Consider the following 54,467-nt stretch of genomic DNA (forward strand, 5'->3'; position numbering starts at 1 on the left):
GATGATGTAGTTGGGCGAGCCGACCATGTCGTAGTTGAGGTACGTCGCGATGCGGTCCAGCTCACCCTCCTGCGTGGCCAGCTCCTCGACGTAGGCCGTCGAGCCGATGAGCCCGAGCTCCTCGGCTCCCCACCACGCGAACCGCACGGTGTTGTCGTGCCGGATGTTGCCCTTGGCCAGCTGGACGGCGACCTCGAGGATCGCTGCCGACCCGGTGCCGTTGTCGTTGATCCCGGGTCCCTCCTCGACGCCGTCGAGGTGCGCGCCGAGCATGACGACGTTGTCGTCTCGGCCCTGCTCCGTCTCGGCGATGATGTTGAACGACTCGGACGTCTCGGTGTGGCTGGTCAGGTCCAGCGTCACGTTCACGGGACCGGCCGCGAGCGCGGTCGCGAGCGCCTGCCCGTCGGCCTGGCGGACGCCCGCCACCGGGACGGTCAGGCCTTCCGCGCCGAGGGTGCCGAACAGCTGCACGTCAGGCACGTTGTTGTAGATGACGACGCCGATCGCGCCGGCTGCTTCGGCGTTGGCAGCCTTGGTCGCGAACGGGCACGCGCCACGGCTGATGAGGGCGATCTTGCCGGTGGCGACGACGGTCGACCAGTCCGTGGCGAGACAGCCGAGCGGGTCGCTGGGGGCGACCAGGTCCCCCGTCACCCCGCCGACGGGAGAGTTCGGGGAGAACTCCATCTGGTCCACCTCGTACTCGGCCGAGCCCGGGGAGTTCTCCGTCAGGGTGGCCGTGTCGATGATCTCGCGGTCGAACGTGAACGGGTCTCGTTCCGTCTCGTACCCGGCCTTGCGCAGGACGCTCTCGACGTAGAGCGCACTCGCCTCGTAGCCGGACGTCAGGGCGGCGCGGTTGCCGTCGTTCTCGTCGGCGATGCGCTGGAGAGCGGCCAGGTGGTCCTGGACCGCTCGTGTGGTGACCTTCTGGGCGAACTTCTCTTCCGGGCTGCGAGGGTGCGCCGCAGCCGGGGACGCGAGGGCCCCGGCTGCGACGACGGCGATGGATGAGGCGAGTGCGACCAGAGTTCGACGTGCCGCCATGCGGTGTCCTCCTCACGCGTCGGCGCGACCTGTTGGCCACGCCGGGCCGACGCCTGTCGGCCGGCCACTAGACCAGCACAGAACGGGCACGTGCGACAGTGCTCACAGCGCCCGGAGCACCTCGCGCGCAAATCGCACCGACCTCTCGCGCAGCCCGTCGATGCGGCGCAGCACCAGCCCGGCCGGGTCCTGCCCGGCTTCGATGATCGTGGGCTTGCGGCGCACGTTGTGGGAGCACTCGAAGCCGGTGCAGATGAGCGTGCCGATGGTGTCGCCGTTGCGACCGGGTCCGCCGGCGCGGCGTGCGACGTACATCGAGACGTCGTCGGTGGCGTAGACGTCCTCGCACCAGGCGCAGACCGCCCGTCGGCGGGACGCGGTTCCCTCCGGCGAGCGCAGGGTGATGCCGACGAGGGCGTCGTCGACGGGCAGGACGACGTAGGCGCGCTGCGGGGCCTTGCGGTCGATCCAGCCGAGGTAGTCGAGGCGGTCCCAGCGCAGGGCGGCGAGCTCGGCCGGGAGGGTCACCTGCGCGGCCTCGCGGCGGGAGCAGTTGACGAAGGACGCGCGGATCTGGGGTTCAGTCAGGGGGATCATCGAGGGTGCTCTCAGGACGGCGGGAGCCGGCACGGGCTCGTGACGGCGCGAGCGCCCGCCGAGGTGCGCCCGACCACCGGCGGACCGGGCGGGTCCGTCGGGGGTGTCGCCGAGGTGGCGTCAGGCGTGCTGGGCGGGCGTCCGGGCTCTGGCTGAGCAGGCCAGGACGGCCGCCTCGCTTCCCTGCTGCATCGTGGTGCGCTCCGTGCTCGTCTTGTCGTGATCGCCTCGATGGTGCGCCTCCGCCGGGCGGGGCGTCCAATCGGATCTTTCAGGCGGCGGGTGCCGCGAGGGCCTTGCGGACGGTCAGCAGGAGCTGGCTGACTACCTCGTGCGGCGGCGTCGTGCCGTCGCGCAGCTCGCTCCAACCGAGGTAGAGCGACGACCACAGCACGCCCTGCAGCCAGGAGGGCGTGAGGCGTGGGTCGAGCGTGCCGTCGGCGAGGCCGCGGGTGCAGGCGTCGTCGAGCGCCTGCGCGAACCCGTGCTCGGCGCCGCACGTCTCGATCGAGACCACCCCGGTGAACATCAGCGTCAGCAGGTCGCCCAGCTGCAGGAGCGCCTGGCAGGCGCGCAGGAGGGCGTCGAGCCCAGGTCCCTCGTCCAGACGGGCGCGGGAGGCGGCGTCGCCGAGCCGGCGTCCAGCCTCCTGCATCACGGCGGCGACGAGCTCGGCACGGTCGGGGAAGTAGCGGTGCAGCGTGGTCCGGCCGACGTCGGCGGCGTCGGAGATCTGACCGAGGCTCGCGCCGGGGTCCGCGGCCAGGACCCGGACAGCCGCGTCGAGGATCGCCTTGCGGGTCCGGCCACGCGTGCCCGTCTCGAGGTCGACTGTCATCCCCCAAAAGTATCAGGCTGTTCCGTGACAGAACATGGTTGACCTCTATGGAACATCAGTGTTCCACTGGGTCGATGACGGCGACGACGGACACCGACACTCCGCGCGGCGAGCGGCTCCGCATCCTCATCGGCTTCGCTCGCCCGCACCGCAACACCCTCGTCCTCGGGCTGGCCCTGAGCCTGGTCGCGACGGCGATGGGCCTGGCGACGCCCATGGTCACCAAGTGGGTGCTCGACTCCCTCTCTGAGGGCCTGAGCCTGGCGAAGCCGATCGCGCTCCTGCTGGGCCTTCTCGTGATCGGGTCTGCCGTCGGGCTCGCGCAGTGGATCCTCATGGGCACCGTGGCCGAGCGGATCGTGCTCGACGCGCGCGAGTCGCTGGTGCGGCACTTCCTGCGCGCGACCGTGCCCGCCGTGACGCGCCGGCCGGTCGGTGAGCTGGTCACGCGCACCACGTCCGACACGCTGCTGCTGCGCGAGGCCGCGTCGTCGAGCCTGGTCAGCCTGGTCAACGGCGTCGTCGCCCTCGTCGGGACCCTGATCCTCATGGCCGTCCTCGATGTGGTGCTGCTGGCGACGACCATCGGCGCGATCATCGTCGTCGGCGTGCTCATGGCCTTGCTGCTGCCGGGCATCGCGAAGTCGCAGGAGGCAGCGCAGGAGTCCGTCGGGAAGCTCGGCGGCACGCTCGAGGGGACGCTGCGCGCCGTCCGGACGGTCAAGTCGAGCCGCGCGGAGGACCGTCAGGGCGATCGGATCCTGGCCGACGCGCGCGACGCGAAGGACCACTCGGTGCGTGCGGTGCGGACGACCGCCGTCGCCTGGACCATCTCCTGGGGCGGCATCCAGCTCGCGATCGTCGTGATCCTCGGGCTCGGCGCGTGGCGCGTGTCCCAGGACCTGCTCGCGGTCTCCAGCCTGGTGGCGTTCTTGCTCTACGCGTTCAACATCGTCGGCCCGATCACGGAGCTGACGCAGGCGTTCACGCAGCTCCAGTCCGGCATCGCTGCCGCCGCCCGGATCCGGGAGGTGACGACCATGGAGAGCGAGCAGCCGGTCGCCTCCCGGCCTTCCGACGGCGCCCTCCCGGACGGCTCGACTCCTGTCGTCGAGCTGCGGCACGTCACCGCCGCGTACGGACCCGACGCCGAGCCGGCCGTGCGGGACGTCTCGTTCGCGGTGCCGCGGCGAGGGCACACCGCGCTCGTCGGACCGTCGGGTGCCGGGAAGACCACGGTGTTCTCGCTGCTGCTGCGCTTCCTCGAGCCGCAGTCCGGGCAGCTGCTGCTCGACGGTGTGCCGTTCGCCGAGATCGGGCACGACCGCCTCCGCGAGCGCTTCGCGTACGTCGAGCAGGAGACGCCGATCGTGCCCGGCTCGATCCGCGACAACCTGCTGTTCAGCGCACCCGACGCGACCGACGAGGAGCTCGACCGCGTGCTGTCGGCGGTCCGGCTGGACGGCGCGTTCGACGCGCTCCCCGACGGGTTGGACACGTCGCTGACCTCGACGTCTGTCTCCGGCGGTCAGCGGCAGCGCATCGCCCTGGCCCGCGCGATCCTCAAGGCGCCCGAGGTGCTGCTGCTCGACGAGGCGACCGCTCAGGTGGACGGCCTCACGGAGTCGGCGATCCACGACTGCATCCGGGACATGGCCACGCGCGGGGCCGTCGTCACGGTCGCGCACCGACTGTCCACGGTGCTCGACGCCGACACGATCCTCGTCATGGAGGACGGACGGGTGCGGGCCCGCGGGACGCATGAGGAGCTGCTGGAGTCCGACGTGCTCTACCGGGACCTCGTCGAGGCGCTGCGTATCGGCGTGGAGCTGCCGGGGCGGTCATCGGAGAGCGTCGGGGTCTAGGCAGCCGCCACGCAGTCACGCGTTGCGGTCGACCGGCCGCTCAAGATGCTCAGCATGCTGAGTGTTGGCACGATGGCGACATGGAGACCGCACTCGACACTCCCGCCCTCGCCACGACCCGGGACCGCGTCCGGCAGGTGACCGTCCTGGTCGGCGCGATCGTCGCCATCGGAGGCGCTGCCGTCGGCTCCGGCGCGTTCGGGGGCCAGCCCATAGCCGACGCCGCGGACGGCGCCCTGTCCGCGACCGCCACCCCGCTCGCCCCCGACACCCCCGCGTTCTCCATCTGGTCGCTGATCTACCTCGGCCTCGGCGTCTTCGCGGTCGTCCAGGCCCTGCCGCGCCAGGGCGCCGACCCTCGGCTGCGCGCGGTGTCGTGGTGGGTGCTGGCGTCGATGCTGCTCAACGCCGCGTGGATCGGGGTCGTGCAGGCCGGGTCGGTGGGCGGGAGCGTCGTCGTGATGCTGGCCCTGCTCGCCGTGCTGTCGGTGGTCTTCGTCCGGCTGGTCCGCCTCGCACACACGGGCACCGCGACGTCGCTGATCACCGACCTGACGATGGGGCTCTACCTCGGATGGGTCAGCGTGGCGACGCTCGCGAACATCGCCGCGTTCCTCACGGTCGCCGACGTCGGCGAGCTCGGCCTCGGCGCCACGGCGTGGTCCGTGGTCGTGCTGGCTGCCGGCGCGGTGCTGTCGGTCGCGTACGCGGTGTTCGGTCGCGGTCGTCCGTCGGTGATCATCCCGGTCGGTCTCGCGATGGCGTGGGGCCTGTGGTGGATCGGCGTCGGTCGCGCGGACGGCCCGCTGGTCGACGACACGGTCGCTACGGCCGCGTTCGCCGCGGCGACGATCGCGCTGCTGGCCCCGCTGATCACCACCCTGACGGCCCGCCGCCGCTGAGGAGCAAGCCATGAGCGCCGCGTAGCCCGCCATCGCGGCACCCATGGCTTGGTGACCGGCCAGCCTCGGATTTGGCGCGCAACTAAAGGTTGCGTTGACCGAGCTGACGAGCTATCGTCATCTGCAACCAATCGTTGCAGAAAGCGAGAAGCTCATGGAGTTCGGAAGCATCGAGCGCGAGATCCACGTCGCAGCGTCGCCGGAGGTCGTCTTCGAGGTGATCAGCAGTCCTGAGCACATCCGGGAGTGGTGGAACGGCGCAGAGACCGACCTGTCCCCGACCCCCGGCGCGGTCTCCGAGGTGGCGTGGAACAGGGGTGGGCCTGACGCGCAGGTGCAGCCGATCACGGTGGTCGACGCCGTCCCGCCCCGCCTGTTCTCGTTCCGCTGGGTCCACGACGAGGGCGAGGATGTCGCCACGTCCACGAAGTCCCTGCTGGTCACGTTCGAGCTCGTCCCGTCCGGTGACGGGACCCTGCTCCGGATGACGGAGACCGGGTTCAGGGAGAAGGGCTGGGAGGTCGCGGTCCTCGAGGAGGCCTACGCGGACCACGTCCGAGGCTGGGACGTGTTCGTCCCGAACATCGCCGCGTACGCCGCCGGCCTGGTGTCGATGCCATGAGCGTCGCGGTCGACGACGACCTCTGGTCCGCGATCGGGGACCCGACGCGGCGCCGGCTGCTCGACCTCCTGCTCGCCGACGGGGCCGGTACTGCCACCTCGCTCAGCGACAGCCTGCCGGTGACGCGGCAGGCGGTGGCCAAGCACCTGGTGGTGCTGGACCGCGTCGGCCTGGTGCACGTCACGCCCGAGGGGCGCGAGCGCCGGTACCGGGTGGACGAGGCGCAGCTCGCCCGTGCGGTCGCGCAGCTCGCCGACGTCGGGGCGGCCTGGGATGCCCGCCTGCAGCGGATCAAGCGGATCGCCGAGGCGATCGAGCGCAGTCAGAAGAACCAGCAGAAGTAACGACACGAGGAGAGGGATCGACGATGGTGGACATCATTCACAGGGTCGGCATGAAGGCGGCGGACCGGGACGACGTGTACGCAGCCCTGGCGACGGTCGACGGGCTCGCGGGCTGGTGGACGGCCGACACCACGGGCCAGGCCGAGGTCGGTGGCCTGTTGGAGTTCCGGTTCGAGCCGGGCAACATCGAGATGGTCGTGCTCGAGTCCGAGCCTGGCAGGACCGTGCTGTGGGAGGTCGTCGACGGGCCGCCCGAGTGGATCGGGACGACCGTCCGGTGGGAGCTCAAGCAGGAGGGCGACTTCGTGATCGTCCTGTTCGCCCACGAGGGCTGGAAGGAGCGCGTCGAGTTCATGTCCCACTGCAGCACCAAGTGGGCGACGTTCCTGATGAGCCTCAAGCAGCTGGTCGAGACGGGCACCGGGGCACCCGCGCCGGACGACCTCCAGATCTCCGACTGGCACTGAGGAACGTCAGCCGCCGAGCCGACGTGCGCTCCTGTGCGGAGCGCGCGTCGGCCCACGCACGCGGGATCATGGCGCGATGGAGTTCGAGTTCACCGGCGAGATCATCTACTGGCGCGGCCCGTCACCATTCCACTACCTCCCCGTGCCGGCGCAGGAGAGCGCCGCGATCAAGGCGGTGTCCTCGCAGGTCACGTACGGGTGGGGTGTCATCCCGGTCCTCGCGCAGATCGGCGACACGGAGTGGGAGACGTCGCTGTTCCCGAAGGACGGTCGCTACCTCGTCCCTATCAAGGACAAGGTGCGCAAGGCCGAGGTGCTGGAGCTGGGGGACACCGTCACGGTGCGGCTGGTCCTGGGTGGTCCGCGCTGACCGGTCGGTACGGGCGGAAGAACTCCCGCAGCTCCTGGGCGTACAGCTCGGGCTCCTCGAACGGCGCGAAGTGCCCGCCGCGCGCCGGCTCGGTCACCCGGACGGTGTTCGCGGTGCGGTCGAGCCAGGCGCGCGGCGGCCGGACCAGGTCGTGGGGGAAGATCGAGAAGCCGGACGGCACCTCGACCCGGCGGGCGTGCTGCGCGGGCGGGACCGCCGCGTTGGCGCGGTACATCCGCATGGACGAGCCGATGGTCCCGGTCAGCCAGTAGATCGTCAGGTTGGTGAGGATCTCGTCCTTCGTGAACGCGCCGACGCCGCCGTCGCTCCACGCGTGCAGCTTCTCGACGATCCACGCCGCGAGCCCGGCCGGTGAGTCTGTGAGCCCGACGGCGGCGGTCAGGGGCTTCGTCCGGTGCATCGCGGCGTACGCGCCCTCGCCCGATCCCCACGCCTGGGCGCCCGCGATGAACTCACGCTCCTCGGGTGCCAGGTCCGCCGGGTCACCGGTGTACATCGGGATCCCGCCGTCGGTGCGGTGGACCGCCACGACGCGGTCCGGATGGTCGAGCGCAAGGAAGCGACTGACCCCGCTGCCGATGTCACCGCCCGCCGCGCCGAACCGGTCGTAGCCGAGCGCGGTCATCAGCTCGGCCCAGAGCCCGGCGACGCCGACGACGTCCAGCGGCGGACCGTCGGAGTACCCGAAGCCCGGCATGTCCGGGACGACGACGTCGAACGCGTCCGCGGGGTCCGGCGGATCGGTGAGCAGCCCGACCACCTTGCTGTACCGCCAGAACGAGTCCGGCCAGCCGTGCGTCAGGACGAGGGGCAGGGCGCCGGGGTGGGCGGCGCGGGCGTGCACGACGTGGATCCGGCGGTCGCCCAGGCGCACGTGGAACCGGGGATGCCGGGACAGCGCGGCCTCCTGCGCGGGCCAGTCGAACCCGTCGGCCCAGTAGGTGACGAGCTCCCGCAGGTAGTCGAGGTCGGTGCCCACCGACCAGCCGGCGTCCTCGGGCGACTCGGGCCAGCGCGTCGCGCGCAACCGGGCGCGCAGGTCCTCGAGGGCCTCGGGCGTGGTCGGCGAGCGGAACGGCTCCGGCATGCGACCCACCCTAGGGACGGCCACTGACACGGTGTCACCAGCGCAGCAGCGCCATGATCTCCCGGGCGATGTCGACGGAGTCCCGTCCGTCGGTGTCCAGACGCGGCATCCAGGCGGGGGTGTCGGCGGACAGCCGGCGGGCGGCCCGTGCGGACCGCTCGACGTGCGCAGCGAACTCGTCCCCGGACTCCCGCCCCGCCAGCCGAGCGCCGACCACGGCGTCGGACGCGGTGAGCAGCACGCCGCTGATCCGGGGCTCGTCGCCCATCGCCGCCGCCAGCTCGTCCGCCTCCAGCACCGAGACGGTGTTGGTGTAGACCAGCCGTCGGTACCCGAGCTCGCGGTAGTTCGCCCACACCGCCGCGAGGTTGCGCATGCTCAGCCGGTGCTCCCACGGCGGGGGCCACGCCAGGTCCAGGGCGTCGCCCTCGATGACCGCGTGCCGGACGTCCGCGTCCCGCAAGAGCGCGTGCAGGGCGCTCGCCACGGACGACTTGCCCACGCCCGAACGTCCGCCGATCACCAGCAGCTCAGACCCAGCCATGTCAGCCCGGCGCGCGGGCCGTCGAGCCGCGGACGACCAGCTCCGGGGCGAACAGCTGCTCCACCCGCGACGGCTTCTCTCCGCGTATCTCGGCCAGGAGCGAGTCGACGGCGGCGCGGCAGATCGCGTCGACCGGCTGCCGGATCGTGGTCAGCGGTGGGTCCGCGAACGCGACGAGCGGGGAGTCGTCGTACCCGAGCACGGACACGTCCTGCGGGACGCGCAGCCCGTTCGAGCGCGCCGCACGGATGGCACCGAAGGCCATGAGGTCGGAGCCGCAGACGATCGCGGTGTGCCCGGAGTCGAGGAGGTCGGTCGCCGCAGCCTGCCCGCCCTCGGCGGTGTAGAGCGACGAGCTCACGTGGGTCTCGCCCTCGTCCAGGCTGTGCCGGACGAGGGCCGCGCCGAACGCGGCGACCTTGCGGCGGGTGGGCACGAACCGGTCGGGGCCGATGGCGAGCCCGATGCGGCGGTGACCGAGCGCGACGAGATGGTCGACGGACGCGTCGATCGCGGCCTCGTCGTCGGTGGACACGAAGGGTGCGTCGATCTCGGCGTTGTAGCCGTTGACCAGCACGATCGGGACGCCGGAGTTGTGCAGCCGGTGGTACCGCCCGAGGTTGGCCTGCTTGTCGGCGTGCAGGCCGGAGACGAACACGATCCCGTTCACGGCGTGGTCCAGCAGCACCTCGACGTACCGGTCCTCGGGCGTCCCGCCGGGCGACTGCGTGCAGAGCAGCGGGGTGAGCCGTTCCTCGGAGAGCCGCTGCTCGATGGCGTCGACGAACGCGGGGAAGATCGGGTTGGTGAGCTCCGGCACCACGAGGCCGACCAGGCCCACCGACTTCGTCGTCAAGGACGCGGGGCGTTCGTAGCCGAGCATGTCGAGCGCCGCGAGCACGGACTGGCGGGTGCTGCCGGAGACACCGGGCCGACCGTTCAGCACGCGGGAGACGGTCGCCGTGCTCACCAACGCCTGTTGCGCGATGTCGGCCAGCCGGGTCCCCACCCGTCGAGCCTACGAGTCCGTGGTGCCGGAGCCGGGCGCCTCGCCACAAAGGGGTCGCACGAGTCGAGGGGGCGCCGGTTATCGTCGGCTCATGCCGACCTCCTTCCCCGCCGACGCCGCCGCCTGGCCGGCGTTCCTCTCCACCACCGTGGACGCGTCGCTCGACGACGCCCGCGCGCTGCTCGCCCGTCTGAAGGACGGCACGCGCCGCTCGACGACGGAGGTCCTCGGTCTGTGGAACGACGCGGACATCGCGATCGCGACCGGGTCCGCAGCCGCACATCTGCTGGCGGAGGTGCACCCGGACGCGGACCTGCGCGCGGCCGCCGAGGAGCGGGCGCAGGCGGCCGAGGACCTGGTCACGGAGCGTGGCCTGGACCACGAGCTGTGGCAGGTGCTCGCGGCGACCGACCCCGACGGTCTTGAGCCGGGGGCGGCCCGGCTGCGTGAGCACGTGCTGCGCGACTTCCGCCGCGCCGGCGTCGACCGTTCGGAAGAGGACCGCGACCGGCTGCGGGCCCTCGCGCAGCGGTGCACCGAGCTGGGTCTGGAGTTCTCCCGGAACATCCGCGACGGCGTCCGGAGCGTCCAGGTGCGGCCCGAGCAGCTGGACGGGCTGCCGGAGGACTTCCGCGCGGAGCACCCGGCCGGCGAGGACGGGCTGGTCACGCTGACCACCGAGTACCCGGACCTGCTGCCGGTCCGCACCTACGCGACGGACCCGTCGGTCCGGCTGGCGCTCACCGCGGAGCACCAGCGCATCGGGTGGCCGGCGAACGAGCCGATCCTCGCCGAGCTGCTCCGGCTGCGTGCCGAGCGGGCCACGCTGCTGGGCTACCCGGACTGGCCGACCTACGACGCCGAGGTCAAGATGATCGGCTCCGGCCAGGCGATCGCGGACCTGGTCGACCAGCTGGACGCGCTCACCGCGGAACCGGCGGCTCGGGACGTCGACATCATGCTCGCGCGCTACCGCCAGGACGTCCCCGACGCGGCGGCGGTGACCGCGGCGGACAACCTCTACTACGACCAGGTCATCAAGAACGAGCAGTACGACGTCGACTCCCGCGAGGTCCGCGAGTACTTCCGGTACGAGACCGTCAAGCCCGGCGTGCTGGACGTGGTGTCTCGGCTGTTCGGCATCACGTTGCAGCCGGTCGACGCACCGACCTGGCACGACGACGTCGAGGTCTACGACGTCACCGACGACGGCCGCGCCATCGGCCGGGTGTACCTCGACATGCACCCGCGGGCCGGGAAGTTCAACCACGCCGCCCAGTTCCCGCTGGTGCCCGGCATCGCCGGACGGTCCCTGCCCGAGGGCGTGCTCGTCTGCAACTTCCCGAGCGGCCTCATGGAGCACGACGACGTCCTCACGTTCTTCCACGAGCTCGGCCACCTGGTGCACGAGGTGCTGGGCGGCAACCAGCCGTGGGCGATGTTCAGCGGCGTCGCCACCGAGTGGGACTTCGTCGAGGCGCCCAGCCAGCTGCTCGAGGAGTGGGGCTGGGACGCGGGGGTGCTCGGGTCCTTCGCGACGAACGCCGCCGGGGAGCCGATCCCGGCGGCGCTGGTCGAGCGGATGCGCCGCGCGGACGCGTTCGGGCGTGGCGCGTGGACCCGTCGCCAGCTCAACTACACGGCCCTGTCCTACGGTCTGCACGCGGACCCGCCGGCCGACCTGGCCGCGTATACCGCGGACATCGACGCCCGCTTCGGTCCGTACACGCCGATCGCCGAGACCCACCAGTACGCCGGGTTCGGGCATCTCGACGGGTACGGGTCCGCGTACTACACGTACCTCTGGAGCCTGATCATCGCGAAGGACCTGCGCACAGGGTTCACCGCCGGGCTCATGGACCCCGTCGTCGGGCGCCGGTACCGCGACGCGATCCTCGCGCCCGGAGGCACCGCGGACGCCGCCGAGCTGGTCGAGCGGTTCCTGGGCCGGCCGTCGTCGTTCGAGGCGTTCGCTGCCTGGTTGGCGCAGGGCACGCTCGCCTGACGTACAGGCCGTACCGTGCAGAGGTCACCGTCCGGCCGACCGAGGAGTGCCGATGCAGCTCGCCCTACCGTTCACCGAGGCGATCGCCCTCGCGGAGGCGAAGGAGCCGCGGCCACCGATGGTGCGAGAGCTGCGCTGCGAAGGCTCGACCATCCATGCCGACATCGACCCGCGTGCGATCCCTGACCTGCCCACCCCGCTGCGCCTCGCCGCCGCGGCTGCCGGCACAGTCGCGGTCACGGTCCGGTTCGCCGACTACGCCGACGGGGTTGCGACGCTCGTGGTGACCGCGCACGCGCGGGCGCTCCCTGCGCACAGGCTCGTGCCGTACCTCATCGGTCCGATCAACGGCGCGCTGCGGAACGCAGGCCTGCCCGAAGGCGTGGTGGAGGTGCAGCGCGGTGAGTCGGAGCCCTGGGTCGTGATCGCCGTGCAGCGTGCGATCTCGTCCAAGGTCGAGGGCGTGACCCTCACGAGTCTCGCGCTGCGCGACGCCGTCTTCCACCTCGAGGCGACGGTGGGTCCGCTGCACGTCCGGTGAGACGGATCCCTCACCGGAGCCGTCGGGACAGGGCACGATGGCCTCACACCCGATCGAGAGGACCTGTCGTGCCGCGCACCGTCCAGCTTCGCCGCTACACCGTCAAGCCGCACCTGCTCGAGGAGTTCCTGGCCTGGTGGCAGTCGCGCCTGGTGCCGACTCGCACCGCGTTCGACTTCACGGTCGAGTCCGCCTACCTGAACCGGGACGCCCTGGAGTTCACCTGGGCGGTCAGCGCCGAGGGTGACGCGGACGAGTTCCGGCGGCTCGAGAAGATCTGGATGGACTCGCCCGAGCGGGCTGCCTTGTTCGACGGGATCGACGACGGCTGGCACGACGCGACGGACATCGCGCTCGTGGAGCAGCTCGTCTAGACAGCGCGGGAACAGCCTAGAAAGCAGCGGCCCAGAAGTCGGTGAACACCGGCGTCGGCTGCGGTGACGTCCACGCGTCCGTGGTCAGCAGGATCGCGATGGTGTCCGTGACCGGGTCGGTCCACCAGGTCGACCCCATGCCGCCGTCCCACCCGTAGCTGCCGGCGTGCCGACCGTCGGGGAGGTCGGCGACCTTCACGCCGATCCCCAGGCCCCAGCCCTCGGTGGCGTCGGCGTCGTGCGCGCCGCCCCGAGCGGTCCGCATCGTCGGGTCGCCCGTGCGCAGGTGCTGTGCGAACGCGTGCAGGTCCGCGACCGTCGACACCAGTCCTGCGGCGGCGTCGGGGAAGGCGGGCGGCGTCGCCCACTGCCCGTCGGCCTCGTCGTAGACCTCGGGGCCGAGCCACTGCCTGCCGAGCCGCTCCAGCCGGTCGGGCGGCACGTGGAAGCCGGTGTCGGTCATGCCCAGCGGGTCGAGCAGCCGCTCGGCCAGCAGCTCCGGCAGGGGCCGGCCGGTCGCGCGTGCGACGAGCACCCCGAGCACCTGCGCGCCCGTGTTGTAGAGCCAGCGGCTGCCGGGCTGCACCGACAGCGGCACGCTCGCGACGATCCGCATCCACTCGTCGGGCGCGGGTGCCGCCTGCGGTGCGGGCGGTCCGACGGGCAGGCCCCGCTCGGCGAGCGCACCGAGCACCGTGCCCGGGAACGGCCCGCTGAAGTCCATGCCGAGCCCGAGCCGGAACTCGAGCACGTCCCGCACGGTGATCGGGCGGTCGGCGGGGACCGTGTCGTCGATCGGGCCGCCGGGGTCCCGCAGCACGCGGCGGTCGGCCAGCTCCGGCAGCAGCGCGTCGACAGGGTCGTCGAGGTGGAGGAGTCCGTCGTCGACCAGTCCCATCGCCAGCGTCGCCACCACCGGCTTGGTCACCGACGAGATGCGGAAGATCGAGTCCGGCGTGCTGCTGCCGGCCGTCCCGCTGCGTGTGTCCCCCGCGCGGTCAACGAGCCACGCGGCCCCGTGCACCTCGCCGGACTCGATCCTGGCCTCGACCGCTGTCCTCACGTCCATGGGACCACCCTGCCGTGAGGGTCTGACAGGGCGGAACGCAGGATCGGCGCCACCAGAGAGGTCAGTCGAACAGGTCGTCCAGGAAGCTGCGCTTCTTCTTCTTCTTGTAATAGTCGTCGCGATCCCCGCGGTACCGGTCGTCGTCGCGGTAGCGGTCGTCCGGGTAGCGGGCGGGCGCGGGGGCGGGGGCGGCAGCGGGTTCCTGGCGTGATCCGTAGTACGAGGCCTCGGCGTCGGTGAGCTTCTCGAGCTCGCCGCGGTCGAGGAAGATCCCGCGGCAGCCGGTGCACTGGTCGATGGTCACGCCGTTGCGCTCGTACACGCGCATGTCCGAGCCGCACTTGGGGCAGACGATCGGGTTCATGGTGTCTCCGTCCGGATGGGTGGCCGTCGGGAGGTGAACGTCCGGGCGGCGCGCAGGGTTTCCGGATCGGCCGAACGGTCGGTCCCGCGACGGACGAAGAGCCGATGTCTCGACGGCGCCCGGCCAGCAGGCTCGACGCAACGACGACGACGCCCGACGCGAGGAGTGAACCGGTGCCCAGGCACGCGTGGCGGATACCAGCCGGACTGATCCTGCTCAGCATGGTCCCGATGCTCGCGGGCGGGCTCCGGCTCGCGGAGCTCAGCGGCGACCCGGAGGTGACCCCCGCCAACGAGCGCTTCGTGACTATGCCCGTGCCCGTGGTCGTCCACATCGTGTGCGCCACCGTGTTCCTGCTGCTCGGGGCGTTCCAGTTCCACCCGGGGCTGCGCCGTCGTCGGCCTCGGTGGCACCGGCTGGCCGGCCGCGTCGTCGCTCCGGCGGGAGTCGTCGCGGCCCTGGCGGGGCTCTGGATGGCGGTCTTCACCGAGCTGCCCGCCGGCGACGGTCCGCTGCTCAGGTGGATCCGTCTGGTGTTCGGCAGCGCGATGGTCGCATTTCTGGTGCTCGGTGTCGTGGCGATCCGTCGGCGGGACGTCGTCACGCACAGCGCCTGGGTGACCCGCGGCTACGCGATCGGGCAGGGTGCGGGAACCCAGGCGCTGATCTTCGCGCCCTGGACCCTGGTCATCGGCGCACCGGGCGAGACGACGCGGGCGCTGCTGATGGGTGCCGCGTGGGTGATCAACCTCGCGGTCGCGGAGTGGGTCATCCGGCGGCGGGGCCTGACCGGGCGGCGAACCGCCCGGTCAGGACGCCCGGCCGTCAGGACCGCGACACCACCGGAAGGAGCGCCCGCGTCGGAGCGTGAGCACGCGACTGCGGACCCGGCTGGGTAGCGCCCGCGACAAGACGCGAGTGCCAAGACTCCGCAGAGATGTCCTCCGCTCGCGTTATCGTCGCCGGGCCACGACTTGGGACGACGACGAAGGAGGTGGCGGTGACCGTCTGGGGACCGTTGGCGTACCACCGCGACGTCGCGACGATCCTGGAGCGCGAGAACCCGGTGGCGTTCCGCTCCCAGTACCCGACCGTTCCGACGGGGGAGCTCGAGCAGGTGCTGCTGCGGCAGACGTACCGGGTGGACCCGGTCGCGCACGCCGAGGTGCACACCGCCGTGCAGCGGGCCGCAGACGCCCTCGGGGTCGTGCTCCCGATCGAGATCTACGTCGACGAGCAGGGACAGGGCGCCAACGCCGAGCTGGTGTTCGTGCCGGACCGGGCCGTCCTGGTCCTGTCCGGGAGCACGCTCAACCTGCTGGATCCCGACGAGCTGTGCGCGGTCGCGGGGCACGAGCTGGCGCACCACGTGCTGTGGACCGCGGACGACGGTCGGTACCTGGCGGCAGCCAGGCTGCTCGACGCGGCCGAGTCGGATGCGCGCACCCCGTCGGAGTACCTGGAGACCGCCCGCCGCTTCCGGCTGGCCACCGAGCTGGTCGCGGACCGGGGCGCGATGCTGGCGTGCGGGTCGCTGACGACGACGGTCAGCGGGCTGGTCAAGGTCGTCACCGGGCTGGCCAAGGTCGACTCCGCCGCGTACCTGCGGCAGGCCGCCGAGGTGGACTACAGCGTGCCGAGCGCCGGCAGCACCCACCCGGAGAACGTGCTCCGGGCGTGGGCGCTGCAGGAGTGGGCGGAGCGCGGCCCCGGCGCCGACGCGATGATCGAGGCCGCGCTCGGTCCGCAGCTGGACCTCGCGGTCCTCGACGTGCTCGGGCAGGACCGGCTCGCAGAGGTCACGCGGTCCTTGGTGTGGATGCTCGTCGCGGAGGACATGCCAGGCACCGTGCGCAGCGACGAGGCCCTGAGCCTGGCGCAGCGGTTCGGGGTCACCGTCGGCGGTGTCCCGACGATCACGGACATGCCCACCACCCTGGGCGCTGAGACCCGCACCTACCTCGCGGCCGTGCTGCTCGACTTCGCCACGGCCGACGACGAGGGCGGTGCCGACGACCTGGGCGCGGTGCTGGCGCTGGCCCGCCGGGTCGGCCTGGGCGACGAGCTGCTGCGGATGATCGGCGACGAGCTGGACCTGGGCGACCGGGCGATGACCAGGGTGATGGCGTCGGCGGACTCCCCGCGGGTGGTGCGCTGATGCGCCCGCTGGTCGGGCGCGCGGTGGACCGGGGCGGTCTGCCGGCGGACGACGTCCTCGGGCTGCTGCTCCCGCTGTTCCGCGCGGTGCAGGCGCTGCACGAGACCGGCCGGGTGGCGCCGCTGCGGGGCCTCGCGGCGCTGGACGACGAGGGCGACGACCCGGTGACGATCGACGCGTCGACGGCCGGGCCTCCCGTCCGGAACCGTTCGGCGATCGCCGCGGCAGAGCTGTCGGGTGCGGTCGAGGTGGAGCACCGGGAGTCCGCCGACAACACCATGCGCATCGTCGCCGGCTGGCAGCGCTGGGAGCACCTCGTCGGCCATCACGACGAGCTCACCGACATCGCGAGCCTGGGCGAGCTGTTCGTCGCGCTGGTGTGCGGGCTGGACCTGGCCGAGGAGGACGACGCGGCCCTCCTCCAGCAGCGCCGGAACAACCTGTTCGCGCTGGCGCCCGGGCTGCACCCGGTGCTCGCGACGGTGGCCAGCTCGATGATCGCCCCCGACCGGCGGCGACGTGCGCAGGACCTCGCCGACGTGATCTCGCGGCTGGAGTCGTACCGCGACCAGCCCGAGGACTTCGACCTCGACCGGGTGCTCGGCGCCCGTCCGGAGGATCACCCAGGCAGTCGCGCTGCCGTTCTCCAGCACCTGCGCGACCGGCTGTTCGACGCGTCCCGGCGCAACCCGCTCCTGCACTTCCGGCCCACCGGGCGGACCATCAACCTCACCGAGGCGTCGGTGCCGCTGGTGCTCGACGTGCGACACATCCGAGCGTCGCAGCTGTTCACGTGGGGCGGCCCGGCGTCCTCGCGGCTGCTGGACGGCAAGGTGCTGGACGTCGGCTCGCTGGTCCGCTGGGACGACGCGCCGTACGCCGCGGCGGCGCTCGACGCGCTGATCTCGTCGGCCCGCCGCGACCGCGCCGAGTACGGGCGGGACCAGCTGCGCCTCGTCGTCGCGTTCCTGCGCTGGCACGACGTGAAGAACGACCCCGGCACGCCCGTCGAGTCGCCGCTGGTGCTGGCGCCGGTGACGCTGACCAAGCAGCGCGGGGTGCGCGACGCGTACCGGTTGGAGCTGACCAGCACCGTCGCCGAGGTCAACCCCGTGCTGCGGCACCAGCTGGACGAGCTGTTCGGGCTGCGGCTGCCGCAGACGATCGACCTGGCCGCCGACGGGGCCGTCGAGGAGCTGCGCGCGAGCATCGAGAAGCAGGCGCGCGCCACGGAGCCGGCCGTGGTGGTCGGCCTCGTCGACAAGCCGCGCATCGAGCTGGTCCGGCACGGCGCGCAGGTGGCGGCGCATGCCTACCGGCGACGCCGCCCGTCCAGCCGGCCGACGTACGGCCGCCGCCAGTACGCGTACTCGTACCGCCGTCCCGGGTGGGCTCCGCTGGGCGTGCAGATCTACCAGGACCGCATCCAGAGACGGCCGGTCCCGCTGTCGGTCGAGCTGGGTGACGCACCTGCGCCGCAGCACGTGGTGGAGCAGTCGTCGGTGCAGACGTTCTCGTTGCATGACCAGGCCGACGACAACCCGTACACGTGGGACGTCGACCTGACGATGGTCACGCTGGCCAACTTCAACTACCGCACGCTCAGCCTGGTCCGCGACTACGACTCCCTGCTGACCGAGCCGATGCCGAACGCCGCGTTCGACGAGCTGTTCTCCACGGCCCCGCGGGACGTGGCCGAGCGCGGTGCGACCATCCCCGTGGCCGACCGGTACCTGGTGGTCCCGGCGGACGCGTCGCAGGTGGGCGCCGTGGCCCTCGCCCGCTCCGGGGACAACTTCGTCATCCAGGGGCCGCCCGGCACCGGCAAGTCGCAGACGATCACCAACCTGGTCGCCGACTTCGTCGCGCACGGCAAGCGCGTGCTGTTCGTGTGCCAGAAGCGCGCCGCCCTCGACGTGGTGCACGCACGGCTGCGCGCGCAGGGGCTGGGCGAGATCTGCACGCTGGTGCACGACAGCCAGCAGGACAAGAAGGAGTTCGTGCACGGTCTGCGCGACACGTACGAGCGGTGGCTGGCCGACCACGAGCCGCTGGAGGCGGTCGAGGCCCGCCGGGCGGCGCTGATCGACGCGACGGCCGGTGCGCTGGCCGAGGTCGGCGCGTACGAGCGGGCGCTGTCCGGTGTGCAGGACGTGCTGGACCGGTTGATCGCGCTGCGCGGGTTCCGCTGGGGTGACGACCTGACCCCGGCCGAGCAGGCGCTGCTGCCCGAGCCCGCCGACTGGGTGCCGGCCCGTCCGCTCGTGGACGCGCTCGTGGCGGCCCTGGCACGCGCGGGTGCGCCCCCGGTGCTCGCCCGCACCCCGGTCCGGCTGGTCGACCCGGCAGTCCTCGACGAGTCCCGCGCCGACGCGGTGGTCGCCCAGCGCGCGCAGGAGGCGGTGCACGCGATCGACGCGGTGCTCGCCCTGCTCGTGGCCGCCGGTGCGTCCGCGGACGGCGACGGCCTCACCGTGGACGACGCCGACGCGGTCGGGCAGATGCACGCGGTCCTGGCCCCGCTGGTGCAGCGCGACCTCGGCACGGCCGTGACCCCGCGGACCCCGGTGGCCCGCCGGCTCCAGGACGCGACGGTCGCGTGGCGCGAGGTCGAGGCGACGGCGGACGCGGCCGACCGGGCAGCGACCGGCTGGCGCGAGCCGCTGTCCGCGCCCGACGCGGCGGCCGCCCTGGACATCGCGCGGCGACGCGAACAGTCGATGTGGAAGTTCCTCGACGGCGGCTGGCGGCGCGTGAAGAAGCTGGTCGCGGCCGGCTTCGACGCCGGCGACCGGCAGGTCCGGCCGACGGTCACCCAGGCGCTGGAGCTCCTGGTCGCCCGGTACGACACGGCCGCCCGCGCCGACGCGTTCTCGCAGGAGCTGGCCCGCGAGTGGGGGCACGGCGACCTCGCGGTGCTCAGCGACCGGATCACCGCGATCCGTCGGTACACGGGCGCGCTCGCGGTGTGGCGCACGCGCCTGGCGGACACCGAGCCCGACGACGTCCTCGACCGGCTCCCGGAGCAGGTCGACGCGGTCCGGACGCGGCTGACCGGCCTGGTCGCGGGCGCCGACGACCTCCCGATGAGCGCCCTGCGCAAGGAGCTGCGCGGCCTGACGGGGGCCGACGGCCAGGCGCTCGTGCGGGCGGCGGCCGGCTCGCTGCGGGACCTGGCCGTCGCCCCGACCGTCCTGCGTGCGCTGCGGCAGCTGGATGCCTCGCCGGACGAGCTGGAGCACGCCGTCGTCGCCGCGTCGATGCGCGAGGCCCGCGCGCAGCACCCCGCTCTGAACCGGCTCGACGGCGAGCGCCTGGATGACCTGCTGGACCGCGTCGCCGAGCGCGCCCCGGCGCTCCAGCGTGCCAACGCCGACGTGGTCACCGCCCGGCTGCGGGCCAGGTTCGCGGAGTCGGTCGCGCACTCGCAGCGCAGCGTCACCGGCATGCATCCGGAGGACCGCGCGCTCAAGGCGACGTGGATGGCGGGACGTCGTGAGCTGGAGCACGAGTTCGGCAAGGTGCGCGCCTACAAGTCGATCCGGCACCTCGCCTCGGCGGAACCCGGAGCCGTCGTCGCGGCGATGCGGCCGGTGTGGCTGATGAGCCCGTCGTCGCTGTCGGACACCCTGCCGCTGGACACGTCGTTCGACGTGGTGATCTACGACGAGGCCAGCCAGATCCCCGTCGAGGAGGCCGTGCCGGCGCTGTTCCGCGGCGCCCAGGTCATCGTGGTCGGCGACCGGATGCAGCTGCCGCCGACGCGGTACTTCCAGGTCGGCGGCGCCGCCGAGGCACCCGTCGAGGGCGCGGAGGACGACGAGGCCCCGGTGGGCGTGGTGCTCGACTCCGACAGCTTCCTCGCGGTCGGGTCGGTGCGGCTGCCGTCGACGATGCTCACCTGGCACTACCGCAGCCAGTACGAGGCGCTCATCCAGTTCAGCAACGCGGCGTTCTACGAGGGCCGGCTCACCACCATCCCGGACCGGACCCTCACGCACGTCCGGGCGCGTCCGTTGGACGTGTCGGTCAGCGACGTCCCCTCGCCCGACGACGTCGCCGCCGCCGTGGACGGTCTGCTGGAGCGCAGCATCAGCGCGATGCGTGTGCTCGACGGCGTCTACAGGCAGCGGACCAACCCGCAGGAGGCGGTCTGGATCGCGCACCTGGTCCGCGAGCTGCTGGCACGGGGGACCGGCCAGACGCTCGGGATCGTCGCGTTCTCGGAGGCGCAGCAGTCCGAGATCGAGCGCGCGCTGGAGCGCCTGGGCCGCGAGGACAGCGAGTTCGCCCGCCACTACGACGCCGAGGTCGCGCGCGAGGAGGACGGCCAGGTGGTCGGGCTGTTCGTGAAGAACCTGGAGAACGTCCAGGGCGACGAGCGGGACATCATCCTCATGAGCGTCTGCTACGCCGCCGGCCCGGACGGTCGGATGCGCATGAACTTCGGGCCCATCAACAACGCGGGCGGCGAGAAGCGGCTCAACGTCATCTTCAGCCGCGCCCGTCGGCACATGGTCCTGGTCAGCAGCATCGACCACACCGCGATCACCAACACCTACAACGACGGCGCCAACACCCTGCGCGGCTTCCTGCACTACGCCGACGCGGTGTCCAACGGCGACGCGGCTGCCGCGGCGGGCGTCCTCGCGTCCCTGCGGGAGCGGACCGGGCGTGCTGCGGTGACCTCCACCGCGCCGATCGTGGAGCAGATCGCCGACGCGGTCCGCGCGGCCGGCGTCGAGGTCGTCGCCGGCGTCGGGCAGTCCGCGTTCCGGGCCGACCTGGCGCTGCGTCCGGTCGGCGCCGCGGAGCACACGGTCGGGGTGCTCGTCGACCAGCCGTCGCGGCTCTCCGCGCACTCGCTCGACGAGCGCCGCGTCACCCAGCCGACCGCGCTGCGCTCCGGCGGCTGGCACGTGGTGCAGGTGCTGGCCACGGAGTGGGAGTCGGACCCCGACGACGTGGTGCGGCGGTTGGTGGCCGCGGTTGGCGTCAGCTCCGGACGCTGAGGCCCAGCTCGGCGTGCTGGCCGCGGTAGATCCCGGTGCGCAGCTCGACCGCCCAGGACTCGAACGTCGGCATCTGCGCGGCCTCCGCGACGGCGAGCTCGGCCTCCACGTCGTACGGCACGCGCACGATCTGGATGCCGAACGTCTCGCCGACCGCCTCAAGGATCACGTACGACGCGGTCGTCTCGTCCAGCGGGTTGCCGACGCTGCCCACGTTCACCAGGGTCCGGCCGCGGAACGTCTCGACGTAGGCGTCGTGCACGTCGCCGTACAGGACCACGGCCGGTTCCGGGCCGTCGCCGGTGAGCTCGGTGCTGGCGAACATCGCGGCGAACTCGTCGTCCGTGTGGTGGAAGTGGACGCGGGTGTAGACGCTCGTCGCGGACGCGTGGAACAGGCGGACCTGCCGGCCGGCCAGCACCAGGTCGTGGCTGAGCGGCAGAGAAGACAGCCAGGTCCGGTCGTCCGCGGTGAGCTCGTCGTGCCACCACCGGATGGACGGGTCGTGGTGCTCGCCCGACACCGGCAGGAAGTCGTCCCAGTTCCCGCGGACCGTCAGCGCGCAGCGCGCGCGGGTGCGGGCGATCGACGCCGAGCCGCGCGGACCCTTCCCGGCGACGTCGCCCAGGTTGAGGATCGTGGTGATCCCGCGCGCGTCGATGTCGGCCAGCACGGCGTCGAACGCGGTCAGGTTCCCGTGGACGTCGGACAGCACGGCGATGCGTTCGGAACCGGTCACGCGCGCCAAGTTATCGGCTCACCGCCCGGTCTCGTCGACCGACCGCAGGACGCGGCACGGCGATCCGACGGCGACCACGCGCGGTGGGACGTCGCGCGTGACGACCGACCCCGCACCGACGACGCTGCCCGCGCCGATGGTCACGCCGGGCAGGATCACGACGTTCGCACCGATCCACACGTCGTCCTCGATCCGCACGGGCAGCGAGAACTGCCTGCCGCCGGCGCGCTCCTCGGGCACGGTCGGGTGGCCCGCCGTCGAGATGGTGACGTTCGGCGCGATCATCACGCGGTCGCCGATGTGGATGTCGGCGTCGTCGACGAGCACCAGGTTGAAGTTGGCGTAGAACCCGTCACCGATGTGCACGTGCGAGCCGTACGAGACGTGGAACGGCGGCTCGATCCAGATCCCGTCGCCGGCGCTCCCGAGCAGCCGGTGCAGGATCTCGGTCCGCAGCGCCGCCTCGCCCGGGCGCGAGTGGTTGAAGTCGTACGTCAGCTCCTTGCCGGCGACGCGTTCCGCCTCGAGCGCCTCCAGGCCTGGCCCGTAGTCCACATACAGCTCGCCGGTGTTCAGCTTCGCTCGCACCGCGTCGTACTCGTCCGTCATTGCACGCTCCTCTAGGGTGTCCCGCAGACATCATGCTCGAATCGATCCGAGGCCGGGACATCGCCATGAACGCGCCCTACCAGGACCCTGCCGTTCCCATCGCCGAGCGCGTCGCCGACCTCGTCGGGCGCATGACGCTCCCCGAGAAGGTCGGGCAGATGATGCAGCTCAACGCCCAGGAGGGCGTGGACGACCTCGTCCTGAACCTGCACGTCGGGTCGATCCTGCACACGTCCCCGGAACGGGTGCGCGAGGCGCACGAGCTGACCGCGAGGACGCGGCTCCAGATCCCGCTGCTGATCGCGGACGACTGCATCCACGGGCACTCCTTCTGGGAAGGCGCGACGATCTTCCCGACGCAGCTCGGCATGGCGGCCACGTGGGACGCCGACCTGCTGGAGCGGGCCGCGCGCGCGACCGCCGTCGAGGTGGCCGCCACCGGCATCCACTGGACGTTCTCCCCGGTTCTCTGCATCGCCCGCGACCTGCGCTGGGGCCGCGTGAGCGAGACGTTCGGCGAGGACCCGTTCCTCATCGGCGAGCTGTCCTCCGCCATGGTCCGTGGCTACCAGGGAGACGGGCTCTCCGACCCGACGGCGATCCTGGCGACGGCGAAGCACTTCGCCGGCTACTCCGAGACGCAGGGCGGCCGCGACGCCACCGAGGCCGACATCTCCCGCCGCAAGCTCCGGTCGTGGTTCCTGCCGCCGTTCGAGCGCGTAGCGCGTGAGGGCTGCCGCACCTTCATGCTCGGGTACCAGTCGATGGACGGCGTCCCGATCACGATCAACAACTGGCTGCTCAACGAGGTCCTGCGCGGGGAGTGGGGCTACGACGGCACGCTCATCACCGACTGGGACAACGTCGGGCGGATGGTGTGGGAGCAGCACATCCAGCCCGACTACGCGCGCGCGTCGGCCGCGGCCGTGCGGGCCGGCAACGACATGGTCATGACGACGCCGGGCTTCTTCGAGGGGGCGCAGGAGGCGGTGCACGAGGGGCTGCTCGACGAGGCTGCCCTCGACGCGGCCGTCGGCCGGATCCTCACCCTGAAGTTCGAGCTGGGACTGTTCGAGGACCCCCGGCACCCGTCGCTGGAGCGGCAGACGGCGGTCATCGGCTCGGCCGAGCACGCCGAGCTCAACCTCGAGCTGGCCCGGCGGTCGCTCGTGCTGCTCACCAACGACGGCACGCTGCCGCTCGGCGCGGCGCGGAAGACCGTCGCCGTCGTCGGCCCCAACGCCGACGACCAGCACACCCAGCTCGGCGACTGGGCAGGCTCGTCGGGCCAGGCCGACTGGTTGCCCGACGGCCACCCGCGCGAGATGACGCAGACGGTGCTCGACGGCTTCCGCAACCACGTCCCGGACGGCTGGACGGTCACCCACGCGCGCGGCGCGGACATCCTCACGCTCGGCGCCGACCCCGACGGAGCGTTCTTCCCCGACGGCCAGCCGCGCCCGCAGGTCGTGTTCCCGGTCGAACCCGACGCCACGCTCATCGCCGAGGCGGTGGCCGCGGCTCGCGATGCCGACGTCGTCGTCGCGGTCGTCGGAGACCGGATCGAGCTCGTGGGCGAGGGCCGGTCCACCGCCACGCTCGAGCTCGTCGGCGGGCAGGTCGCGCTGCTCGACGCTCTCGCGGAGACGGGCACGCCCCTGGTCGTCGTCGTCATCGCGAGCAAGCCTCACGTGCTCCCCGCCTCGGCCAAGAACGCCGCCGCGATCATCTGGGCCGCGAACCCCGGGATGCTCGGCGGGCAGGCGATCGCCGAGCTGGTGCTGGGCCGGATCGAGCCGTCCGGGCGCCTGCCGATCTCGTTCGCGGAGCACGTCGGCCAGCTGCCCGTCTTCTACAACCAGCTTCCCGGCCAGCACGGGACCCGGTACGCCGACCTGACCCAGCGGGTGCCGTTCGCGTTCGGCGAGGGGCTGTCCTACACGACCGTGGAGTACACCGACCTCCAGGTGGTGGATCCGGTGCTCGGCCTCGACGACACCGTCCGCGCCCACGTCACGCTGCACAACACGGGCGACCGGCCGGCGCGGGAGACCGTGCAGGTCTACGTCCGCGACACCGTCACGTCGGTGACCTGGGCCATCAAGGAGCTCAAGACGTACCGGCAGGTGGAGGTCGCTCCGGGCGAGCGGGTCGTCGTCGACCTCACGCTGCCGGTCGCGGACTGCACGCTGGTCGACGCGAGCGGCGTCCGGATCGTCGAGCCGGGAAAGTTCGAGCTGCTGGTAGGGCCGTCGTCGCGCGACGAGGTGCTCCTGCGGGCGGGCTTCGTCGTCACGGGCTGACCATGGACCTCGACGCCACCCGGGCGACGTACGACGCCGTCGCGGAGGACTACGCGCGCCTGGTGACCGGGCTGGACGCCGAGGGGCCGCTCGACCGCGCGATGCTCGCCGACTTCGCCGATCGTGTCGACGGCCCTGTCGCGGACGTCGGCTGCGGGACGGGCCGTCTGACCGCGTACCTGGCCGGGCTCGGGATCGACGTCGTCGGCATCGACCTGTCGTCCGGCATGATCGCGGTGGCACGGCGCGCGTACCCGTCGCTCCGCTTCGAGGTCGGGTCCATGACCGCCCTCGACCTCCCCGACGGGAGTGTGGCGGGCGTGCTGGCCTGGTACTCGATCATCCACACGCCACCCGAGGGTCTGCCCGCGGTCGTCGCCGAGCTGCGCCGCGTGCTCGCCCCCGGCGGCCACCTGCTCCTCGGGTTCCAGGCCGGGCACGACGAGCACCGGTCGATGACCCACGCGTACGGGCACGACGTCGAGTGCGACGCGTGGCTGCACTCGCCCGACACCGTCGCGGCCCTGTTGGACGATGCGGGGTTCGTCGTCGACGCCCGTCTGGTCCGGCAGCCCGTCGGCCAGGAGCGGCGACCCCAGGCGAGCCTGCTAGCCCGCCGCCGGGGGAGCCTGACGGCGCAGTGACATGATGGGCCCGGCCGACCGGGCTCTCCGCGCAGACGGTGACCAACGCGACGCGGCGGCTGCTCGAGCAAGGGCTCGTGCGCGAGGAGGGCGAGGCGTCGCGGCTGGGACCGGGCCGGTCGGGCACGCTCACGCACCTTGAACGCCCGCGACAGAGGAGCACTGTGCACGGCAACCCCCTGCTCGCCGAGGCGCGCATCGACCGGTTCGTGGCTGACCAGATCGTCCCCGCCGTCTACCGCGGCCGCGTCCCGCTGGCCCTGACCGCCTGGACCGTTCCGGGCGAGCCGGTCCCGTTCCCGGAGGCGGTCGGTCAGGAGTATCAGCCGGTCGCGCCCGGCCTAGCGTGGGGTGCCCCCTGGAGCACGACCTGGTTCCACGTCACCGGGGAGGTGCCCAAGGGCTGGTCGGGCGAGGGCACGGCGGTCGAGCTGGTGATCGACCTGGGGTTCTCCCGGTCGAACCCGGGATTCCAGGCCGAGGGGCTGGTCTGGCGGCCGGACGGCACGACGATCAAGGGCGTCTCGCCGATGAACCAGGCCGTGCCGTGGAGCGGCGACCGGCACGTCGACGTGTTCGTCGAGGCGGCCGGCAACCCGAACATCGCCGGCGGCTTCGGCTTCGTCCCGACGCCGTACGGCGAGCTGGCCACGGCGGGGACCGACCCGCAGTACGTGCTGCAGCGCGTCGACGTCGCCCTGCGTGACGTCGCCGTGTGGGAGCTGCTGCAGGACCTGACGGCGCTGATCGGGCTGATGAAGGCGCTGCCCGCGGACTCGACGCGTCGGGCGAGCATCCGGTTCGGGCTCGAGGAGCTGCTCGACACGGTCGACCCCGACGACGTCGCGGGGTCCGCCGCTGCCGCCCGCACGTCGCTGCGCCCGCTGCTCGACGCACCTGCCTCGGCCAGCGCGCACCACGTCTACGCGGTGGGCCACGCGCACATCGACTCGGCGTGGCTGTGGCCGGTGCGCGAGACCGTGCGCAAGTGCGCCCGGACGTTCTCCAACGTCATCGCACTGATGGACGCCGACCCGGACTTCGTGTTCGCGTGCTCGTCGGCTCAGCAGTACGCCTGGATGAAGGAGTACTACCCCGAGCTGTTCGCGCGGATCCGCGAGAAGGTCGCTGCGGGCCAGTTCGTCCCCGTCGGCGGGATGTGGGTCGAGTCCGACACCAACATGCCCGGCGGCGAGGCGATGGCCCGGCAGATGGTGGCGGGCAAGCGGTTCTTCCTGGAGGAGCTCGGCGTCGAGACGCAGGACGTGTGGCTGCCCGACTCGTTCGGCTACTCCGGGGCGCTCCCCCAGATCGTGCGGTCGGCGGGGTCGCGCTGGTTCCTGTCGCAGAAGCTGTCCTGGAACGACACGGACCGGATGCCGCACCACACGTTCACCTGGGAGGGCATCGACGGGTCGCGCGTGCTCACGCACTTCCCGCCGGTCGACACCTACAACTCCGACCTGTCGGCGGTCGAGCTGCTGCACACCGAGCGGAACTTCGCGGAGAAGGGCGCCGCCGGCTCGTCGATCGTGCCGTTCGGCTGGGGCGACGGCGGTGGCGGCCCGACGCGGGAGATGGTCGCGTCCGCGCGCCGGTTCGCTTCGCTCGAGGGGGCGCCGACGGTGGAGATGGGCAGCCCGAACACGTTCTTCGCCCGGGCCGAGGCCGAGCTGGCGCAGCCGTCGGTGTGGACTGGGGAGATGTATCTCGAGTTCCACCGCGGCACCTACACGTCGCAGGCCCGCACCAAGCAGGGCAATCGGCGCACCGAGCACCTGCTGCGGGAGGCCGAGCTGTGGGCGGCCACCGCGGCGGTCCAGACGGGGGCCGAGTACCCGTACGACGACCTCGAGCGGCTCTGGCGCACCGCGCTGCTGCACCAGTTCCACGACATCCTGCCCGGCAGCTCGATCGGCTGGGTGCACCGCGAGGCGGAGGAGACGTACGCCACGATCGGCGCGGAGCTGGAGGACCTGATCGCGACCGCGGCCGCCTGCGTGGTCGGTGACGGTGATGCGCCCGTGCTGCTCAACGCGGCGCCGCACGCCCGATCCGGGGTGCGCGCTCTGGGCGCCGGGCCGGTGGAGCCGGCCGAAGGGGACGCGGTCACGCTCGTCCGCGACGACGACGGCACGTTTCGCGTCCGCAACGGGCTGGTCGACGTCCACCTGACGGCCGGCGGTCAGATCGACTCGCTGCGCGACCTGGTGGCCGACCGCGAGGTGATCCCGGCTGGTGCGCCGGCCAACCTGCTGCAGCTGCACCGGGACGCCCCCGCGCAGTGGGACGCGTGGGACATCGACAAGGAGTACCGCCGGGTGGGCACCGACCTGCTCGACGCCGACAGCCGCGAGGTGGTGAGCGAGACTCCCGACGCCGTCGTCGTGCGCACCACCCGCTCGTTCGGTGCCTCCCGGCTGGTGCAGGACATCACGGTGCGCCGCGGCAGCGCGGCCGTCGAGATCGTCACCGAGGTCGACTGGCACGAGCGGCAGAAGCTGCTCAAGCTCGCGTTCCCGCTCGACGTGCTGGCGGACCGGTCGGCCGCGGAGACCCAGTTCGGCCACGTCTTCCGCCCGACGCACACCAACACGTCCTGGGACGCGGCCCGGTTCGAGGTCTGCGCGCATCGCTGGGTGCACGTCGGCGAGACCGGCTACGGCATCGCGATCGCCAACGACTCCACCTACGGCCACGACGTCACGCGCCGGCCCGGTGGCTCGGGGACGACCGTCCGGCTGTCGCTCCTGCGGGCTCCGCTGTTCCCGGACCCGGAGGCGGACCAGGGGCAGCACCGGATGACCACCGTCCTGCACCCGGGTGCGGGGATCGCCGATGCCGTCGTGGACGGCTACCGCACCAACTTGCGCGAGCGCGTGGTCCTCGGCGCTCGCACGGCGGAACCGCTGGTCACGGTGTCGAACCCCGCGGTCGTGGTCGAGTCGCTCAAGCTTGCCGAGGACCGGAGCGGCGACGTGATCGTGCGCCTGTACGAGTCGGTGGGAGGGAAGGCGCGAGCGACACTCGTGCCCGGGTTCGCCGTCGCCGGTGCCAGGGCGGTCGACCTGCTGGAGCGGGACGTCGACGCTCCCGGCGTCACGGCGACCGACGAGGCCGTCGAGCTCTCCTTGCGGCCGTTCCAGCTGGTGACGCTGCGCCTGCCGCGAGCCTGACCGACGATGGTCGTGCACGATCGGCACCCTCGAGAGGACCCCCCGCTGTGAAGACCTTCACCCTGCCCGGCACGGACCTCGTCGTCCCCAACGTGGTGCTCGGGCTCATGCGGATCACGGACAAGGCCGACGACGAGATACGCGCTCTCGTGGCCGCCGGGCGGGACGCCGGGATCACGATGATCGACCACGCCGACATCTACGGCGGCGCGATGCACGTGTGCGAGCGCCGGTACGCCGAGGCGCTGCGCCTGACTCCGGCCGACCGCGCCGAGGTCGTCATCCAGACCAAGTGCGGCATCGTCCCGCCCGACGGCTTCGACTTCTCCTACGAGCACATCATCGAGTCGGTGGACGGCTCGCTGGCCGCGCTCCGCACCGATTACATCGACATCCTGCTGCTGCACCGCCCGGACGCCCTGGTCGAGCCCGAGGAGGTCGCGCGAGCGTTCGACGAGCTCGAGGCGGCGGGCAAGGTGCGCGCGTTCGGCGTGTCCAACCAGACGCCCGGGCAGATCGCGCTGCTGAAGAAGTTCGTCCGGCAGCCGATCGTCGCCAACCAGCTGCAGCTGTCGATCACGCACTCGTCGATCATCGCCCAGGGGGTCGCGGCGAACATGCAGGCGGAAGACCAGTCGATCGACCGCGACGGCGGCATCGTCGACTACTGCCGACTGCACGACATCACCATCCAGGCGTGGTCGCCGTTCCAGGCGGGCTTCTTCACCGGCGTCTTCCTCGGCTCGCCCGACTACCCGGAGCTCAACGCGGTCATCGACCGGCTGGCGGCGAAGTACGACGTGCCCGCGATCGCCATCGCCACGGCCTGGATCACCCGGCACCCCGCGCGGATGCAGGTGGTGCTGGGGACGACAAGCCCGGACCGCGTAACCGGTGCGGCGCAGGGGTCGGACATCCCCCTGACGCGCGCCGAGTGGTACGAGCTGTTCCGGACGGCGGGCTACATCGTCCCGTAGGGCGGCTGCACTGCCGTGACCAGCGCGTGAGGCCGGTGCTAGCGTCGAATCGTGACTCCGCAGGAGCTCGAGAACCTCGCCCACCTGCGCCGCGCCCGGGACCTGATCGACCGCGACTACGCCAAGCCGCTCGACGTCCCCACGATGGCGGCCCGGGCGCTCATGTCGCCCGCGCACTTCTCGCGACAATTCCGCGCGGCCTACGGCGAGACGCCGTACAGCTACCTGATGACCCGTCGGATCGAGCGCGCGATGGCGTTGCTGCGTGCGGGCATGAGCGTCACGGACGCGTGCATGGCGGTCGGCTGTACGTCGCTCGGCTCGTTCAGCTCCCGGTTCACCGAGATCACCGGCGAGACACCGACGGCCTACCGCCGTCGGGAGCACTCGGCGGTCGAGGCCATGCCCGCGTGCATCGCGAAGGCTCACACGCGCCCGGTCCGCAAAGCGAGCAGGATCGGAGAAGCGACGCCCGCGACCGCTTCCTAGGCTCGACGTCATGACGATCTCACTCCAGTACACCAACATCACCGTCAACGATGTCGAGGAGTCCCTCGGCTTCTACCGGGACGCCCTGGGCCTCGAGGTCCAGAACGACGTCTCCTCCGGCGGGTTCCGCTGGGTCACCCTGGGCACCGACGCTCAGCCCGGCTTGGGCATCGTGCTCTCCCAGCCCCACGCCGGCCGCTCGCAGGCCGAGGGCGACGCGATCCAGGAGCTCCTCACCAAGGGTTCGCTGCCGGCGCTCGTGTTCGCCTCCGACGACGTGGACAAGGTCTTCGAGACGGTCCGCGCGTCCGGTGCCGAGGTTCTCCAGGAGCCGAAGGACCAGGGCTGGGGCCCCCGCGACTGTGCGTTCCGGGACCCGTCGGGCAACGAGATCCGGATCTCGCAGACGTCCTGAGGGACCCGTCGCTGTCGTCAGGCGCTGTTCGCGGCGCCTGGTGAGTGGTTGCCGGCTCGGATGAGGTCGGAGGCGCGTTCGGCGATCATCACGGTCGGCGCGTTGGTGTGGCCGCGGATGATCCGTGGCATCACTGACGCGTCGACCACGCGCAGCCCGTGCAGGCCGCGGACCCGCAGCTCGCAGTCCACCACCGAGGCATCGTCGCTGCCCATGCGGCAGGTGCCGACCGGGTGGTACGCCGTCTGGGCGTAGTCCCGGACGAGCGTCGTCAGCGTCGCGTCATCGACCTTGCCCGGATAGGGCGCCATGGGGGCGCCGACGTAGGGACGCAGCGCCGCGGCGTCGCACAGCCGCTCGGCGATGCGCACGCCGGTGACAAGACCGCGCAGATCCGACTCGGCGGTGAGGTAGCCCGGGTCGATGACCGGCGGCTCCGCCGGGTCGCCACTGGCGAGCCGGACGTTGCCGCGGCTCTCCGGTTGCAGGAGCTCCACCGCCAGGGTCACCCCGTGCCCGGGTGCAGCGGACAGGCCCTCGCCCAGGATCGGGAAAGGAAGCCAGACGAGCTCAAGATCGGGGGCGGCCAACGCTGGGTCGCTGCGGACGAAGGCGACCGCCTCGTTCACGCTGGAGGTGAGCATCCCGCGGCGCAGGAGCAGGAACCGGACCAGCTGGACCGGGGAGCCGGCGCCGACCAGTGTGATCGGCTTCGGGCAGTGGAAGAAGATCCCGCAGGCCAGGTGATCCTGCAGGTTCGCTCCGACACCCGACAGGTCGTGGCGCGGCTCCACGCCGGCAGCTCGCAGCTGGTCGGCGTCGCCGATGCCGGAGAGCATGAGCAGCTGCGGTGAGTGGACGGCGCCCGCGCTGAGGATCACCTCGCGGGTGGCGGTGATCCGCCGGGTCACACCGGCCCCGTCCAGGTACTCGACGCCGGTGGCACGGCTCCCGTCGAGCAGGATCCGCTGGGCGTGAGCACCGGTGACGACGGTGAGGTTGGGCCGCCTTCTGGCGGGGTGCAGGTACGCGTCCGCGGCACTGTGCCGCAGCCCGCGGCGCTGCGTCACCGGGGTTGGTGCATAGCCGGTGTTGTCCGGCTCGTTGAGCTCGCCGAGACGGTGCATGCCCAGCTCGGCACAGGCTTCCAGGAACGCCGACGTGGTCGGGTTCGGGTCGCGCAGCTCGGAGATGAACTGCGGACCTGAGGTGCCGTACACCCCGCCACGATTGCTCCCCACGCGGCGCTCGGCCCGCCGGAAGTACGGCAGCACCTCGCCGTAGGACCAGCCGGGACAGCTGCGCGCCCAGCCGTCGTAGTCGGCGCGGTGCCCACGGGTCCACGCCTGCCCATTGAGCGATGACGAACCGCCGAGGGTCCTGCCGAGCGGCCAGTACAGCTCCCGGTCCGACAGCTGCGGCTGCTTGGTCGTGCGGTAGTTCCAGAAGTACTCGGTCTGGAAGAGCTGGACGAACCCCGCCGGTATCCGGATCTCCCGCTTGCGGTCCGAGCCGCCCGCTTCGAGCAGGGCAACCTGGCACGCGGGGTCGGCCGAGAGCCGGTTGGCCAGCACACAGCCCGCCGACCCGGCGCCCACGATGATGTAGCCGTAAGTTCCGGTGGCCATCGCACGTCTCCTGGCCCTGCCGTGGACCCGAAGGAGCTCCAGCCAGTTCTACCGCGGGTCGACGAGGCGGGCAAGGATCGACCGCTACGTCGCGGGGCTGACGATCTCCGCGAGCGCCCACTGCCGCACGGGCAGGGCCTGGGTCGCCGCGCAGGTGGAGAGCAGGGGCGCGGACGACGACTCGACGAGCGTCACGGTCACCGGGCCGCCGGGCGTGGCCAGCCGCACCGTCCAGCCGTCGTCGGTGCGCACCTCGCGCAGCGGCGGATACGCGTCGAGGCGGTCGTCCCCCAGCTGGGCACGTGCGAAGTGCTGCGCGGCCTGCACCGGGTGCGAGTAGGCGCTGCGGCCGCGCAGGAACCGCGGTTCCACGCGTCCGGCGAGGTAGGCGTCGGCCACGTCGACCGCGTCGGCGTCGTCGACCCAGCCGTAGTAGAGGCCGTGCGGGAGCAGCACCATCGTGCCGGCGAAGCGGTCGCCGCCCAGGTGCGAGCACTCCCAGGTCTGCTCGGGGTACGCCGCCGCCAGGCGGGCGGCGACGAGCCGTCCGCGGACCGCGCAGCACTGGTCGTGCCGGCCGTGGGCGCAGACGGCGAAGATCGGCTGGTCCGACGCCTCGCCCGCCGAGCCGTCGAGCGGCACGTCCAACAGGTCGGTGGGCTCGTCGACCCGCCCCCACCGCACCGACTCCCGCCCCGGGCGCGAGTCGACCAGCGCCCACCGGGTGCCGTCCTGGGTCGCCCGCCGGCCCGGTCGCCGGATGGCGAGCGGTCGGATCCCGTCGTCCTCGATGCGGTGCACCAGCGCACGGCCGAGGGCGGCATCGAACGGGGGGTCCAGGAGGGCACGTCGACCCCAGCCCGCCTGGTTCTCGACGAGGAACCAGCGGTCGCCGTGGGAGCCGGTGGCGACGAGGGGGTCGCCGCGCTCGCGGGCGCCGTCGCTGCAGGGCACCCACCGGTCGGTCACGGCGACGTCACCACCACGCCCTCGCGCAGCAGGCGGCGGACGACGACGAGCGCACTGGCCAGGTCGAGCCCGGGCAGCGACCCGACGGTGACCGGCTCGCCGGCGCGCAGGACCTGCAGCGCCGGTGCGGCCTCGGCGGGCATCGACAGCACGGTGCCCCGGGCTGTCAGCCGCACGCGGTCCCCCGCTGTCTCGATGCGGCCGCCGTAGCCGCTGCGCCACCGGACGCGGGTGTCCTCGGTCAGTGAGGTGATCGCGCTGAGGGTGGCCAGCGGGGCGACCGGCTCCGGACGCGTGTCCCGGCCGAACCGTGCGCCGAGGCGGCTCGCGGTCAGCGCGGCAGCATCGGGGGTCGAGGTGAGCGCGGCGACCAGGGCGGTCACCGCCTCCTCGACGATCGGGCGCACGTCGTCCGGGTCGCCGACGTCGATGCCCATCGGCAGCGAGGCGCGGAGCGCCGCGGAGTCGCCCACCAGGCTCAGCAGCGCGTCGACGACGTCGGCGCGGGTGTACGCGGACAGCCCGACGGTCAGGTGGATGGACGTGCCGCCGAGGGCGGTCGCGGAGTGGATCCAGCCGCGCGGCAGGTAGAGGGCGTCTCCCGGCCGCAGGACCTGGTCGATGACGGGCGTCCCGCGACCGGCCTCGTCGACGGCGGCCCGGTGGTCGGTCCACACCTGGTCCTTGAGCGGGTCCGGGTGCACGGGCGCGTGGATGACCCAGTGCTTCTCACCGGACACCTGCAGGACGAACACGTCGTGGGTGTCGTAGTGCGGGGAGAAGCCCTGCGACGACGGCGGCGTGACGTACGCGTTGACCTGGGCGGGGTGCCCGAGCTCCTCGACGAGCTGCCGCGTGAAGTCGACCAGCGGCGGCCACATCCGGTGCAGGCCCTGGAGCACGATCGTCGCGCCGACCGCGAACTCAGCCAGCACCTTGTCGCTGGACACCTGGTCGGAGACCTCGGCGCCGAGCCCGCCGGGCGCGGTGAACCGAGCGGGTGCCAGGACGGCACCCTCGTGAGCCAGCCGGATGAACGGCGTGCGCAGACCACGGCGACCGACCAGCTCGTCGACGGCCGCCGGGGAGAACAGGTCCGCGAAGTCGTCGTGCGCCGGCGACAGCAGCGGTGCTCGGCCCCAGTGCTCGAGGGCGAACTGCTCGGTGGGGACGCTGATGCAGCGGGAGAGCGCGGACCGCAGGACCGGTCCGCGCTCTGCCAGGGCGTTCTCGGGCACTACGCCGAGCCGTCCGCCCCGCCGTCGTGGCCGGCGGGGTTCGCGCCGCCGTCGGCCGCTCCTTCGCCTGCGGAACCGTCCGCGCCGCCGTCGTGGCCGGCGGGGTTGGCGCCGCCGTCCGCGGGACCCTCGCCTGCCGAGCCGTCCGCGCCGCCGTCGTGGCCGCCCGGGTTCGCGCCGCCGTCCGCGACGCCTTCCCCTGCGGGTGCCGGCTCGCTGGTGATGTCGTCGTCGTTGATGCTCATGGACACTCCCTCGTCTCGCAGCCGTGCAGCGACGTCGCCGCCGTGGCGAGCGTATCCATGGCGTCCTGGAAGCGCTTGACGGAACGGCGGCGGCAGGAGCATTATCCAACCAAGAGGTTGCACAACCGGAAGGTTTCATAGATGGATCCGCTGAGCGCGACGTTCGCCGCCCTCGCCGATCCGACCCGTCGGGCGATCCTCGCCCGGCTGGCCGACGGCGAGGCGACGGTGACCCAGCTGGCGGAACCGTTCGACATGACGACGCAGGCCGTCTCCAAGCACCTGCGGGTGCTCGAGGAGGCCGGCCTGATCACCCGGGGGCGGCGCGCGCAGTGGCGGCCGAGCCGGCTCCGCGAGGACGCGCTGGACGACGCCACCGACTGGCTCGAGCACCACCGGGCCGCGTTCCGGGATCGGTTCGCCGCCCTCGACCGCGAGATCGCCGCGCTGCGGCAGGAGGAGGACCGTGATGGGAAGCACTGAGCTGATCGTCGAGCCGGGGCGGCAGGATGTCGTCGTCGTGCACGACTTCGACGCACCGGCCGAGGTGGCGTTCCGCGCCTACACGGACCCCGCGCTGATGCCGCGCTGGAAGGGGTCCGAGCGGTTCGCGGTCGCCGTCGACGAGCACGACCTGCGGGTCGGCGGGCGGTGGCGGCTGGTGATGACGCGAGGCGACGGCACCGAGTACGCGATGCACGGTGTCTTCCACGAGGTCAGCGCGCCGCACCGCCTCGTGTCGACGTACGAGTTCGAGGCGGGAGGACCGGGCGCGCTGCAGCTCGTGGTCGAGACGTTCGAGCCCACGCCGACCGGTTGCCGACTCACGTCGGTGTCGTTGTTCGCGTCGGTCGAGGACCGTGACCGCTGGGTGCCCTCGGGCGGGCTCGAGTCCGGGACGCGCGCGTCGATGGAGGCTCTCGACCGGGTGCTGGCGTCATGACCGACCTCGAGGTGCAGCGGGCGTTCGACGCACCGGCGAGCGCCCTGTGGGCGGCCTGGACGACGTCCGACGGCGTGCGTGCGTGGTGGGGACCGCAGGGGTTCACGTGCCCCGTCGCGCGGATGGACGTGCGCGTCGGTGGTGTCTCGCTCGTGGCGATGCGGACGCCCGACGGTGTCGACCTCTGGAACACCTGGACCTACACCCGCATCGTCGACGGTGAGCGCCTGGAGTTCCTCAACGGGTTCAGCGACGCGGACGGAGGTTCCCACGACCCGCAGGATCTCGGCTTCCCGGCCGGCATCCCGCGCGAGGTGCCCCACGTCATCACCGTGCGCGACGGGCTCATGACCGTGGTCGAACGCGGCTACGCGGACGCGCAGACGGCCGAGCTGTCGCGGCTGGGCCTGGAGTCGTCGCTGGACAAGCTCGCCGCGACGTTCTGACCGCCGCTACTCGTGCCGGGCGCGCAACGCGGTGGCGATGCGCTCGACGAGGTCGGTCGGCACGGGATCGCGGTACAGGAGCTTCACCGTGTCCTTCGCCGCCCGGTACGGCGCGACCTCGGCCTCCAGCTCCGGGTCGAGCGGCGCGACGGGGTAGAGGCCGACGTGCTTCTTCCACCCGGCGAAGTGCAGCGCGTACCGGTCGCCCAGCATGAACGCCGGCATCCCGTACCGGATCCGCTCCTCTGCCCCGGGCAGAGCCCGCCGCAGAGCCGCGGCCACTTCGGTCAGGATCGGGAGGACGTCGTCGGGGAACGTGGCGATGTACTCGTCCGTGCTGGTCGCAGGGTCGGTCATCAGACCGGCTTCGTCGCCGCGCCGTCCAGCCACAGCGTCTCGCTCTCGTCCCGGTGCACGCCGTCCGTGCCGACGTGCTTGGTGCTGATGGTGGGTCCCTTGGAGATCACGTGCCACAGCGCCATCGCGTGCCCGCGGCCGAGGCCGTAGTCCTCCGCCAGCCAGGCAACGACGCCGGCCGCCTTGGCGCCGGGAGCGTCGAGGCCCTTCTCGTGGGCGATCTCCAGCAGCTGCCGCGGCGTGAGACCGGTCTTGACCTCGATGGTGTCCAGGTAGGCCTGGAACGACATGAGCGACTCCTCTCCTCAGAGAGAACTTAGGACGAAGTCAGCCGTTCACGACAGCCGCTCCTGGAGGTGCACCTCCACCAGCTCGCCCGCTGCGCTCTTGCCGATCGTGGTGCACAAGGCCTTGCGCAGCGGCAGCCAGTGCGGCCCGGTGCCCGACGGCATCAGGGTCGCGGCGAACTCGTGTCCGTCGAGCGTGCCGGTGACCTTGACCGCCTTGCGGGTGCCGAGCAGCTCCGCGGAGCCGTCCAGCTCCAGGTAGGTGGCGAAGGCCCCGTCCTTCTTGATGGGCGCGGTGAACGTGGCGTCGAGACTCATGCGTCGATGATCTCGCGCAGCCGCGCCGCGAACGCGTCAGGCTGCTGCACAAAGCCGATGTGGTCGCCGGGGAACAGCGCCGGCTCGGTGCCGAGCAGGTCCGCGAGCGCCCGCGAGGTCCGGTCGCACAGCTCGCCGGTGGACTCCTCGCCGATGCCGACGACGATCCGCGTCGGTGCTGACCTCAGGGCGTCGATGTCGGGTCGGAACCGCACGGTGTGTCGGAGCATGTGCGCGAACTGGAAGTGCTCGTCGAGCGCGTCCTGCCCCTCGCGCGGCGAGCCGAAGAACATCTCGAACACGTCGTCGGGCATCTGGAGGTTCCCGATGTCCATGAACTGCCTCCACGCCGAGCGGGTGTCGCCGGTGAGGTACGTGGCGATCATCTGCTCGGTCTTCCCGTACAGCTCGGCGTGGTCGGGGAGGAGCTCCTGCAAGGGAGGCTCGTGCGGGATGGCGGTGTGCACCAGCTCCGGCGCCGACTCGACGAGGGCCAGGACGGTGACGGCTCCGCCGCTCGACCCGAGCACCGTGGCGGGGCCGGCGTCGACGTGCCGCAGCAGCGCGGCCAGGTCCGTCGCGCGCTCGACCGGAGTCGAGTCGCGGTCGGGGTGGTCGACCGAGCTGCGGTTGATGCCGCGCGGATCGGTGGTGAGCACGGTGTGGTCGGTGGCCAGCAGGTCGGCCAACGGGGCGAACGCGGTGGCGTCCATCGGGGCGGCGACGAGCGCGATCAAGGGGCCGGTGCCGCGCAGCTCGTAGTGCAGGCGGGCGCCGGGAACGTCGAGCGTGGTGGCGGTGGTCAGGGTGGTCATCGGGTCCTCCTCGGACGGTGGTGTCGGGAGTAGGACTTGCGCCGAGTGGGAGAATCATCGGTCATGACGGATCTTTCGCAGATGCGTACGCAAGACTTCACCGACCTCGTCGCACCGTTGCGTGGAGAGCTCCACGCGCACTGCTACCGGATGCTCGGCTCGGTGCACGACGCCGACGACGCCCTCCAGGATGCCCTCCTGCGTGCCTGGCGCGCGATCGACGGCTTCGAGGGCCGGAGCGCCCTCCGGTCCTGGCTCTACCGCATCGCCACCAACGCCTGTCTGGACCTCATCGCCCGGCGCGGCCGTCGCGCGATGCCCGTCGACCTCGGACCGTCGAGCGACCACGCCGTCGTCGGGGACCTGCCGCTGACCGACGTCGCCTGGCTCAGCCCGTACCCGGACGCCCGCTACGAGCAGCGCGAAGCCGTCGAGCTCGCGTTCGTCGCGGCTCTGCAGCACCTGCCCGGCAACCAGCGGGCCGCGCTCCTGCTGTTCGAGGTGCTGGGCTTCTCCGCCGCCGAGATCGCGACGTGGATGGACACGACCACCGCCTCGGTGAACAGCGCACTGCAGCGCGCCCGCGCCACGGTCGCCGAGAAGGTGCCGCCGCGCGACGACCAGCCGCCGGCCGACGCGCGCGTGCGGGAGGTCGTCGCCGGGTACTCCTCCGCCCTGGAGCGCGGCGACGTCGACCTGCTGCGCTCGCTGCTGACCGAGGACGTGACCTGGTCGATGCCGCCGCTGCCGCACTGGTACCGCGGGCGCTCGGCGGTGACCGAGTTCGTGACGACGATCGCGTTCACCTGCGGCTCCTGGCAGCACGTCCCGACGAGTGCGAACGGCCAGCCCGCCGTGGCGTCGTACCTGCGTGCGCCGGGCGACGACGTGCACCGTGGGTGGTCGATCGACGTGCTGACGTTCCGCGGCGACCGGGTCGCGGAGCTGACGGCGTTCATCGGCGCCGAGCACTTCGAGGCGTTCGGTCTGCCCGTGGCCCGGCCCTGATCGATCCGCGGATCACGCGGCCCGTCGCGGCCGACGCGGCCGTCCGTCCGCGGGCTTCTCCAGCACCAGCCACACGATGACCGCCACGAGCAGCCACACCAGCAGCCCCACGTGCAGGTCGGGCCACACGAACAACAGGACGACGGGGACGACGACGCCCGGCACCCCGCGGGTCAGGATCCAGCGCCCGCGCGTGCCCACCAGCACGGCGGTCACGACCCCGAGCGCGCAGTAGGCGGCCACCGCTCCGCACAGCAGCGCCCGGTACTGCGTCGGCAGGACCTCGTGGGAGTGCTCGACGGCCACCCCGAGAGCGGCGGCCAGGGCGGCCAGCGAGCCGGTGAGCAGGGCGTGCAGGAGCATGACGATCCGCGGCGCGACGCGGTGCGGCGTCAGCTGGGGGATGCCCGCGGTCCCGTGCAGCAGGCCCGCGGCCCACACCGATGCCAGCAGGGCGAACGCCCCGAGTGCGACGACGACGGTGCTGCGGTCCCACTGCGCGGAGTCGGCCGCGGCGTCGATGACCTGGATGAGCCCCTCGCCCAGCACGATGATGACGAAGAGCCCGAGCCGCTCCGAGAGGTGCTCCTCCTCGGTGTGCGTCCCCTCGATGGTGAACAGCCGGACGGCCGACGACCTGCCGCGGCGCGAGCTCTTCACGCGTTCCAGCCGCTCCTCCGCCTCCTGCAGGGCGCGCTCGCCGGACGTGAGGAGCAGCACGCCGAGGTCGATGACGATGCCGAGGCCCCACAGCCAGTACCTCAGGGGCGCGTCGACCCACAGGGAGACCAGCCACGGGAGCGCCCCCAGGCCGTACTGCGCCAGCGGCCAGTCGAGCAGCACTCTGCCGCGGGAGACGACCGCACCGGCGTACCAGCGCAGCGCGACGTAGGCGATCACGAACGCGGAGGCGCGCGACCCGTGGATCCCCGGCACGGACGCCGCCATCACCGCGAGCCCGAGCATCGCGGCGATCAGGACACCCGTCTTGGCGTCGTCGCCCGCGACATTCCCGTAGACCGCGAAGCCGGCCCACGAGATCCAGAACGCCAGGTACAGGACGGCGTACAGGCCGAGGGTGGTGGGTTCGGTGTCCTCGTGCAGCAGGTGCGCCAGCTGGGCGATGCCGGCGACGACCACGAGGTCGAAGAACAGCTCTTTCCACGTGGCGTGCCGCTCGACCGTCGCGACGGGCTCTGGTGCCATGCCTCACATGATGATGCCCGCCCGCCGTGGGCGGCTGCGGGCTGGGACGTCACGACGGGCGCCGAAGCGTTCCTGGTCGTCGAAGCGCTACGTGCGGAGGAGCCAGTGCAAGGCGTCCTCCGCGGCCTGCAGCACCGAGACGTGACCGTCGCCCGGGCGCAGCCAGAGCTCAGCAGAAGGGATGCGGTCCGCCAGCCAGAGCGCGTGGCTGCGGGGCACCACGCGGTCCGCCTCGCCGTGCAGAAGGAGGACGGGCGCGGTGATGCTCGCGGGGTCGAACCCCCAGGGGGCGACGTAGGCGAGGTCGTCGTCGACCATCCCGCCGATCCCGTCCTCGAGCGCCTCGCCGGCGATCCGGCCGATCCAGCCCCAGTCGCCCTCGAGCGCCGCGTGGTCGGTCGCGGTGAACATCTCCGGGTCGTACTCGCTGGCGGTCAGCACGTGCTCGAGCGCGGCGCGGCCCGCTGCGGCGGCCCGCAGCTCGGCGGTCCCGGCAGGGTTGATGCCCGCGAACCAGTCGAGGCCGTCCGCGGCGTACGGCGCGAGACTCGACCCGCTGACCGCAGCGACCACCCGGTCCCCGAGAAGAGCGGCGCAGGCCAGGGCGTGCGGCCCGCCGCCGGAGTGCCCGAGGACCGCGAACCGGTCCAGGCCGACGGCGTCGGCGATCGCCTGGACGTCGTCGGCCGCGGAGGCGACGTCGCGGCCGGGGTGCGGTGTCGAGCCGCCGTAGCCCGGGCGGTCGTAGGACACCCAGCGGATGCCGCGCTCGGCGCTCGCGGGGAGCAGGGGCTCGGGCGGAGTCCCGACGTTGGGGGTGCCGTGGTGCCACACGACCGCGAGCCGTTCGTCGTCGACGGGGACGTCGTAGGCCCGCAGGACCCGCCCGTCGGGCAGCGAGACCGAGATCGGGGTGGTCATGGAACGAGCCTAGGGCGCGGGTTGTGCCGGGTGCTCGACGCCCGACACGATCGCCGGGTGACCCACCTCGACGACGCCGAACGGCGTGCGCGACTCGCTCGTCGGCACGCTGTGGCCCCGCCGTTCCGCGTCACCGAGGTCGAGGCCGCGGCCGACGCCATGGTCTGCCTGCACGCGACCGACCCGGCGGGGCTGTACCTGTCGGCGTGGGCGCGGGTCGACGGCTTCGAGGTGCCCGACCTGGACCGTGCCTTCTACGACGACCGCACGCTGGTCAAGCACCTGGCCATGCGGCGGACCCTCTTCGCGGTCGGTCGCGATCTGCTGCCCGTCGTGCAGGCTGCGTCGAGCAACCGGGTCGCGGGCGTCGAGCGGCGTCGGCTGGAGAAGGAGGTCCGCGAGGCCGGCCTCGTCGAGGACGCCGAGCGCTGGTTCGACGAGGTCACGGCGGCCGCGGTGGCCGGTCTGGCCGACGGGCCGCGTACCGCCGCGCAGCTCCGGGAGCGCGAGCCGGTGCTGGAGGGGTCGATCGCATACGGCCACGGGAAGCCGTGGGCGGGATCGTTCCCCCTGGTCTCGCGCGTGATGACGTGCCTGCAGGCCACCGGGACCATCGTGCGCGCCGGGAACCTCGGCTCATGGACCTCGTCGCGGCCCACCTGGGCGTTGGCAGCCGACTGGTTGGGGGAGCCGATCCCGCCGCTCCCCGAGGACGTTGCGCGAGCCCAGCTGGTCGAGCGGTGGCTGCGCCGGTTCGGGCCCGGGACGACCCTGGACATCAAGTGGTGGCTCGGCTCGACCCTGACCGCGGTGCGGCAGGCGTTGCGGGACGTCGGCGCGGTCGAGGTGTCGCTGGACGGCGGCGGGTCGGGGTGGGTGCTGCCCGACGACGTCGACCCCTCCGGACCCGTCGAGCCCTGGGTCGCCCTGCTTCCCGCGCTCGACCCGACGACCATGGGCTGGTACGACCGCGACTGGTACGTGGGCCCGCACCGCCCGCAGGTGTTCGACACCGCGGGCAACGGAGGAGCGACGATCTGGGTCGACGGGCGGATCGTCGGCGGCTGGTCGACGAAGGACGGCGCCGTCGACCTGGTCCTCCTCGAGGACGTCGGCGCCGACGCGCAGGCAGCGCTGGACACCGAGGCCGACCGGCTCGCCGCGTGGCTGCACGGCACGCAGGTGATGCCCCGGTTCCCGGCGCCGCTGGTCACCCCACCGCGTCGATCGCCTGCTGGATGAGCGCAGCGACCTCGTCGGGGTGGCTGATCATCGCGACGTGCGAGCTGTCGATCTCGACGGTCGTCGACCCGGCGCGGGCGGCCATCGCGCGCTCGGCCGCGGGCGGGATCACCCGGTCCTGCGACGCGACGAGGTACCAGGACGGGAGCGTCTTCCAGGCCGGCGGCCCGGACGGCTCGCCCAGGGTGGCCAGGGCCGCGGGGCGCTGGGAGACGGCCATGATCGCGGCTTCCTCCGGCGGCAGGTCCTGGCAGAACGCCTGCGGGAAGACCGCCGGGTCAAGGTAGGCGTCGGCGTTCCCCTCACCGGCGTCGGGGAACGGTCGCACGACGATGATCTGCGTGAGGTCGGGGGGCGGGCCTTCGCTGCCGAGGGCGGTGGCCGCACCGACCGCCTCACCCTCCTCGAGCGCAAACGCGGCGATGTAGACGAGGGCCGTGACGTTGTCGGCGCCCACGGCCGCGTTCGAGATGACCGCGCCCCCGTAGGAGTGCCCGACCAGGATCACCGGACCCTCGATCGTCGACACGAAGGACCGGACGTACGCCGCGTCGGCGGACACGCTGCGCAACGGGTTGGCAGGGGCGAGCACGCTGTGCCCGGCGGCGGTCAGGCGGCTGATCACGCCGCCCCAGCCGGACGCGTCGGCAAAGGCTCCGTGGATCAGGACGACGGTGGGGCTCATGGTCGGTTCCCTTTCGAGCGGCGGCAGATGACGCCAGTCTCGGGAGCGCGGGCGACGCGCGGGTGGCCGTGACGTGCACGGTTCTGGCCCGTCCACGCACGATCCGGTCTGTCGGACGGGGGGCCGTCGCCTCTACGGTGGGGACCTCGCGATGCCCGACTTGTGAGGTTTATCCATGAGCCTTGTCCTGCGCTCGGACGACCTGCCGCCCGACGACCGCATCGAGATCATCCGTGACGCCATCTGGACCGGGGTGATGCCGGTCGAGATCGACTACGACCGGCCCGGCCCGCAGATCGAGGTGCTCTGCCGGCTCGCTGACGTGGGGCCGGTGAACTTCTCGTCGGCCCGCTCGACACCGACGATGCTGCGACGCACCCCCGCGCTGGCCCGGCAGGACCACGACCCGAAGGTCTTCCTCGCGGTGCAGGTCTCGGGCACCTCGATGTTCGCCCAGGGGGACAACCAGGCGGTCCTGCGCGCCGGCGACATGGCCGTCTACCAGAGCACCCGCCCGTACACCGTGCTCAACACGAACCGCACGGAGCTGCACTACTTCCAGGTGCCCCGCAGCGCGCTCTCCTTGGCGGACGCGACGATTGACGCCGTCGCCGGGCTCCGCATCGGACCGGACAACAACCCGCTCGCCGCCGTCGTCGCGCACTACTTCGACACGCTGGGCAGCACCGACGTCCTGGACCACCCCAGGGCCGCCGAAGCGATCGCCGGACCGAGCATCGACCTGATCCGGGCGCTCCTCACCACGCACGTCGCGGACGCCCAGCTCGCCGCCGCTCCCATGCAGGGCTCCCTGGCGCTCCGGGTCCAGGAGTACGTCCGGGCGCACCTGGCCGACCGGGACCTCTCCGCGGCGACGATCGCGGCCGCGCACCACGTGTCCGTACGGCACCTGTACGCGGAGCTGGAGCGCGCCGGTGTCGGGCTCCAGGACACCATCCGGTCGCTGCGGCTCCAGGAGTGCCGACGAGCCCTGCGCGATCCCGCGTCCGCGCACCTGACGGTGTCCAGCATCGGAGCCCGCTGGGGATTCGTCGACGCCTCCCACTTCGGACGGGTCTTCCGCGACGCGTACGGCATGACTCCCCGTGAGTGGCGCGCCACCTCGGGCTGAACCGTCGGCTATCTTGCGTGGACCTGCTTGCGGACATCGTCGAAGGAGCACGCGCGTCCCATGGCACCACCCCAGGGCCTCGCGCCCTCCACCAGGACGCTGCTGTTCCTCTCGGCGGCCGTCATCGTCCTGGCCGGCGTCCACGCCACGCGGGAGGTGCTCGCTCCCCTGTTCCTCGCCGCGGTGCTCGTCATCATCGTGCACCCGATCCGCCACCCCCTGGAGCGCCGAGGCTGGCACCGCGCCGCGGCGACGACCGTCGTCATCGCCGTCGTCTACCTGATCCTGCTCGTCCTCGTCGCCATGCTGGTGTTCGCCGGTGTCCAGTTCGCCGGGCTGGTGCAGGAGTACCTGCAGGACCTGCAGGACGCCGTCGGAAGCGCCACGTCGTGGCTCGCGACCCTCGGGCTCGACGAGGAGGCCGTCAGCTCCGCGACGGACGCGCTCCAGCCGTCGCAGCTCCTCGGGGTCGCGACGACCATCAGCGGGGCCGTGGTCGGCGTCGCCAGCACGCTGTTCGTCGTCGTCTCCTACGTCATCTTCATGGCGGTGGACGCGGCCCGCTATGACGGCGCGCACGTGCAGTTCGGTGCGACGCAGGGTGGTGTCCTGCGCCGGGCCACCACGTTCAACATCGGTGTCCGTCGCTACTTCGTGGTCAGCGCGTCGTTCGGTGCGGTGGTCGCCGTCATCGACGGGATCGCGCTCTGGTTGCTCGGCGTCCCCGCCCCCGCGGTCTGGGCGATCCTCGCGTTCGTCACCAACTTCATCCCGAACATCGGGTTCGTCATCGGCGTCATCCCGCCCACGATCATGGCGCTCGTCGTCGGCGGCTGGCCTCTCGCCCTCGCCGTGATCGCCGTCTACAGCGCCGTCAACGTGGTGCTGCAGGTGCTGGTGCAGCCGAAGTTCGTCGCCGACGCGGTGAACATCACGCTCACGCTCAGCTTCGTGTCCGTCATCTTCTGGACCTTCGTCATCGGACCGCTCGGCGCGATCCTCGCCGTGCCGCTCACCCTGCTGATGAGGGCGGTGCTGCTGCAGGGCCCGCCGGAGACCGCCTGGTACTCGTGGCTGTCGGGGGAGGACGTACCCAAGCCGGACCGTTCGCCCGACCCGTCGCCCGACCCCGAACCCGAGCCTGTCGTCGTCGAGAGGCCGGCGGCGGACTGACGGGTCCGGCGTCCGGCACTCAGCGGCTGTCGAGCGCGAGCTTGGCGCCGAAGGCGACCAGGACCGTGCCGGTGATGCGGTCGGTCACCTTGGCGACGGCGTCGCGAGCGAGCCAGAGGGCCGCGAAGCCCGTCGCCAGGATGATCACGGTGAACCACGCCATGCCCATGACGTTGTGGACTGCGGCGAGCAGGACGCCCATGAGCAGCGGGGAGACGCCGTCGGGGACGAACTGGGGGATCGTCGCCAGGTAGAAGATGCCGATCTTCGGGTTGAGCAGGTTGGTCCACAGCCCGGTGGCGAACCCGTGCCAGACAGAGGCGCGCTGCGGGTCGACGGACCTGACCGGTGCTGCGTCGCGGGGTCGCAGGCTGACACGCAGCAGGTGGATGCCGAGCCACACCATGTACGCGGCCCCCGCCAAGGTCAGGATCCGGTACGCCACCTCGGACGCGGCTTGCAGCGCGGAGGCTCCGACCGCGGCGGCGACGCCCCAGACCAGGCAGCCTGTGTTGATGCCGGCCGCGGCGGCGAAGGCGTACCCGCGCCCCCGGCTGATCGCGGACCGCAGCACGAGGGCGGTGTCGATGCCGGGGATGATCGTCAGCAACCCGGCGACCACGGCGAAGCCGAGCACGGCCTGTCCGATGGTCACGCGAGTCTCCGGTTCGGTGCGCACGGGCGCGGGTGGCTGTGGCCTGAGACCGTCGTGCGCCACTCCCGGCCGATCGTGCAGGAACGAGGTCGACGTGACCCTAGCGCGGTGCGAGGCTCGCCCGGGTAGGACGAAGCCCGCCCGGGATCCCGGGCGGGCTTCGTCTACGAGATGGTCAGCCGACCTTCTGGATGTCCTTGACACCCGAGAAGGAGACGACGGAGCCGGGGACGTCCTGGACGGTGAACACGACGTTGCCGGTGTCACCGGTGGTGAGGTCCAGGATGTCGGTGCCGTTCGACTGGGAGACCATCGCCAGCGGAATCAGGGCGTCGGTGTCGACGGCCGCCGAGTACTGGCCGGCGGTCAGCTCGGTGCCGACGAGCCAGTCGCCGTTGCCCAACTGTGCCGGGGCGGTCCCGGGGACCTGGGTGGTCGACACGATGTCCGTGCAGCCGTCGAACGAGGCGACGGAGCCCGGGATGTCCTGGACGGTGAAGATGACCGAGCCTTCGGTCGCCGTGCGGATGTCGAGGATGTCCTCGCCGTTCTTCTGGCTCACTGAGCACAGGTCGAAGAACGAGGCCTCGACGCTCGCGCGGTACTGACCGGGAGCGATGTCGGTGCCGACGATGTAGTCGCCTCCGGTGAGGCCGGCCGGGGCCTCCTCGACGGGGGCCTCCTCGACGGCGGCGGCCGGGGCGTCCTCGACGACGACGGCAGCCGCGGGAGCGTTCGTGGCGTCTGCGGTCTCGTCGTTCGAACCGCCTCCGCCCGCGATGTTCCAGACGACGGCCAGTGCAGCGACCGTGCCGATCCCGGTCAGGACCTTGTGGCGGAGGAACCAGTTGCGGTTCGCCTTGGTGACGGCCTTCGCCTCACGGGCGAGGCGCTTGGCGTCGGCCTTGGTGACGGGGGACTCGTCCGGGACGGGCAGCGTGGTGGTGGGGCTCTCGGGCGTGGTCATGGGGTGCTCCTCGATAGGTGCCGAGCGCTGCGTGCGCGCACGACGGGGGCAGGCGGATGGGCTAGGACAGGGAGTGGTCAGCAGCGTGTCCTTGCTCCGTCACGGGAGTCTGTGCACGCCGGGTGCTGCCCGCCGGATGGCGGGCTGAGTGGTTATGTCAAAAATCTACCGGCCATCGATACGTCCGAAAACGGACCTAGGTCCTACGCCGGCTCGTTGCAGCGCGGGACCGGATCAGACTCCGCGAGGAGGAGCTCGGATCCGCGATCAGTCAGTCGGTCGCGGAGGGGAACGACCGCCGCGCCACGACGATCACGACCAGGCTCAGAGCGAGCAGCCCGGCGCCGACGAACGGCAGTGCGCCGAGCCCGGGGCCGACGAGCACGAGCGCGCCCAGGGCTGCACCGCCGCCGATGCCGATGTTCGCGGTCGAGTTCACCAGGGCGCCGATGACGTCGGGGGACGCGCCGCGGGTGCGGATGGCGGCGGCCTGGAACACGGACGCCATCGCCCCGAACGCACCGGACCACACGGCGGCGGCGACGAGCACGCCGGGTCGTGACGGGAAGGCGAGCCCCAGCGCCAGCAGCCCGAGGGCCATCACGACGTGCACGACGAGGGTGCCGCGGCGGGGGTTGCGGTCGAGCGAGACGGCGGCATACGCGGTGCCGACGAGCCCGACGGCGCCGAGGCCGAGGAGCACGGGACCGACGGCGGTCTCGGTGAGACCGGTCGCGAGCAGGATCACGGACACGTACGTGTAGACGGTGTACTGCGCGAGGTAGGTGAGCGTGTTGGCGCTCGAGACGATGCCGAGCCGCCGGCGACGGTCGGTGCGGGTGTGGTCGGCGTGCGGGGCGTCGTCGCCGGAGACCGCCGGGAGCAGCGTCGCGACGAGCACGGTGGCCAGCGCGCACCCGGCCGCGAGCACCAGGAACCCGTTGCGCCACCCGACGGCGGTGCCGAGCGCGGTGGACAGCGGCACGCCGAGCACGAGCCCCGCCGACGCCCCGGCGGTGACCAGCGCGAGCGCGCGGCCGGTGACCTGCGGGAGCACCAGCCGGGACGCGTACCCGATGCTCAGCGAGAAGAAGAGCGCATGCGCGATGCCGCCGACCGCGCGCCCGGCGGCGACGAGGCCGAACGACGGCGCGATGCCGACGAGCGCGTTGCTGACCGTGTAGGCGGCCAGGGTGACCAGGAGCAGTCCTTTGCGGGGCAGCCGGCGCGTACCGAGGGTGAGCGGGATCGCGAGCGCCGCCACCATGAACGCGTACACGGTGACGAGCAGCCCGGCGACGGACTCGGTGACCTCCAGGTCGGTGCTGATCTGCGGCAGCAGCCCGACCGGGACCAGCTCGGTGGTGATCGCGACGAACGTGGCGAGCGTGAGGGCGACCAGCCCACCGGCGGCCTCGCGGACCGTGCCCGGGCGCCAGGTGATCGGGTCGGTGCGGGTCACCGGGGCATGCTCGCACGAGCCCCGGTCGGGCTCGGCCTCACAGGGCTCGCTGCCACTCGGCGTCCACGCTCGCCTGCCGGAAGCCGATCGCCACGTTGATCGCCAGCATGTGCGTGTTCTCCTGCGCGTTCCACGTGTGGATGCGCTCGGCGTGCGGGCGGACGTCGGCGAGCGCGTCGAGGACGGCGATCTTGGCCAGCATCCCGAGCCCGTGGCCGCGGTGCTCGCGCAGGACCAGGGTGTCGCCCTGGAGCACGACGGCCGGCCTGTCGAGCGGGTACCGCACCTCCGAGAAGCCGGCGAGGGCCCCGGTGGGCACGTGCTCGACGACGGCCACGAGGAAGCCCTGCCCGCGGCGGCGGATGTCGGCGCCGTCGGCGACGACGCGGTCGGCGTCCCACGGGTCCTCGGTGACCTCGAGCCCCGCGGAGGGGGCGTCGGTGCTCATCCGGGTCCTGAGGACGGCCAGGCCGTCGAGCCACCGCGCCGCGAACTCGTCCTGCATCAGGTGGACGCGGTAGTCGTCGCCGGGATCGCGTCGCAGGTGGTCCACGGCGACCGGCAGGTCCAGCACCGAGTGGCGGACCACCTGCTCGAGGGTGAACCCGCGGGCGAGTGCGAACCGGGTGGCGTCGTCATGTGCGGGGATCCGGCCGCTGCCCGTGGGGGACTCGAGGGCGTCCGCACCGGGGGGCGGCTCGGTCCGGTAGGAGGTGTCGGAGATCACGACGCGGCGTCCGGCCGCCCGGGCGAGGTCGAGGCCGGCGTCCCAGAGCGCCGACCCGATGCCGCGTCGCCGCCAGTCCGGGTGCACGCCGACGTAGACGACGGCCAGGTGCGAGTTGCCCACGAGCGGCAGACCGATCATGGCCCGGCCGACGACGGACCCGGGGACGTGCGGCAACCCGGCGGGGACGGCGACGAGCCGATGAACCTTGCGGTGCGGCTCGGTCAGGGTCGCGCGCGTGGTGGGGACGTCGAGGGAGAAGTCCGTCGACCCGTGGATGGCGACGTCGACGGCGTCCCCGACCTGGACCGTCCCCTCCACGGCCCAGGCGTCGGGGTGGTCCGGGTCCGCGGGGACGTGCACGAGGTCGACCATCCGGTCAGCCTCGCGCGCCGTCCCCGCGGCGGGCAACGTCAATGCCCTGTCACGACCGCACCAGGAACGCCTCGATGCGGTCGAACGCCCCGACCCAGGCGTGCTCGGCGAAGAAGTCACGCAGCTCGACCGAGGGGAAGCCGGTCTGCACGACGGACATCAGCGTGCCGTCGCCCTGCGCCTCGAACGTGACCTCGACCTGCGTGGTCATCGTCGTGCCGTCGGGGCTGCTGCCGGAGGACTCCGTGACCAGCCGGTGCGGGCGGTCGATGACGAGGAACGTCTGGGTCTCGCGGAAGAGGTTGTCGCGGTCCGGCCCCCACGCGGCGGTCTGCTGCCCGCCGACGCGCAGGTCGACCTCGATCTCCACGATGCCGGGCTCCTCGTCGAGGATCGAGAACCAGATCTTCTGCTTCTCGGCGTCGGTGTAGGCGTCGAACACCTGCTCCGGGGTGGCGGGCAGGACGCGCGTCGCGCGCAGCTCGAGGGTGGTGTCGGTCGTCATCGGTCCGTACCTCTCTGCAGGGTGAAGTAGGCCTCGAGACCGTCGAGCCGACGCTCCCAGAGCCGCTGGTAGAAGGAGATCCATGCCATGGCGTCGTCCAGTCGTTCTTCGCCGAGGCGGCACTGCCGGGACCGGCCGATCTTCTCGGTGCGGACCAGGCCGGCGTCCTCGAGGACCCGGACGTGCTTGGTCATGCCCGTGAGGGTCATGCCGTGCGGCTCGGCGAGCTCCCCGATGCTGGCGGGGCCCTCTCCGAGCCGGGTGAGGATGTCGCGCCGGGTCGAGTCGGCCAGGGCCGAGTAGATCCGGTCGAGAGTCTCATGCTGAACCATGTGGTTCACCATACGACACTGAACCGATCGGTGCAATGACGGGCCGTAGGATCAGGGTGTGCGAGCGATCAGAGGGAAGGTCGGCGTCGTCGCGGCCCTCGTGCTCGCGGTGGCTCTGGCGTTGTCGGCGCTCGCAGGTCTCGGCACGCGGCCCACCGGGATCCCCGACGACGGACCGTGGGCGGTGCAGCTGTCCGAGCCGGAGGGCAACTTCGACTCCTGTCTCGACGACCCCGCGCTGACCAGCCCGACGACGTGGGGCTCGACCGTGACGGCGGTGTTCGCGACGGGAGCGACAGAGGCGGACGTGCAGCGCGTGCTCGACTGTCTCGACGACGCGATGACCGGCGGGACCGTGCAGGTCGGGACCGTCGAGCCGGTCGACGCGTAGCGAGCCGGCTCAGCCCTGCTCGAGCTCGCGCACCAGCCAGACGATCTCGCCGGCATCATCGACCGTCACGTGGTCGCGCCGGAACCCGAGCTTGTCCAGCACCCGCAACGAGGGGGCGTTCCACGACCGCACGGTCGACCAGATGCGCGTCCGACCGGTGGCGAAGGCGGCATCGACCACCGCCCGGGCGGCCTCGGTGGCGTACCCATGACCGTGCGCGGACGGCAGCAGCTCGTACGCGATCTCGGGCTCGTCGAGCGTGCCGCGGCCGACGATGATCGCGCAGTACCCGAGCGCCTCGTCGTCGTCGCGACGCCGCAGCACCCGGGCGCCGATCCCGTCCGTCTCGACGACGACCGTCATGGCGGCGATCCGTTCACGCGCGTCGTGGACGGTGAAGGTCCCGGTCCCCCGCGTGGTCAGCAGCTCCGCGAGCCACGGGGCGTCGGACTCGACCTCCGGCGTGAGGACCAGCCGCTCGGTCTCCAGACGCAGCGGCATCGGCGCGTAGCCGGTCATCGGTCGGTCATGGCCAGCTTGGCGCCGAGCGCGACGAACGCTCCCGCGAACGTGCGCCGCATCCACAGGACCACTCGCGGCCGGGAGACGACCTGGGACCGGACGGCGGCAGCGAACGCGCCGTAGACGGCGAACACGACGAACGTCATCGCCATGAACACCCCGCTCAGCGCCGCCATGTGCAGGAGCGCGCCGGGCTCGTCTGGGTGCACGAACTGCGGCAGGAACGCGAAGAAGAAGATCGTCAGCTTCGGGTTGAGCACGTTGAGGAGGACCGCGGACCAGATGACGCGCCCCGCGGAGAGCGGCTCGTTCCGCCCGCTCACGACGATCTCCGACCGGTCCCGCCACATGCGCACGGCCATGTACAGCAGGTACGCGACGCCCAGGAGCTTCAGGGTCTGGAACGCGACCGCGCTGGTGTTGAGCACCGCGGCGAGCCCGGTCATCGCGGCAACGACGTGCGGCACGATGCCGAGCGTGCACCCGAAGGCCGCGACCAGGCTGGCGCGCGTGCCGCGCGAGAGGCCGGCGCTGAGCGTGTAGATCACGCCGGTGCCAGGGGTCGCGACGATGACGAGAGTCGTCAGCAAGAAGGCCACGGACATGGCCAGCAGTCTGCCCTCGCGTGCTACCGGGTGGCCAGGACCTCGTCGAGCACGGTCCGCAGCCGCACCGCGACGTCGTCGGGCGTACCCGCGGGCAGGTCGTCGACGTCGAACCACGCGACCTGCTCGCTCTCGTCGCTGACCACCGGGACGGCGTCGGCGGGGGCGTAGGCGACGAACCCGACGTCCCAGTGCGTCCGGCACCGACCGAACGCGGAGGCGAGCTCGTGCCGGTGCACGTCGACCGGGAGCCGTCCTCCCGCACGAAGGTCGGCGATCCCGCCCTCCTCGCGCGCCTCGCGGTACGCGGCGTCGGCCAGCGAGACGTCGTCGGGCTCCAGGTGCCCGCCCAGCTGCACCCAGAACTGGCCCTTGCGGTGGAAGCAGAGCAGCACCCGGGACAGGTCGGCCGTGAGGACGAAGCAGCTGGCCGTCAGGTGCGCGGGGGCCAGCGACCGGTCGACCGCGGCCGCTCCGGAAGCGGCGACGAACGCCCGGTACTCCTCCAGCAGCGCCGCCTGGTCGGGGCTGCGCGGGGTCCACTCGTCGAGCACGTCGGAGATCACCGCGGAAGCGTACGGTGCCGTCATGACGCTCGAGCGGCGGACCGCGCGCCTGCTGATGCGGCAGTGGACAGAGGCGGACCTCGAACCGTTCGCGGAGCTGAACGCCGACCCCGAGGTGATGGAGTACTTCCCCGGCACCCTCACGCGGGAGGCCAGCGACGCGCTCGCTGCCCGTGCATAGGCACGGCTGCGGGAGAACGGCTGGGGACTGTGGGCGCTCGAGGTGGACGGCCGGTTCGCCGGGTTCACCGGGCTGGCGAGGCCGTCGTGGGACCCGTCGATGGTCGAGGTCGGCTGGCGGCTGCCGCGCTGGGCCTGGGGGCACGGGTACGCCACGGAGGCGGCGCGCGAGGCGCTCGCCGTCGGCTTCGACGAGGTGGGCCTGACCGAGATCGTCTCGTTCACCGCGGTGTCCAACGAGCGATCGCAGGCGGTGATGCGTCGGCTGGGCGTGACCCGGGACCCCGCCGACGACTTCGACTACCCGACCATCGCCGAGGGGCACCCGCTGCGGCGCTCGGTCGTGTACCGGATCCGGGCGCCCCTGAGTGGCCGGTCGACACGCCCCGGGACATACTCGCCACCGTGACGACCCCCCAGGATGCGACAACCCAGCCCGCCGCCGAGCAGCGCGACGGCGGCGGTCCCCTGCGCACGGCGGTCATCGTCAACCCGAACCGGGTGGAGGGGCTCGACGACCTGCGCGCCGGCATCACCAAGCAGCTCGCCGAGGCCGGCTGGCCCGAGCCGGAGTGGCTCGAGACGACCGCCGACGACCCGGGTACCGGGCAGGCGAAGCAGGCCGTCGAGGACGGCGCCGCGGTGGTGTTCGTGGCCGGCGGCGACGGCACCGTGCGGGCGTGCATCGACGGGCTGGCGGGCACGCAGACGGCGCTCGCGATCCTGCCGGGCGGCACGGGCAACCTGCTGGCGACCAACCTCGGCGTCCCCACCGACACGATCGAGGGCGTGCAGCTGGCCCTGGACCGCGGCCGCCGCGTGGTAGACCTGGGCGAGGTCGAGGGGAAGACGTTCGCCGTCATGGCGGGCATGGGCCTGGACGCGGCGATGGTCGACGACGCCCCCACCAAGCTCAAGGCCGTGCTCGGTCCGGTCGCGTACGTGTTCTCCGCGCTCAAGCACCTCAATGACGCCGAGATGAAGGTCGAGGTGCAGGTCGACGACTATCCCGTCCTGCGTCGGCGCGCCCGCACCGTCATCGTCGGCAACGTCGGACGCCTGCAGGGCGGGGTCAACCTGCTGCCCGACGCGGAGCCCGACAACGGCCAGATGGACGTCGCGGTGCTCGCCCCGCGCAACCTGGGGCACTGGATCCAGACGGCGTTCGGGGTCCTGCGGCCGGGCCGCCACAAGGTGCCCAACATGGAGGTGCTGCGCGGGTCGCGGATCACCGTGACCAGCGACCGGCCGCAGCCGCGCCAGCTGGACGGTGACGTCATCGACCCCTCCGCGACCCTCGACGTCACGGTCCGCCCCGAGGCCCTGTGGGTGTGCGTCTACCAGCCGGACACCTCGGAGGACCTGACCGAGGGCTCCTGAGCGGTCAGACCGGGAGCCCGGCCACCTGGTCGGCGCTCAGGGAGAGTCCGAGGTCGCCGAGCACGTCGCCCAGCTCGTCGTCGCCGATCGTGCGGTCCTCCACCTGACCGGCGGGGGTGTCGACGGTGTACCGGCGCCCGATCAGGCAGCGGAGGCGTTCGTCGTCCTTGCGCAGCACCACGACCTGCACCACGAACCGGGACGTCGGTCGGTGCGAGGTGGCGAAGTTGGCGACCTCGACGTCGGCCAGGTAGGTGGTCTCCACCGGCATCGTGTAATGCGTCTGCCAGGCACCGTCGCGGTGCTCGTGCAGCTGCCACGCGCCGTCGTCGAGACGGACGGTCCGGAACGTCCAGCCGCCCTGCTGCGAGACGTGCCCGTCCACCAGCGGGACGGGTTCGAGCAACCCGGAGCCGAACCCGGTGTCGGCGAGCCAGTGTCCGTCGACCACCAGGACCAGGTGCGAGCGCGGCCGGGCGAGCACCTCGGGGTCGCCGATCCTCACCAGCCGCCGTTCGACGGAGAAGGCGAGCCGTTCGAGCGCGGCGGCGAGCAGGATCCCGTGCTCGTAGCAGTAGCCGCCGCGGCGGGCCGCG

58 protein-coding genes and 1 pseudogene (2 of these 59 running past the window's edge) are annotated in these 54,467 nt (G+C 72.3%); 28 read left to right on the forward strand and 31 right to left on the reverse strand.

Annotated elements, in window-relative coordinates; translation table 11 throughout:
- From ASG23_RS11465 to ASG23_RS11475, 3 genes are all read right to left on the reverse strand, one after another.
- Positions 1–1,050, reverse strand: partial view of a M20/M25/M40 family metallo-hydrolase gene (locus ASG23_RS11465; protein ID WP_056024800.1) — the 5' portion only. 486 nt of this gene lie to the left of the window's left edge; only the first 1,050 of its 1,536 coding nucleotides appear in the window; the start codon lies at positions 1,048–1,050; its stop codon lies beyond the left edge, outside the window.
- Positions 1,051–1,152: 102 nt separating this feature from the next.
- Complete coding sequence (locus ASG23_RS11470) at positions 1,153–1,647, reverse strand: FBP domain-containing protein (protein ID WP_056024803.1); 495 nt, start codon at positions 1,645–1,647, stop codon at positions 1,153–1,155.
- Positions 1,648–1,918: 271 nt separating this feature from the next.
- Complete coding sequence (locus tag ASG23_RS11475) at positions 1,919–2,485, reverse strand: TetR/AcrR family transcriptional regulator (RefSeq protein WP_056024806.1); 567 nt, start codon at positions 2,483–2,485, stop codon at positions 1,919–1,921.
- A 74-nt stretch (positions 2,486–2,559) separates the two neighbouring features.
- Here ASG23_RS11475 and ASG23_RS11480 point away from each other — a divergent pair, with 74 nt between their 5' ends.
- From ASG23_RS11480 to ASG23_RS11505, 6 genes are all read left to right on the forward strand, one after another.
- A complete protein-coding gene (locus ASG23_RS11480; RefSeq protein ID WP_056024809.1) occupies positions 2,560–4,350 on the forward strand; it encodes an ABC transporter ATP-binding protein in 1,791 nt (596 codons plus the stop codon).
- Positions 4,351–4,430: 80 nt separating this feature from the next.
- Positions 4,431–5,252, forward strand: a complete 822-nt coding sequence (locus ASG23_RS11485; protein WP_056024812.1) for a tryptophan-rich sensory protein — start codon at positions 4,431–4,433, stop codon at positions 5,250–5,252.
- 154 nt (positions 5,253–5,406) lie between these two features.
- Positions 5,407–5,874 (forward strand): SRPBCC domain-containing protein, encoded by a 468-nt coding sequence (locus ASG23_RS11490; protein ID WP_056024815.1) that lies wholly within the window; start codon positions 5,407–5,409, stop codon positions 5,872–5,874.
- Positions 5,871–6,218 carry an ArsR/SmtB family transcription factor gene (locus ASG23_RS11495; RefSeq protein WP_056024817.1) on the forward strand — a complete coding sequence of 116 codons (348 nt, stop codon included), beginning with the start codon at positions 5,871–5,873 and terminating at the stop codon, positions 6,216–6,218. The genes ASG23_RS11490 and ASG23_RS11495 overlap by 4 nt, the downstream gene beginning before the upstream one ends.
- A gap of 23 nt (positions 6,219–6,241) precedes the next feature.
- Complete coding sequence (locus ASG23_RS11500; RefSeq protein WP_157465629.1) at positions 6,242–6,685, forward strand: SRPBCC family protein; 444 nt, start codon at positions 6,242–6,244, stop codon at positions 6,683–6,685.
- Positions 6,686–6,761: 76 nt separating this feature from the next.
- Entirely contained in the window at positions 6,762–7,055 is a 294-nt protein-coding gene (locus tag ASG23_RS11505) for a DUF1905 domain-containing protein (protein ID WP_056024820.1), read from the forward strand.
- Here ASG23_RS11505 and ASG23_RS11510 read toward each other — a convergent pair.
- From ASG23_RS11510 to ASG23_RS11520, 3 genes are read right to left on the reverse strand one after another with little or no spacing between them, the layout of a single operon-like run.
- Positions 7,021–8,163, reverse strand: coding sequence for an epoxide hydrolase family protein (locus tag ASG23_RS11510; RefSeq protein ID WP_056026198.1), 1,143 nt, complete (start codon positions 8,161–8,163; stop codon positions 7,021–7,023). The genes ASG23_RS11505 and ASG23_RS11510 overlap by 35 nt on opposite strands.
- A gap of 34 nt (positions 8,164–8,197) precedes the next feature.
- A complete protein-coding gene (locus tag ASG23_RS11515) occupies positions 8,198–8,707 on the reverse strand; it encodes an ATPase (RefSeq protein WP_056024823.1) in 510 nt (169 codons plus the stop codon).
- A gap of 1 nt (position 8,708) precedes the next feature.
- Positions 8,709–9,716 carry a LacI family DNA-binding transcriptional regulator gene (locus ASG23_RS11520; RefSeq protein WP_056024826.1) on the reverse strand — a complete coding sequence of 336 codons (1,008 nt, stop codon included), beginning with the start codon at positions 9,714–9,716 and terminating at the stop codon, positions 8,709–8,711.
- Positions 9,717–9,807: 91 nt separating this feature from the next.
- On the opposite strand from ASG23_RS11520, the gene ASG23_RS11525 reads away from it, so the two are divergent.
- The 3 genes from ASG23_RS11525 to ASG23_RS11535 all read left to right on the forward strand — a co-directional run bounded on the left by ASG23_RS11525 (position 9,808) and on the right by ASG23_RS11535 (position 12,636).
- Entirely contained in the window at positions 9,808–11,721 is a 1,914-nt protein-coding gene (locus ASG23_RS11525; RefSeq protein ID WP_056024829.1) for a M3 family metallopeptidase, read from the forward strand.
- Positions 11,722–11,773: 52 nt separating this feature from the next.
- On the forward strand, positions 11,774–12,262 hold the full coding sequence (locus tag ASG23_RS11530; protein WP_056024832.1) for a hypothetical protein: 489 nt from the start codon (positions 11,774–11,776) through the stop codon (positions 12,260–12,262).
- Positions 12,263–12,330: 68 nt separating this feature from the next.
- Positions 12,331–12,636 (forward strand): hypothetical protein, encoded by a 306-nt coding sequence (locus ASG23_RS11535; RefSeq protein ID WP_056024835.1) that lies wholly within the window; start codon positions 12,331–12,333, stop codon positions 12,634–12,636.
- A 16-nt stretch (positions 12,637–12,652) separates the two neighbouring features.
- On the opposite strand, the gene ASG23_RS11540 is transcribed toward ASG23_RS11535, so the two are convergent.
- A complete protein-coding gene (locus ASG23_RS11540) occupies positions 12,653–13,705 on the reverse strand; it encodes a serine hydrolase domain-containing protein (RefSeq protein ID WP_056024838.1) in 1,053 nt (350 codons plus the stop codon).
- A gap of 61 nt (positions 13,706–13,766) precedes the next feature.
- Positions 13,767–14,069: a TFIIB-type zinc ribbon-containing protein gene (locus ASG23_RS11545; protein WP_056024841.1), complete on the reverse strand. Its 303-nt coding sequence runs from the start codon at positions 14,067–14,069 to the stop codon at positions 13,767–13,769.
- 173 nt (positions 14,070–14,242) lie between these two features.
- Between ASG23_RS11545 and ASG23_RS11550 the strand changes: the two genes are divergently transcribed.
- From ASG23_RS11550 to ASG23_RS11560, 3 genes are all read left to right on the forward strand, one after another.
- Positions 14,243–14,968 carry a DUF2306 domain-containing protein gene (locus ASG23_RS11550; RefSeq protein WP_235521039.1) on the forward strand — a complete coding sequence of 242 codons (726 nt, stop codon included), beginning with the start codon at positions 14,243–14,245 and terminating at the stop codon, positions 14,966–14,968.
- Positions 14,969–15,069: 101 nt separating this feature from the next.
- Positions 15,070–16,227 carry a M48 family metalloprotease gene (locus ASG23_RS11555; protein ID WP_162242689.1) on the forward strand — a complete coding sequence of 386 codons (1,158 nt, stop codon included), beginning with the start codon at positions 15,070–15,072 and terminating at the stop codon, positions 16,225–16,227.
- A complete protein-coding gene (locus ASG23_RS11560; protein ID WP_056024850.1) occupies positions 16,227–21,239 on the forward strand; it encodes an AAA domain-containing protein in 5,013 nt (1,670 codons plus the stop codon). Before ASG23_RS11555 ends, ASG23_RS11560 begins: the two co-directional genes overlap by 1 nt.
- Here the strand turns inward: ASG23_RS11560 and ASG23_RS11565 are convergent.
- Both ASG23_RS11565 and ASG23_RS11570 read right to left on the reverse strand, forming a co-directional pair.
- The gene (locus ASG23_RS11565; protein ID WP_056024853.1) at positions 21,223–21,978 is read right to left on the reverse strand and encodes a metallophosphoesterase family protein; all 756 of its coding nucleotides are present in this window, start codon (positions 21,976–21,978) and stop codon (positions 21,223–21,225) included. The two genes, ASG23_RS11560 and ASG23_RS11565, sit on opposite strands and share 17 nt — an antisense overlap.
- 18 nt (positions 21,979–21,996) lie before the next feature.
- Positions 21,997–22,587: a sugar O-acetyltransferase gene (locus tag ASG23_RS11570; RefSeq protein ID WP_056024856.1), complete on the reverse strand. Its 591-nt coding sequence runs from the start codon at positions 22,585–22,587 to the stop codon at positions 21,997–21,999.
- A gap of 65 nt (positions 22,588–22,652) precedes the next feature.
- Between ASG23_RS11570 and ASG23_RS11575 the strand changes: the two genes are divergently transcribed.
- The 6 genes from ASG23_RS11575 (at position 22,653) to ASG23_RS11600 (ending at position 30,591) form a co-directional block, all read left to right on the forward strand.
- Positions 22,653–24,890, forward strand: a complete 2,238-nt coding sequence (locus ASG23_RS11575) for a glycoside hydrolase family 3 N-terminal domain-containing protein (protein WP_056024859.1) — start codon at positions 22,653–22,655, stop codon at positions 24,888–24,890.
- 2 nt (positions 24,891–24,892) lie between these two features.
- Positions 24,893–25,534, forward strand: coding sequence for a class I SAM-dependent DNA methyltransferase (locus ASG23_RS11580; protein ID WP_056024862.1), 642 nt, complete (start codon positions 24,893–24,895; stop codon positions 25,532–25,534).
- Positions 25,535–25,698: 164 nt separating this feature from the next.
- Positions 25,699–28,710, forward strand: a complete 3,012-nt coding sequence (locus ASG23_RS11585; RefSeq protein WP_056026199.1) for an alpha-mannosidase — start codon at positions 25,699–25,701, stop codon at positions 28,708–28,710.
- Positions 28,711–28,757: 47 nt separating this feature from the next.
- Positions 28,758–29,687: an aldo/keto reductase gene (locus ASG23_RS11590; RefSeq protein WP_056024865.1), complete on the forward strand. Its 930-nt coding sequence runs from the start codon at positions 28,758–28,760 to the stop codon at positions 29,685–29,687.
- A 51-nt stretch (positions 29,688–29,738) separates the two neighbouring features.
- A complete protein-coding gene (locus ASG23_RS11595) occupies positions 29,739–30,176 on the forward strand; it encodes a helix-turn-helix transcriptional regulator (protein WP_056024868.1) in 438 nt (145 codons plus the stop codon).
- 10 nt (positions 30,177–30,186) lie between these two features.
- Complete coding sequence (locus ASG23_RS11600; RefSeq protein WP_056024871.1) at positions 30,187–30,591, forward strand: VOC family protein; 405 nt, start codon at positions 30,187–30,189, stop codon at positions 30,589–30,591.
- A 17-nt stretch (positions 30,592–30,608) separates the two neighbouring features.
- Here the strand turns inward: ASG23_RS11600 and ASG23_RS11605 are convergent, their stop codons facing one another.
- The 4 genes from ASG23_RS11605 to ASG23_RS20700 all read right to left on the reverse strand — a co-directional run bounded on the left by ASG23_RS11605 (position 30,609) and on the right by ASG23_RS20700 (position 34,671).
- Positions 30,609–32,219, reverse strand: a complete 1,611-nt coding sequence (locus ASG23_RS11605) for a GMC family oxidoreductase (RefSeq protein ID WP_056024874.1) — start codon at positions 32,217–32,219, stop codon at positions 30,609–30,611.
- An 84-nt stretch (positions 32,220–32,303) separates the two neighbouring features.
- Positions 32,304–33,188 (reverse strand): sucrase ferredoxin, encoded by an 885-nt coding sequence (locus ASG23_RS11610; RefSeq protein ID WP_056024877.1) that lies wholly within the window; start codon positions 33,186–33,188, stop codon positions 32,304–32,306.
- Positions 33,185–34,426: a cupin domain-containing protein gene (locus ASG23_RS11615; RefSeq protein WP_200941583.1), complete on the reverse strand. Its 1,242-nt coding sequence runs from the start codon at positions 34,424–34,426 to the stop codon at positions 33,185–33,187. Before ASG23_RS11615 ends, ASG23_RS11610 begins: the two co-directional genes overlap by 4 nt.
- Complete coding sequence (locus ASG23_RS20700; RefSeq protein ID WP_056024880.1) at positions 34,426–34,671, reverse strand: hypothetical protein; 246 nt, start codon at positions 34,669–34,671, stop codon at positions 34,426–34,428. Before ASG23_RS20700 ends, ASG23_RS11615 begins: the two co-directional genes overlap by 1 nt.
- A 141-nt stretch (positions 34,672–34,812) precedes the next feature.
- Between ASG23_RS20700 and ASG23_RS11625 the strand changes: the two genes are divergently transcribed.
- Genes ASG23_RS11625 through ASG23_RS11635 form a run of 3 tightly spaced genes read left to right on the forward strand, consistent with a single transcriptional unit; the run spans position 34,813 to position 36,060 of the window.
- Entirely contained in the window at positions 34,813–35,154 is a 342-nt protein-coding gene (locus ASG23_RS11625; RefSeq protein WP_056024883.1) for an ArsR/SmtB family transcription factor, read from the forward strand.
- Entirely contained in the window at positions 35,141–35,614 is a 474-nt protein-coding gene (locus ASG23_RS11630; protein ID WP_056024886.1) for an SRPBCC domain-containing protein, read from the forward strand. The genes ASG23_RS11625 and ASG23_RS11630 overlap by 14 nt, the downstream gene beginning before the upstream one ends.
- Positions 35,611–36,060, forward strand: a complete 450-nt coding sequence (locus ASG23_RS11635; RefSeq protein ID WP_056024890.1) for an SRPBCC family protein — start codon at positions 35,611–35,613, stop codon at positions 36,058–36,060. The genes ASG23_RS11630 and ASG23_RS11635 overlap by 4 nt, the downstream gene beginning before the upstream one ends.
- A gap of 6 nt (positions 36,061–36,066) precedes the next feature.
- Here the strand turns inward: ASG23_RS11635 and ASG23_RS11640 are convergent, their stop codons facing one another.
- Genes ASG23_RS11640 through ASG23_RS11655 form a run of 4 tightly spaced genes read right to left on the reverse strand, consistent with a single transcriptional unit; the run spans position 36,067 to position 37,837 of the window.
- On the reverse strand, positions 36,067–36,417 hold the full coding sequence (locus ASG23_RS11640; RefSeq protein ID WP_056024892.1) for an iron chaperone: 351 nt from the start codon (positions 36,415–36,417) through the stop codon (positions 36,067–36,069).
- The gene (locus ASG23_RS11645; RefSeq protein WP_056024895.1) at positions 36,417–36,707 is read right to left on the reverse strand and encodes a DUF4287 domain-containing protein; all 291 of its coding nucleotides are present in this window, start codon (positions 36,705–36,707) and stop codon (positions 36,417–36,419) included. The genes ASG23_RS11640 and ASG23_RS11645 overlap by 1 nt, the downstream gene beginning before the upstream one ends.
- A 45-nt stretch (positions 36,708–36,752) precedes the next feature.
- Positions 36,753–37,022: a DUF1905 domain-containing protein gene (locus ASG23_RS11650; protein WP_056024898.1), complete on the reverse strand. Its 270-nt coding sequence runs from the start codon at positions 37,020–37,022 to the stop codon at positions 36,753–36,755.
- A complete protein-coding gene (locus ASG23_RS11655; RefSeq protein WP_056024901.1) occupies positions 37,019–37,837 on the reverse strand; it encodes an alpha/beta fold hydrolase in 819 nt (272 codons plus the stop codon). The genes ASG23_RS11650 and ASG23_RS11655 overlap by 4 nt, the downstream gene beginning before the upstream one ends.
- Positions 37,838–37,918: 81 nt before the next feature.
- Here ASG23_RS11655 and ASG23_RS11660 point away from each other — a divergent pair, with 81 nt between their 5' ends.
- Positions 37,919–38,845: a sigma-70 family RNA polymerase sigma factor gene (locus ASG23_RS11660; RefSeq protein WP_200941584.1), complete on the forward strand. Its 927-nt coding sequence runs from the start codon at positions 37,919–37,921 to the stop codon at positions 38,843–38,845.
- 12 nt (positions 38,846–38,857) lie between these two features.
- On the opposite strand, the gene ASG23_RS11665 is transcribed toward ASG23_RS11660, so the two are convergent.
- Both ASG23_RS11665 and ASG23_RS11670 read right to left on the reverse strand, forming a co-directional pair.
- Entirely contained in the window at positions 38,858–40,051 is a 1,194-nt protein-coding gene (locus ASG23_RS11665; protein WP_056024908.1) for a low temperature requirement protein A, read from the reverse strand.
- Between the two features lie 87 nt (positions 40,052–40,138).
- Positions 40,139–40,972 (reverse strand): alpha/beta fold hydrolase, encoded by an 834-nt coding sequence (locus tag ASG23_RS11670; protein ID WP_056024911.1) that lies wholly within the window; start codon positions 40,970–40,972, stop codon positions 40,139–40,141.
- A gap of 57 nt (positions 40,973–41,029) precedes the next feature.
- Between ASG23_RS11670 and ASG23_RS11675 the strand changes: the two genes are divergently transcribed.
- A complete protein-coding gene (locus ASG23_RS11675; RefSeq protein ID WP_056024915.1) occupies positions 41,030–42,214 on the forward strand; it encodes a winged helix DNA-binding domain-containing protein in 1,185 nt (394 codons plus the stop codon).
- Here ASG23_RS11675 and ASG23_RS11680 read toward each other — a convergent pair.
- Positions 42,183–42,899 (reverse strand): alpha/beta fold hydrolase, encoded by a 717-nt coding sequence (locus tag ASG23_RS11680; RefSeq protein ID WP_056024917.1) that lies wholly within the window; start codon positions 42,897–42,899, stop codon positions 42,183–42,185. The two genes, ASG23_RS11675 and ASG23_RS11680, sit on opposite strands and share 32 nt — an antisense overlap.
- A 175-nt stretch (positions 42,900–43,074) precedes the next feature.
- Between ASG23_RS11680 and ASG23_RS11685 the strand changes: the two genes are divergently transcribed.
- Both ASG23_RS11685 and ASG23_RS11690 read left to right on the forward strand, forming a co-directional pair.
- On the forward strand, positions 43,075–44,031 hold the full coding sequence (locus ASG23_RS11685; protein WP_056024919.1) for a helix-turn-helix domain-containing protein: 957 nt from the start codon (positions 43,075–43,077) through the stop codon (positions 44,029–44,031).
- A gap of 60 nt (positions 44,032–44,091) precedes the next feature.
- On the forward strand, positions 44,092–45,204 hold the full coding sequence (locus ASG23_RS11690) for an AI-2E family transporter (protein WP_056024922.1): 1,113 nt from the start codon (positions 44,092–44,094) through the stop codon (positions 45,202–45,204).
- Positions 45,205–45,223: 19 nt separating this feature from the next.
- Here ASG23_RS11690 and ASG23_RS11695 read toward each other — a convergent pair whose 3' ends face one another.
- The 6 genes from ASG23_RS11695 to ASG23_RS11720 form a co-directional block, all read right to left on the reverse strand.
- A complete protein-coding gene (locus ASG23_RS11695) occupies positions 45,224–45,859 on the reverse strand; it encodes a LysE family translocator (RefSeq protein ID WP_056026203.1) in 636 nt (211 codons plus the stop codon).
- Positions 45,860–46,034: 175 nt separating this feature from the next.
- On the reverse strand, positions 46,035–46,826 hold the full coding sequence (locus ASG23_RS11700; protein ID WP_056024925.1) for a hypothetical protein: 792 nt from the start codon (positions 46,824–46,826) through the stop codon (positions 46,035–46,037).
- A gap of 271 nt (positions 46,827–47,097) precedes the next feature.
- Positions 47,098–48,288: an MFS transporter gene (locus tag ASG23_RS11705; RefSeq protein ID WP_056024928.1), complete on the reverse strand. Its 1,191-nt coding sequence runs from the start codon at positions 48,286–48,288 to the stop codon at positions 47,098–47,100.
- 37 nt (positions 48,289–48,325) lie between these two features.
- Positions 48,326–49,390: a GNAT family N-acetyltransferase gene (locus ASG23_RS11710; protein WP_056024930.1), complete on the reverse strand. Its 1,065-nt coding sequence runs from the start codon at positions 49,388–49,390 to the stop codon at positions 48,326–48,328.
- Between the two features lie 49 nt (positions 49,391–49,439).
- The gene (locus ASG23_RS11715) at positions 49,440–49,895 is read right to left on the reverse strand and encodes an SRPBCC family protein (RefSeq protein ID WP_056024932.1); all 456 of its coding nucleotides are present in this window, start codon (positions 49,893–49,895) and stop codon (positions 49,440–49,442) included.
- Entirely contained in the window at positions 49,892–50,227 is a 336-nt protein-coding gene (locus ASG23_RS11720) for an ArsR/SmtB family transcription factor (protein ID WP_056026206.1), read from the reverse strand. The genes ASG23_RS11715 and ASG23_RS11720 overlap by 4 nt, the downstream gene beginning before the upstream one ends.
- A gap of 58 nt (positions 50,228–50,285) precedes the next feature.
- On the opposite strand from ASG23_RS11720, the gene ASG23_RS11725 reads away from it, so the two are divergent.
- Positions 50,286–50,618, forward strand: coding sequence for a hypothetical protein (locus ASG23_RS11725; protein ID WP_056024935.1), 333 nt, complete (start codon positions 50,286–50,288; stop codon positions 50,616–50,618).
- Positions 50,619–50,627: 9 nt separating this feature from the next.
- On the opposite strand, the gene ASG23_RS11730 is transcribed toward ASG23_RS11725, so the two are convergent.
- From ASG23_RS11730 to ASG23_RS11740, 3 genes are read right to left on the reverse strand one after another with little or no spacing between them, the layout of a single operon-like run.
- Entirely contained in the window at positions 50,628–51,137 is a 510-nt protein-coding gene (locus tag ASG23_RS11730) for a GNAT family N-acetyltransferase (protein ID WP_056024938.1), read from the reverse strand.
- The gene (locus ASG23_RS11735; protein WP_056024941.1) at positions 51,134–51,745 is read right to left on the reverse strand and encodes a LysE family translocator; all 612 of its coding nucleotides are present in this window, start codon (positions 51,743–51,745) and stop codon (positions 51,134–51,136) included. Before ASG23_RS11735 ends, ASG23_RS11730 begins: the two co-directional genes overlap by 4 nt.
- 23 nt (positions 51,746–51,768) lie before the next feature.
- A complete protein-coding gene (locus tag ASG23_RS11740; RefSeq protein ID WP_235521042.1) occupies positions 51,769–52,311 on the reverse strand; it encodes an NUDIX hydrolase in 543 nt (180 codons plus the stop codon).
- Positions 52,312–52,366: 55 nt separating this feature from the next.
- Here ASG23_RS11740 and ASG23_RS20315 point away from each other — a divergent pair.
- Positions 52,367–52,900 (forward strand): annotated as a pseudogene (locus ASG23_RS20315) (GNAT family N-acetyltransferase).
- Positions 52,897–53,871, forward strand: a complete 975-nt coding sequence (locus ASG23_RS11750; protein WP_056024946.1) for a diacylglycerol/lipid kinase family protein — start codon at positions 52,897–52,899, stop codon at positions 53,869–53,871. The pseudogene ASG23_RS20315 and the gene ASG23_RS11750 overlap by 4 nt, the downstream one beginning before the upstream one ends.
- Positions 53,872–53,875: 4 nt before the next feature.
- On the opposite strand, the gene ASG23_RS11755 is transcribed toward ASG23_RS11750, so the two are convergent.
- Positions 53,876–54,467: the 3' portion of an arylamine N-acetyltransferase family protein gene (locus ASG23_RS11755; RefSeq protein WP_056024948.1), read on the reverse strand. The gene runs 188 nt beyond the window's last position; only the last 592 of its 780 coding nucleotides appear in the window; its start codon lies beyond the right edge, outside the window — the gene reads right to left on this strand; the stop codon is at positions 53,876–53,878.

The organism is Cellulomonas sp. Leaf395 (genome assembly GCF_001424125.1).
GTDB lineage: Bacteria > Actinomycetota > Actinomycetes > Actinomycetales > Cellulomonadaceae > Cellulomonas.

What these genes read in the sequence shown, in the direction of transcription:
- ASG23_RS11660 (WP_200941584.1), top strand. Translation starts at nt 37,919, where the DNA reads ATGCGTACGCAAGACTTCACCGACCTCGTCGCACCGTTGCGTGGAGAG.
- ASG23_RS11735 (WP_056024941.1), bottom strand. Translation starts at nt 51,745, where the DNA reads ATGTCCGTGGCCTTCTTGCTGACGACTCTCGTCATCGTCGCGACCCCT.
- ASG23_RS11690 (WP_056024922.1), top strand. Translation starts at nt 44,092, where the DNA reads ATGGCACCACCCCAGGGCCTCGCGCCCTCCACCAGGACGCTGCTGTTC.
- ASG23_RS20700 (WP_056024880.1), bottom strand. Translation starts at nt 34,671, where the DNA reads ATGAGCATCAACGACGACGACATCACCAGCGAGCCGGCACCCGCAGGG.
- ASG23_RS11730 (WP_056024938.1), bottom strand. Translation starts at nt 51,137, where the DNA reads ATGACCGGCTACGCGCCGATGCCGCTGCGTCTGGAGACCGAGCGGCTG.
- ASG23_RS11580 (WP_056024862.1), top strand. Translation starts at nt 24,893, where the DNA reads ATGGACCTCGACGCCACCCGGGCGACGTACGACGCCGTCGCGGAGGAC.
- ASG23_RS11485 (WP_056024812.1), top strand. Translation starts at nt 4,431, where the DNA reads ATGGAGACCGCACTCGACACTCCCGCCCTCGCCACGACCCGGGACCGC.
- ASG23_RS11500 (WP_157465629.1), top strand. Translation starts at nt 6,242, where the DNA reads ATGGTGGACATCATTCACAGGGTCGGCATGAAGGCGGCGGACCGGGAC.
- ASG23_RS11700 (WP_056024925.1), bottom strand. Translation starts at nt 46,826, where the DNA reads ATGACCACGCCCGAGAGCCCCACCACCACGCTGCCCGTCCCGGACGAG.
- ASG23_RS11470 (WP_056024803.1), bottom strand. Translation starts at nt 1,647, where the DNA reads ATGATCCCCCTGACTGAACCCCAGATCCGCGCGTCCTTCGTCAACTGC.
- ASG23_RS11715 (WP_056024932.1), bottom strand. Translation starts at nt 49,895, where the DNA reads ATGACGACCGACACCACCCTCGAGCTGCGCGCGACGCGCGTCCTGCCC.
- ASG23_RS11680 (WP_056024917.1), bottom strand. Translation starts at nt 42,899, where the DNA reads ATGAGCCCCACCGTCGTCCTGATCCACGGAGCCTTTGCCGACGCGTCC.
- ASG23_RS11635 (WP_056024890.1), top strand. Translation starts at nt 35,611, where the DNA reads ATGACCGACCTCGAGGTGCAGCGGGCGTTCGACGCACCGGCGAGCGCC.
- ASG23_RS11545 (WP_056024841.1), bottom strand. Translation starts at nt 14,069, where the DNA reads ATGAACCCGATCGTCTGCCCCAAGTGCGGCTCGGACATGCGCGTGTAC.
- ASG23_RS11640 (WP_056024892.1), bottom strand. Translation starts at nt 36,417, where the DNA reads ATGACCGACCCTGCGACCAGCACGGACGAGTACATCGCCACGTTCCCC.
- ASG23_RS11480 (WP_056024809.1), top strand. Translation starts at nt 2,560, where the DNA reads ATGACGGCGACGACGGACACCGACACTCCGCGCGGCGAGCGGCTCCGC.
- ASG23_RS11630 (WP_056024886.1), top strand. Translation starts at nt 35,141, where the DNA reads ATGGGAAGCACTGAGCTGATCGTCGAGCCGGGGCGGCAGGATGTCGTC.
- ASG23_RS11665 (WP_056024908.1), bottom strand. Translation starts at nt 40,051, where the DNA reads ATGGCACCAGAGCCCGTCGCGACGGTCGAGCGGCACGCCACGTGGAAA.
- ASG23_RS11570 (WP_056024856.1), bottom strand. Translation starts at nt 22,587, where the DNA reads ATGACGGACGAGTACGACGCGGTGCGAGCGAAGCTGAACACCGGCGAG.
- ASG23_RS11600 (WP_056024871.1), top strand. Translation starts at nt 30,187, where the DNA reads ATGACGATCTCACTCCAGTACACCAACATCACCGTCAACGATGTCGAG.
- ASG23_RS11575 (WP_056024859.1), top strand. Translation starts at nt 22,653, where the DNA reads ATGAACGCGCCCTACCAGGACCCTGCCGTTCCCATCGCCGAGCGCGTC.
- ASG23_RS11490 (WP_056024815.1), top strand. Translation starts at nt 5,407, where the DNA reads ATGGAGTTCGGAAGCATCGAGCGCGAGATCCACGTCGCAGCGTCGCCG.
- ASG23_RS11645 (WP_056024895.1), bottom strand. Translation starts at nt 36,707, where the DNA reads ATGTCGTTCCAGGCCTACCTGGACACCATCGAGGTCAAGACCGGTCTC.
- ASG23_RS11540 (WP_056024838.1), bottom strand. Translation starts at nt 13,705, where the DNA reads ATGGACGTGAGGACAGCGGTCGAGGCCAGGATCGAGTCCGGCGAGGTG.
- ASG23_RS11515 (WP_056024823.1), bottom strand. Translation starts at nt 8,707, where the DNA reads ATGGCTGGGTCTGAGCTGCTGGTGATCGGCGGACGTTCGGGCGTGGGC.
- ASG23_RS11685 (WP_056024919.1), top strand. Translation starts at nt 43,075, where the DNA reads ATGAGCCTTGTCCTGCGCTCGGACGACCTGCCGCCCGACGACCGCATC.
- ASG23_RS11560 (WP_056024850.1), top strand. Translation starts at nt 16,227, where the DNA reads ATGCGCCCGCTGGTCGGGCGCGCGGTGGACCGGGGCGGTCTGCCGGCG.
- ASG23_RS11605 (WP_056024874.1), bottom strand. Translation starts at nt 32,219, where the DNA reads ATGGCCACCGGAACTTACGGCTACATCATCGTGGGCGCCGGGTCGGCG.
- ASG23_RS11495 (WP_056024817.1), top strand. Translation starts at nt 5,871, where the DNA reads ATGAGCGTCGCGGTCGACGACGACCTCTGGTCCGCGATCGGGGACCCG.
- ASG23_RS11720 (WP_056026206.1), bottom strand. Translation starts at nt 50,227, where the DNA reads ATGGTTCAGCATGAGACTCTCGACCGGATCTACTCGGCCCTGGCCGAC.
- ASG23_RS11530 (WP_056024832.1), top strand. Translation starts at nt 11,774, where the DNA reads ATGCAGCTCGCCCTACCGTTCACCGAGGCGATCGCCCTCGCGGAGGCG.
- ASG23_RS11510 (WP_056026198.1), bottom strand. Translation starts at nt 8,163, where the DNA reads ATGCCGGAGCCGTTCCGCTCGCCGACCACGCCCGAGGCCCTCGAGGAC.
- ASG23_RS11670 (WP_056024911.1), bottom strand. Translation starts at nt 40,972, where the DNA reads ATGACCACCCCGATCTCGGTCTCGCTGCCCGACGGGCGGGTCCTGCGG.
- ASG23_RS11650 (WP_056024898.1), bottom strand. Translation starts at nt 37,022, where the DNA reads ATGAGTCTCGACGCCACGTTCACCGCGCCCATCAAGAAGGACGGGGCC.
- ASG23_RS11475 (WP_056024806.1), bottom strand. Translation starts at nt 2,485, where the DNA reads ATGACAGTCGACCTCGAGACGGGCACGCGTGGCCGGACCCGCAAGGCG.
- ASG23_RS11625 (WP_056024883.1), top strand. Translation starts at nt 34,813, where the DNA reads ATGGATCCGCTGAGCGCGACGTTCGCCGCCCTCGCCGATCCGACCCGT.
- ASG23_RS11710 (WP_056024930.1), bottom strand. Translation starts at nt 49,390, where the DNA reads ATGGTCGACCTCGTGCACGTCCCCGCGGACCCGGACCACCCCGACGCC.
- ASG23_RS11525 (WP_056024829.1), top strand. Translation starts at nt 9,808, where the DNA reads ATGCCGACCTCCTTCCCCGCCGACGCCGCCGCCTGGCCGGCGTTCCTC.
- ASG23_RS11505 (WP_056024820.1), top strand. Translation starts at nt 6,762, where the DNA reads ATGGAGTTCGAGTTCACCGGCGAGATCATCTACTGGCGCGGCCCGTCA.
- ASG23_RS11655 (WP_056024901.1), bottom strand. Translation starts at nt 37,837, where the DNA reads ATGACCACCCTGACCACCGCCACCACGCTCGACGTTCCCGGCGCCCGC.